This window comes from Caballeronia arvi (assembly GCF_001544695.2).
In the GTDB taxonomy this organism is placed as follows: Bacteria; Pseudomonadota; Gammaproteobacteria; order Burkholderiales; family Burkholderiaceae; genus Caballeronia; species Caballeronia arvi.
In genome coordinates, this window is record NZ_FCOM02000052.1 from 1 (window position 1) to 56,840 (window position 56,840).

General features: G+C 63.9%; 56 protein-coding genes (1 of these 56 running past the window's edge). 26 read left to right on the top strand and 30 right to left on the bottom strand.

The window, feature by feature from the left end; genetic code table 11:
- Positions 1-437: 437 nt before the first annotated feature.
- The 12 genes from AWB74_RS34460 to AWB74_RS34515 form a co-directional block, all read right to left on the bottom strand.
- Positions 438-908: a ribonuclease gene (locus AWB74_RS34460; protein WP_061151151.1), complete on the bottom strand. Its 471-nt coding sequence runs from the start codon at positions 906-908 to the stop codon at positions 438-440.
- Positions 909-1,018: 110 nt separating this feature from the next.
- On the bottom strand, positions 1,019-1,510 hold the full coding sequence (locus AWB74_RS34465; RefSeq protein ID WP_061151099.1) for an NUDIX domain-containing protein: 492 nt from the start codon (positions 1,508-1,510) through the stop codon (positions 1,019-1,021).
- 110 nt (positions 1,511-1,620) lie between these two features.
- Entirely contained in the window at positions 1,621-2,418 is a 798-nt protein-coding gene (locus AWB74_RS34470) for a DUF2182 domain-containing protein (RefSeq protein WP_061151100.1), read from the bottom strand.
- Positions 2,415-3,017 (bottom strand): DUF1326 domain-containing protein, encoded by a 603-nt coding sequence (locus tag AWB74_RS34475; protein WP_061151101.1) that lies wholly within the window; start codon positions 3,015-3,017, stop codon positions 2,415-2,417. Before AWB74_RS34475 ends, AWB74_RS34470 begins: the two co-directional genes overlap by 4 nt.
- 149 nt (positions 3,018-3,166) lie before the next feature.
- Positions 3,167-4,117 (bottom strand): amidohydrolase family protein, encoded by a 951-nt coding sequence (locus tag AWB74_RS34480; RefSeq protein WP_061151102.1) that lies wholly within the window; start codon positions 4,115-4,117, stop codon positions 3,167-3,169.
- Positions 4,118-4,135: 18 nt separating this feature from the next.
- Entirely contained in the window at positions 4,136-5,062 is a 927-nt protein-coding gene (locus AWB74_RS34485) for an amidohydrolase family protein (protein ID WP_061151103.1), read from the bottom strand.
- Positions 5,059-5,475 carry a thioesterase family protein gene (locus AWB74_RS34490; RefSeq protein ID WP_061151104.1) on the bottom strand — a complete coding sequence of 139 codons (417 nt, stop codon included), beginning with the start codon at positions 5,473-5,475 and terminating at the stop codon, positions 5,059-5,061. Before AWB74_RS34490 ends, AWB74_RS34485 begins: the two co-directional genes overlap by 4 nt.
- Before the next feature lie 3 nt (positions 5,476-5,478).
- Positions 5,479-7,374, bottom strand: coding sequence for a TRAP transporter large permease (locus AWB74_RS34495; protein ID WP_235024786.1), 1,896 nt, complete (start codon positions 7,372-7,374; stop codon positions 5,479-5,481).
- Between the two features lie 14 nt (positions 7,375-7,388).
- Entirely contained in the window at positions 7,389-8,420 is a 1,032-nt protein-coding gene (locus AWB74_RS34500) for a TRAP transporter substrate-binding protein (RefSeq protein ID WP_061151106.1), read from the bottom strand.
- Between the two features lie 52 nt (positions 8,421-8,472).
- Positions 8,473-9,654 carry a CaiB/BaiF CoA transferase family protein gene (locus tag AWB74_RS34505; protein ID WP_200822077.1) on the bottom strand — a complete coding sequence of 394 codons (1,182 nt, stop codon included), beginning with the start codon at positions 9,652-9,654 and terminating at the stop codon, positions 8,473-8,475.
- A 19-nt stretch (positions 9,655-9,673) separates the two neighbouring features.
- On the bottom strand, positions 9,674-10,453 hold the full coding sequence (locus AWB74_RS34510; protein ID WP_061151108.1) for an enoyl-CoA hydratase-related protein: 780 nt from the start codon (positions 10,451-10,453) through the stop codon (positions 9,674-9,676).
- Positions 10,454-10,464: 11 nt separating this feature from the next.
- A complete protein-coding gene (locus AWB74_RS34515) occupies positions 10,465-11,604 on the bottom strand; it encodes an iron-containing alcohol dehydrogenase (protein WP_061151109.1) in 1,140 nt (379 codons plus the stop codon).
- Positions 11,605-11,782: 178 nt separating this feature from the next.
- Between AWB74_RS34515 and AWB74_RS34520 the strand changes: the two genes are divergently transcribed.
- Entirely contained in the window at positions 11,783-12,730 is a 948-nt protein-coding gene (locus tag AWB74_RS34520) for a LysR family transcriptional regulator (RefSeq protein ID WP_061151110.1), read from the top strand.
- A 96-nt stretch (positions 12,731-12,826) separates the two neighbouring features.
- Positions 12,827-13,408 (top strand): PPC domain-containing DNA-binding protein, encoded by a 582-nt coding sequence (locus AWB74_RS34525; RefSeq protein ID WP_061151111.1) that lies wholly within the window; start codon positions 12,827-12,829, stop codon positions 13,406-13,408.
- 4 nt (positions 13,409-13,412) lie between these two features.
- On the opposite strand, the gene AWB74_RS34530 is transcribed toward AWB74_RS34525, so the two are convergent.
- A complete protein-coding gene (locus AWB74_RS34530; protein WP_061151112.1) occupies positions 13,413-14,327 on the bottom strand; it encodes a LysR family transcriptional regulator in 915 nt (304 codons plus the stop codon).
- A gap of 202 nt (positions 14,328-14,529) precedes the next feature.
- On the opposite strand from AWB74_RS34530, the gene dkgB reads away from it, so the two are divergent.
- Positions 14,530-15,336: a 2,5-didehydrogluconate reductase DkgB gene (dkgB, locus tag AWB74_RS34535; protein WP_061151113.1), complete on the top strand. Its 807-nt coding sequence runs from the start codon at positions 14,530-14,532 to the stop codon at positions 15,334-15,336.
- 37 nt (positions 15,337-15,373) lie between these two features.
- On the opposite strand, the gene AWB74_RS34540 is transcribed toward dkgB, so the two are convergent.
- Together AWB74_RS34540 and AWB74_RS34545 are read right to left on the bottom strand one after the other, a co-directional pair.
- Positions 15,374-16,039: a helix-turn-helix transcriptional regulator gene (locus AWB74_RS34540; protein WP_407642504.1), complete on the bottom strand. Its 666-nt coding sequence runs from the start codon at positions 16,037-16,039 to the stop codon at positions 15,374-15,376.
- A 31-nt stretch (positions 16,040-16,070) separates the two neighbouring features.
- Positions 16,071-17,060 (bottom strand): ornithine cyclodeaminase family protein, encoded by a 990-nt coding sequence (locus AWB74_RS34545; protein ID WP_061151115.1) that lies wholly within the window; start codon positions 17,058-17,060, stop codon positions 16,071-16,073.
- 170 nt (positions 17,061-17,230) lie between these two features.
- On the opposite strand from AWB74_RS34545, the gene AWB74_RS34550 reads away from it, so the two are divergent.
- Together AWB74_RS34550 and AWB74_RS34555 are read left to right on the top strand one after the other, a co-directional pair.
- Positions 17,231-18,013 carry an ABC transporter substrate-binding protein gene (locus AWB74_RS34550; protein ID WP_061151116.1) on the top strand — a complete coding sequence of 261 codons (783 nt, stop codon included), beginning with the start codon at positions 17,231-17,233 and terminating at the stop codon, positions 18,011-18,013.
- A gap of 22 nt (positions 18,014-18,035) precedes the next feature.
- The gene (locus AWB74_RS34555; protein WP_061151117.1) at positions 18,036-19,277 is read left to right on the top strand and encodes an NAD(P)/FAD-dependent oxidoreductase; all 1,242 of its coding nucleotides are present in this window, start codon (positions 18,036-18,038) and stop codon (positions 19,275-19,277) included.
- Between the two features lie 8 nt (positions 19,278-19,285).
- Here the strand turns inward: AWB74_RS34555 and AWB74_RS34560 are convergent, their stop codons facing one another.
- The 3 genes from AWB74_RS34560 to AWB74_RS34570 all read right to left on the bottom strand — a co-directional run bounded on the left by AWB74_RS34560 (position 19,286) and on the right by AWB74_RS34570 (position 23,366).
- On the bottom strand, positions 19,286-20,635 hold the full coding sequence (locus AWB74_RS34560) for an MFS transporter (RefSeq protein WP_061151118.1): 1,350 nt from the start codon (positions 20,633-20,635) through the stop codon (positions 19,286-19,288).
- Positions 20,636-20,726: 91 nt separating this feature from the next.
- The gene (locus AWB74_RS34565; RefSeq protein ID WP_061151119.1) at positions 20,727-22,112 is read right to left on the bottom strand and encodes an MFS transporter; all 1,386 of its coding nucleotides are present in this window, start codon (positions 22,110-22,112) and stop codon (positions 20,727-20,729) included.
- A gap of 162 nt (positions 22,113-22,274) precedes the next feature.
- Entirely contained in the window at positions 22,275-23,366 is a 1,092-nt protein-coding gene (locus AWB74_RS34570) for a porin (protein WP_061151120.1), read from the bottom strand.
- 267 nt (positions 23,367-23,633) lie between these two features.
- Here AWB74_RS34570 and AWB74_RS34575 point away from each other — a divergent pair, with 267 nt between their 5' ends.
- From AWB74_RS34575 to AWB74_RS34630, 12 genes are all read left to right on the top strand, one after another.
- Entirely contained in the window at positions 23,634-24,212 is a 579-nt protein-coding gene (locus AWB74_RS34575) for a UbiX family flavin prenyltransferase (RefSeq protein WP_061151121.1), read from the top strand.
- 196 nt (positions 24,213-24,408) lie between these two features.
- Positions 24,409-25,596, top strand: a complete 1,188-nt coding sequence (locus AWB74_RS34580; protein ID WP_061151122.1) for an FAD-dependent monooxygenase — start codon at positions 24,409-24,411, stop codon at positions 25,594-25,596.
- 45 nt (positions 25,597-25,641) lie between these two features.
- Positions 25,642-26,175: a VOC family protein gene (locus tag AWB74_RS34585; protein ID WP_061151123.1), complete on the top strand. Its 534-nt coding sequence runs from the start codon at positions 25,642-25,644 to the stop codon at positions 26,173-26,175.
- Positions 26,172-27,524: a fumarylacetoacetase gene (gene fahA, locus AWB74_RS34590; protein WP_061151124.1), complete on the top strand. Its 1,353-nt coding sequence runs from the start codon at positions 26,172-26,174 to the stop codon at positions 27,522-27,524. The genes AWB74_RS34585 and fahA overlap by 4 nt, the downstream gene beginning before the upstream one ends.
- Positions 27,521-28,288, top strand: coding sequence for an alpha/beta fold hydrolase (locus AWB74_RS34595; protein WP_061151125.1), 768 nt, complete (start codon positions 27,521-27,523; stop codon positions 28,286-28,288). Before fahA ends, AWB74_RS34595 begins: the two co-directional genes overlap by 4 nt.
- Positions 28,289-28,312: 24 nt before the next feature.
- On the top strand, positions 28,313-29,131 hold the full coding sequence (locus AWB74_RS34600; protein WP_061151126.1) for an FAD binding domain-containing protein: 819 nt from the start codon (positions 28,313-28,315) through the stop codon (positions 29,129-29,131).
- Between the two features lie 21 nt (positions 29,132-29,152).
- Positions 29,153-29,620, top strand: a complete 468-nt coding sequence (locus AWB74_RS34605; protein ID WP_061151127.1) for an SRPBCC family protein — start codon at positions 29,153-29,155, stop codon at positions 29,618-29,620.
- A gap of 18 nt (positions 29,621-29,638) precedes the next feature.
- Positions 29,639-30,148: a (2Fe-2S)-binding protein gene (locus AWB74_RS34610; RefSeq protein ID WP_061151128.1), complete on the top strand. Its 510-nt coding sequence runs from the start codon at positions 29,639-29,641 to the stop codon at positions 30,146-30,148.
- Entirely contained in the window at positions 30,145-32,478 is a 2,334-nt protein-coding gene (locus AWB74_RS34615) for a xanthine dehydrogenase family protein molybdopterin-binding subunit (protein WP_061151129.1), read from the top strand. The genes AWB74_RS34610 and AWB74_RS34615 overlap by 4 nt, the downstream gene beginning before the upstream one ends.
- A gap of 23 nt (positions 32,479-32,501) precedes the next feature.
- Positions 32,502-33,227, top strand: coding sequence for an enoyl-CoA hydratase/isomerase family protein (locus AWB74_RS34620; RefSeq protein ID WP_061151152.1), 726 nt, complete (start codon positions 32,502-32,504; stop codon positions 33,225-33,227).
- 44 nt (positions 33,228-33,271) lie between these two features.
- Positions 33,272-34,837, top strand: a complete 1,566-nt coding sequence (locus AWB74_RS34625; protein ID WP_061151130.1) for a UbiD family decarboxylase — start codon at positions 33,272-33,274, stop codon at positions 34,835-34,837.
- Positions 34,838-34,942: 105 nt separating this feature from the next.
- Positions 34,943-35,878, top strand: a complete 936-nt coding sequence (locus tag AWB74_RS34630; protein WP_061151131.1) for a LysR family transcriptional regulator — start codon at positions 34,943-34,945, stop codon at positions 35,876-35,878.
- A gap of 26 nt (positions 35,879-35,904) precedes the next feature.
- Here AWB74_RS34630 and AWB74_RS34635 read toward each other — a convergent pair whose 3' ends face one another.
- The 8 genes from AWB74_RS34635 to AWB74_RS34670 form a co-directional block, all read right to left on the bottom strand.
- The gene (locus AWB74_RS34635; RefSeq protein WP_061151153.1) at positions 35,905-36,297 is read right to left on the bottom strand and encodes a hypothetical protein; all 393 of its coding nucleotides are present in this window, start codon (positions 36,295-36,297) and stop codon (positions 35,905-35,907) included.
- A gap of 25 nt (positions 36,298-36,322) precedes the next feature.
- Positions 36,323-37,504 (bottom strand): porin, encoded by a 1,182-nt coding sequence (locus AWB74_RS34640; RefSeq protein ID WP_061151132.1) that lies wholly within the window; start codon positions 37,502-37,504, stop codon positions 36,323-36,325.
- 239 nt (positions 37,505-37,743) lie between these two features.
- The gene (phaZ, locus tag AWB74_RS34645) at positions 37,744-38,559 is read right to left on the bottom strand and encodes a poly(3-hydroxyalkanoate) depolymerase (RefSeq protein ID WP_061151133.1); all 816 of its coding nucleotides are present in this window, start codon (positions 38,557-38,559) and stop codon (positions 37,744-37,746) included.
- 73 nt (positions 38,560-38,632) lie between these two features.
- Positions 38,633-40,333: an alpha/beta fold hydrolase gene (locus tag AWB74_RS34650; protein WP_061151134.1), complete on the bottom strand. Its 1,701-nt coding sequence runs from the start codon at positions 40,331-40,333 to the stop codon at positions 38,633-38,635.
- A gap of 46 nt (positions 40,334-40,379) precedes the next feature.
- On the bottom strand, positions 40,380-40,844 hold the full coding sequence (locus AWB74_RS34655) for a MaoC family dehydratase (RefSeq protein WP_061151135.1): 465 nt from the start codon (positions 40,842-40,844) through the stop codon (positions 40,380-40,382).
- Positions 40,841-42,508, bottom strand: coding sequence for a fatty acid--CoA ligase (locus AWB74_RS34660; RefSeq protein WP_061151136.1), 1,668 nt, complete (start codon positions 42,506-42,508; stop codon positions 40,841-40,843). Before AWB74_RS34660 ends, AWB74_RS34655 begins: the two co-directional genes overlap by 4 nt.
- A 31-nt stretch (positions 42,509-42,539) precedes the next feature.
- The gene (locus AWB74_RS34665) at positions 42,540-42,896 is read right to left on the bottom strand and encodes a BON domain-containing protein (protein WP_061151137.1); all 357 of its coding nucleotides are present in this window, start codon (positions 42,894-42,896) and stop codon (positions 42,540-42,542) included.
- Between the two features lie 19 nt (positions 42,897-42,915).
- Positions 42,916-44,040 carry a porin gene (locus AWB74_RS34670; RefSeq protein WP_061151138.1) on the bottom strand — a complete coding sequence of 375 codons (1,125 nt, stop codon included), beginning with the start codon at positions 44,038-44,040 and terminating at the stop codon, positions 42,916-42,918.
- Positions 44,041-44,279: 239 nt separating this feature from the next.
- Between AWB74_RS34670 and AWB74_RS34675 the strand changes: the two genes are divergently transcribed.
- The 4 genes from AWB74_RS34675 (at position 44,280) to AWB74_RS34690 (ending at position 47,335) form a co-directional block, all read left to right on the top strand.
- On the top strand, positions 44,280-45,335 hold the full coding sequence (locus AWB74_RS34675) for a BKACE family enzyme (protein ID WP_061151139.1): 1,056 nt from the start codon (positions 44,280-44,282) through the stop codon (positions 45,333-45,335).
- A 157-nt stretch (positions 45,336-45,492) separates the two neighbouring features.
- Positions 45,493-46,827, top strand: a complete 1,335-nt coding sequence (locus AWB74_RS34680) for an MFS transporter (protein ID WP_087039363.1) — start codon at positions 45,493-45,495, stop codon at positions 46,825-46,827.
- Positions 46,828-46,851: 24 nt separating this feature from the next.
- Positions 46,852-47,040: a hypothetical protein gene (locus tag AWB74_RS34685; RefSeq protein WP_061151141.1), complete on the top strand. Its 189-nt coding sequence runs from the start codon at positions 46,852-46,854 to the stop codon at positions 47,038-47,040.
- Positions 47,041-47,044: 4 nt separating this feature from the next.
- The gene (locus AWB74_RS34690; protein ID WP_061151142.1) at positions 47,045-47,335 is read left to right on the top strand and encodes a Rieske (2Fe-2S) protein; all 291 of its coding nucleotides are present in this window, start codon (positions 47,045-47,047) and stop codon (positions 47,333-47,335) included.
- Positions 47,336-47,415: 80 nt separating this feature from the next.
- Here AWB74_RS34690 and AWB74_RS34695 read toward each other — a convergent pair whose 3' ends face one another.
- Positions 47,416-47,721 (bottom strand): hypothetical protein, encoded by a 306-nt coding sequence (locus AWB74_RS34695; RefSeq protein WP_061151143.1) that lies wholly within the window; start codon positions 47,719-47,721, stop codon positions 47,416-47,418.
- A 199-nt stretch (positions 47,722-47,920) separates the two neighbouring features.
- Between AWB74_RS34695 and AWB74_RS34700 the strand changes: the two genes are divergently transcribed.
- The 5 genes from AWB74_RS34700 to AWB74_RS34720 are packed head-to-tail and all read left to right on the top strand — an operon-like array spanning position 47,921 to position 53,345.
- On the top strand, positions 47,921-48,550 hold the full coding sequence (locus AWB74_RS34700) for an amino acid synthesis family protein (protein ID WP_407642505.1): 630 nt from the start codon (positions 47,921-47,923) through the stop codon (positions 48,548-48,550).
- On the top strand, positions 48,519-49,361 hold the full coding sequence (locus tag AWB74_RS34705; protein WP_061151144.1) for an alpha/beta fold hydrolase: 843 nt from the start codon (positions 48,519-48,521) through the stop codon (positions 49,359-49,361). Before AWB74_RS34700 ends, AWB74_RS34705 begins: the two co-directional genes overlap by 32 nt.
- An 11-nt stretch (positions 49,362-49,372) precedes the next feature.
- Positions 49,373-50,410: an LLM class flavin-dependent oxidoreductase gene (locus AWB74_RS34710; protein WP_061151145.1), complete on the top strand. Its 1,038-nt coding sequence runs from the start codon at positions 49,373-49,375 to the stop codon at positions 50,408-50,410.
- A gap of 12 nt (positions 50,411-50,422) precedes the next feature.
- Positions 50,423-51,892, top strand: coding sequence for an aldehyde dehydrogenase (locus AWB74_RS34715; protein ID WP_061151146.1), 1,470 nt, complete (start codon positions 50,423-50,425; stop codon positions 51,890-51,892).
- Between the two features lie 40 nt (positions 51,893-51,932).
- A complete protein-coding gene (locus AWB74_RS34720; RefSeq protein ID WP_061151147.1) occupies positions 51,933-53,345 on the top strand; it encodes a purine-cytosine permease family protein in 1,413 nt (470 codons plus the stop codon).
- A gap of 117 nt (positions 53,346-53,462) precedes the next feature.
- On the opposite strand, the gene AWB74_RS34725 is transcribed toward AWB74_RS34720, so the two are convergent.
- The 3 genes from AWB74_RS34725 to AWB74_RS34735 all read right to left on the bottom strand — a co-directional run.
- Positions 53,463-54,908, bottom strand: coding sequence for an NAD-dependent succinate-semialdehyde dehydrogenase (locus tag AWB74_RS34725; RefSeq protein ID WP_200822078.1), 1,446 nt, complete (start codon positions 54,906-54,908; stop codon positions 53,463-53,465).
- Positions 54,909-54,993: 85 nt separating this feature from the next.
- Complete coding sequence (locus AWB74_RS34730) at positions 54,994-56,154, bottom strand: porin (RefSeq protein ID WP_087039364.1); 1,161 nt, start codon at positions 56,152-56,154, stop codon at positions 54,994-54,996.
- Positions 56,155-56,239: 85 nt separating this feature from the next.
- Positions 56,240-56,840, bottom strand: partial view of a GntR family transcriptional regulator gene (locus AWB74_RS34735; RefSeq protein ID WP_061151149.1) — the 3' portion only. Its footprint extends 107 nt past the window's final position; the window shows 601 of its 708 coding nt (coding positions 108-708); its start codon lies beyond the right edge, outside the window — the gene reads right to left on this strand; its stop codon occupies positions 56,240-56,242.

Here is a 56,840-nt window from a genome sequence, read left to right on the forward strand (position 1 = left end):
CTCCAGCGCCCAAAAGCACCAGAACCGCACTCGCCATCAAGCGCCCACACTTATCGGCTGTTAGTTTTTAAAGAGCATTGCGCAATGAATGTGCTTCGCTGTCTGCTTGCTTTCTTGCGCGCCGTCATTCAACGGGAGGCGAATTATGCGGGTGCATTTTGATGTCGTCAAGCGTCTTTTCGAAAAAAATTTCGAAACGAAATCGGGTCGCGATGCATCGACGCGATTGCCGAGCCAGATCGGGACGTAGATGCAGCACACAGCGAGCCGCATTAGTTCAAGCGAAACGAGGATCAGCAGCGCCGCCGACTCCGCGGCTCACGCGCGGATACGTCCGACTTCACGCTTCCCGGCTCCAGTTCAGCTCCAGGATCGCTCCACGCAACGATTACACTTCGGATTGCGAATAATGCTGTGGACTCAGCAGCGAGCTCACGCTAATCCGCAATACGTTTGAAACTGGCGTAGTAATCGTCGGTGTAGTAGCAGTCGTTGATATGCCTGCGCGGTCCGCCACACACGATGCGACGTAGCCCGCGATCCGCCGAGCCAGGCGTGCGAACGGTGTATGCGTGGTAGTAGCCGCGCGCGTGCTGCGGCAGTAGCGACGCGCTGTTGCGGAACAAGACGCCGTCCTCGCCGAAAGGAAAAGGGCCGCCCGCTTTGATCAGACGCAGCGTTTCAGCTGCTTCCGCCGGCAACTGCGCTTTGGAGACAGAAGCCGGCGCGCTTCGATCCTGCGCGCCCGATGCGGCGGTTGTGCCGCTCGCGGCCTGCCCAGGCTGACCCGGCGCCTGACTCGCGGATGCGCCCGCTTCTTGAGTAGCGTTTCGCGATCCGTCCTTGTTGCAGCCGCCGAGGATCGCGCTCACGGCGAGGATGCAGGTTAAAGCCCACGCTCGCTTCACGATGTCTCCGGGTTGACCAGCATTCGACGACCAACGAAAGGTCATTAAGAGTATCGCTAGTAGCGGAGTGAATCAATCTCCGTTTTCGGGCCTTTCGGCCGTCCCGAGCCTTACGACGATTGATGATCCCTGCCGAGATAGGCGACGACCGCCTTGGTCAGCGCTAAGCCGCGCAATTCATCGGGCGATGCCAGTTGCGCGGCGACGATCTCACGATTGTCGAGTCGCAGCCTGGGTAGCCCATCGAGGTGCAGTTCGAAGAAATGGACCCGATCCTTTCGTCCGTCCCAGATTCCGCAGGCACTGCCCGCGGCAAGCAACGGGTACGACGGAAGCCCGATCTCCTCTTTCATTTCCCGCTGCGCTGCCGCCTCGGGCGTTTCTCCGGCGTGAACGCTTCCGCCCGGGAAATTCCATTCGGACCGGTACGATGACCTCAACAGCAACAGCGCCTGCCCGACGTAGACGGCCACAAGCGCGCCCTCATGATGAGGCCGTCGAACGGACCACCAGATGCGAGCAAATACGAAACCGACGCGAAGCAACATACGCCAGACGAAGTCGACAAGCATTGGCGGTCGCGCAGGCTCGAGGCGTGGCATGAGGTCTTCTTCCTTTCATGGTCAGCGGAACGAATCGAATAATATAATATCTGTAATCCGAAATTAACGACCGCGCAATTTCTGTGCCTCGGCGAAGTCGTGCGCCAGCCTCAAGCCATGCTGACATGCTGCACAACGATCCACGCGGACCACGCAATCAGCGCAATGCCCAGCGGCTTGCCGATCGACCTGCCCCAACTGAAGTTCTTCTCGGCCGCCATGATAGCGCCCAGTGCCAGCATCCAGCCGACGCTTCCCGTGCCGACCGCGAACATCAGCAGCATCAGCGCCCAACAGCAGCCCACGCAGAAAGCGCCGTGACTCATGCCGAGCAGAAAGCTCTCACGGCGCGCGCTCAGGCCGCGCCAATGTCCGGTGATGAACATGAGGGGCGAGCGGCACTTGTCGAGACATCGATGCTTGAGGCTGCTGAATTGATAGAGGCCCGCAAGCGCGACGATCGCAGCGCCGATCAGCCATCCGTTCGCAAGCAATGTCGGCGATTGATCTGCAAGACGGTGGAGCGCCTCATCGAAGGCATGTGCGATGAGGCCGAACAACGTCCACGCCATCGCATAGCCGACGATCAGCAACGCGATCAGCGTGCGCCGCTCTTCGCGCGCACTCGTCATCCGCCTGAAGGTGTCGAAGAGCGGGAAGGCTGTGGGCAGCATCATCGCCGCAATCATCAGGAGCCATGCGACGCTGTGCAGCGACGCGGCAAGCGGAAGACTCGCGCCGGGCACCGCACGGCATATCGCGCCGACGCCCGGCAGCTCGGTCCAGCTCGCCCGATGCAGATAGCGCGCATACGGCCCCGCGTCCCACGCCCATAGCGCGATCCATGCGCTCGCCGTCAACGCGACGAAGAGCGGCGCGAAAAGCCGCGAGCGCGGGCGCATCTTCATGACGCGAAGCTGAACGATCCCTGAATGGCGTTATGTCCCGTGAGATCCAGATCGAGTGCGAGCTTTTCGTGCCGCAGGCGGAACGAGTTCGCCTTGCCGACGAACGCGGGCGATCCGGGTATCGTCGAAAAGATGCTTTCGACCAGTCTGGTCGGCTCGCCGGTCGGGCCGCGATAAGGCTCCAGATCGGCCTCGATGGTTTCGCCGACCTTCATCCTTCCCTTGCCTTCGACGACCGTGTATTCGATCGCGGCGCGTTCCACCGATACCATTTCACCGATCAGCTTCACGATATCCGCGAGCGGCCCGCCGCGCTCGCCACGGTGCACGCTCACGAGCGCATCGAATTGCGCGTCGCTCGCGCCATCGTCGACGAACATCGCAACGCGCCAGCCGCCTTTCAGCACGTTGCCGGGAATGAATGCCGCGAATGCAACCGTCCTTCCCGACACATCGACGCCGTCGATCACGCCTTGCTCGTAGTGGTACGCGATAGCGCTGCGGCAAGTGCCGTTATCGGGATCTTCCCCGACCCAGCACGGACACAGTATCTTGCACTCGCATACTTCGAGGATGCTGCCCATCAGTTGATAGCTCATTCGCGCCTCCTCCGCCGGTCGAATCCGGCACGCATGAGCATTGCCGGACATTCTTTGTTGTAGGCGTTAACCGGGCGGGAATCAAAGCAACCGGGCGCGGCGAATGATTGGAGCAGCTTATACAGTCATTGTTTTCCGAGTTGTCGATTTCACATTCCATAGACCTCGACCGCATTGTCGTAAAAGAGCGCCAGCCGGTTTGCTATCGAATAGGGCGCGGCTATCGTCTTGAAGCCGTCGAAGATATCCGTCATCCGGTCAACGACGCCGTCCACGGGATAGTTGCTGGCGAACGAGCAGCGCCGTGCGCCGAACACGTCGATTGCGGTGCGCACGATGCGCGTGTTTGCATCCACGCTCCAGCGCTGCCCCGGAATACAGATGCCCGAAATTTTCAGATGCACGTTCGGCTCGCGTGCCACCAATTCGAGCGCATCGCACCAGCCTTTCAGGCCTTCCTCGGATCGATCCGCCGGCAGGCCGGTGTGGTTGATGACGATCTGCGTGCCCGGAAAATCGCGCGCCAGTTCGGCTGCCTCGTTGAAATGCCACCAGAACACCTGAAGCTCGAACAACAGGCCGTGCTCGCGCAGTTTCGCGTAACCGTCGCGCCATTTCGGATCGCGCATCGATCCCGGCGCAACGAAGTCATTCGTATGATCGGCGCGCGCAACCGCAGCCGGCTTGTGCCGAATTCCTCTGACGAGCGGATGCCGTCCGTAGACATCGAGGACCGCGTCCACGTCTTCGCGATCGAGCCAGGCCTGAGCGCTCATCGCGTGCGGAAAGCCATGCTCGCGCCGCAGCGATTCGACCCAGCGCAGTTCGCCGAGCGGATCGGCCGGGTCCCATTCCCCTTCGATGAGCACCGTCTGCACGATCTTGTGATGACCCGCCGCGCGAAAGTAATCATCGGGCAGGAAGGTGCGCCGTATGCGATCGTAATCGCCGTAGCGGAAATTCTGCACCGGCTTGTCCGCGAGCCACGGATAGTAATTACGCTCGACGTCGAAGAAGTGCTGATGAGCATCCGCGATAGGCAGATCATCGTCCGCGCCGCTCTCTAGAAAGCGGCGGCGAAGTTCGTTGGCGTCCCACATGGACAAGTCTCTCCTGGCTCAAACCACGATGCGATAGAACCGCTGCGCATTAAGATAGAAAATCTTCTCGAGCGCATCGCGCCCGAGCGGTTCCAGCATCCTTCTCATACTGCTGACGAGTACGTCGTAGCTCACCCTCAAACCGGCGACGGGAAAATTGCTCGCGAACATGCAGCGATCGACGCCGAATATGGAAACCGCATCGAGCACGATGCGCCGGTTATCGTCGTAGTTCCAGGTAGCATCCTTGAGGCCGAACTCCGACAGCTTCACCGAGACATTGTGCTGCTTCGCGAGCTGCTCCATTCCGCGCCGCCATCGGGCCAATCCCTCTTCGCTTCGGTCCCACGGGAAGCCGGCGTGATTCAACGCAATGCCGATGTTCGGAAACATGCTCGCCACTTCGGCCGCATCGGCGAGATGCCACGGCGGCACGCGCAAATCCCACGAGAAACCGAACTTTTCGAGTAACGAGAATCCGCGCAGCCAGGCCGGATCGCGCATCGTTCCGCGCGGATCTTCGATCCGCTCGCCGGGACTGCGCGACGTGACCGGCTTCGAACGAATTCCGCGCACAAGCGGATACGCCGCATGCCGCGCAAGGATCTCCTCCGTGTCGGGCGCATCGAACCACGCATGCGCGACGACGGCTCGCGGAAAGCCATAACGCTCATGCACCTCATGCAGCCAGCGCGTTTCAGCGACCTGCTCGTCACGCGCACGCTCCGCCTCGACGTGGACCGTCCCGATCACGGGTTGCGCGCCCACCGCCGCGAGATAGTCTTGCGGAAGAAAGTCCCGGCAGAGACTGCGGTAATCGCCGAGAAAAAACTCTTGGTGATAGTCGTCCTGCAGCCACGGATAACGCCCCGCCGAGAGATCCCACAGATGATGATGCGCATCGATGATCGGTATCTCATCCGGCGCGATGTCATTGATGCTCATGCGGATACGATGCCCGCCCGGCTCGCTTTCTCACCGACGCGCGCCTTCAGTTTTTCGACATTGACGACGAAACGCGAATGACTACCCGTGCATACCTGTTCGATGTCGTCGAACACGGCGATATCGAATTTCACGGCGCGGCCATCGATGCTCGCCACTTTCACTTCGATACGCACGCGCACGCCGAGCAAGGTCGCGCCGGTATGCGCGATATCGACCGCCGTGCCCACCGAGTTTTCGCCTTTATCGACGAAATCGAGCAGATAGTCGAGACAGGTCTGCTCGATATCGTCGATCAGCTTCGGCGTCGCGTAGATGCGAAGGTCTTCGCCGAGGAAGGAAATGGTGCGCTCGCGATCGACTTCGATGGTTCGCGAATGCGTAGCGCCGACCCGCAAGGAATCGTTGATCATGGTTCAGTTTCCGGAAAGAAAGCCCGTGGACACCCACGGTACGGCGACGAGGACGAGCAGCGCCACCGCGAGCGCGCCCAGATACGGCCACACGCGCTTCATCGCGCCATCGGGATCGACCTTCGCGATCGCGCACGCCGCATAGAAGCCCACGCCGAAAGGCGGTGCGAAGAGGCCGAGGCCCATCGCGAAGATCGCGACCATCGCGTAATGAACGTCGTTGATACCGAGTTGACGCGCGACCGGAAACAACAACGGGCCGAACAGCACGATCGCGGGAATGCCTTCGAGGAAACTGCCGAGCAACACGAACGCGCCCGCCGAGATCAGCAGGAAGCCCATCGAACCGCCGGGCGCCGTCGACATGAGTTGCGCGAGCTGATGCGAGAAGCCGGATTGCGTCAACGCCCAGGCCATCGCGGTCGCGCAGCCGATGATGATCAGAATCGCGCCCGACAGCGACGCCGTGCCGACGATGATCGGGTAGAGCCGGTTCCACTTGAACGAGCGATAAAACAAGAGACCGACGACGAACGTATACGCCACGCCGACGGAAGCGACTTCGGTTGCCGTCGCGATGCCTTCGACGACCGCTGCGCGGATCACGAACGGCAACGCCAGCGCAGGCAGCGCGAACAGGAACGCCCTGCCGACTTCGCGCGGCTTTGCGCGTTCGACTTCCTTCAGCTCGCGCTTGCGGTTCTTGAGCCAGATCACCGCGACCATCGCGAACGCGCCGACGATCGCCGGCATGAAGCCGCCCGTGAACAAAGCGGAGATCGATACGCCCGTCACCGAACCGATGGTGATCAGCACGAGACTCGGCGGAATAGTCTCCGACATCGCACCCGACGCGCTCAACATCGCGACGAGTTCGTTCTCATCCTCGCCGCGCTTTTTCATCTCCGGAAAGAGCGCCGGCGCGACGGCGGCCATATCCGCGGCCTTGGAACCGGAGATGCCGCTCACGAGATAGATCGCGCCGATCAGCACATACGACAAGCCGCCCTTGAAATGCCCGATCAGCGATGCGAGAAAGCGGATCATCGCTTGCGCCATGCCCATTGCTTCGATGAGCGCGCCGAGGAACACGAACAACGGAATCGCGAGCAGGATCAGGCTCGACATGCCTTCGTCGATACGGCCCATCACGACGAGCATCGGCGTCATGGTCACCGTGCTCAGATAAGCGACGGTCGACAACCCGAAGGCGACCATGATCGGCACGCCGATCACCACCATGAACACGACGGCGACCACGAAGAAGATCACGAGGTTCCAGTTGCCGAGCGATGTCATCGCGGCCTTGAACGTCATCAGCGCAAGCGCGATGCCGCCTGCTACCACGGCCGAGATCACGAAGTGCAGCGGCCTCGCCTGCTCCATCAGACGCGCGACGGAAATCGCGAGCATCAGCGTAAGGCCGACCGCGAGCGCCGCCACGCGATAGCCGTTCGATATTTCCAGCGCCGCGCTCGTGATGGCCCACTCTTCCGACACGTACTCCCACGCCGGCGACAGCAGCACCAGGATGAACGCGATGACGACCACGGCGCCGAACGTATCGACGAATGCGCGCCTCGCAGGTTTCAGATGCGCGATGAAGGTCGTGAGCCGCATATGCTCGTTGCGGCGCAATGCGATGACTGTGCCCAGCATCGCGAGCCAGATGAACAAAAGCGTCGCCAGTTCGTCGCCCCAGATCAGCGGATCGTGAAGCACGTATCGATAGAACACGTTCGCGAACAGCAACACTACTTCGGCCACTACGAGCGCCGCGGCGCAGAGTTCGGTCGACCAGCGGATGCAGACATCGAGAATATGACCCGCTCTTGCAACCGGCCCGAGCGGCTTGCCCGCGACCGTCACAGGCATCCCCATGGAAACGTCAGTGCTCATGATCCGCTCCTTCCTCACGAAAGCTGCCCGGAATATTTCTCGAGAAGTCCCCAAGCCGCATCGCCGTACTTCTTTTTCCACTCGGCGTAGAAACCTTTTTGCTGCAGATCGGTGCGGAACGCCTGCTGATCGACCTTGTTGAAGGTGACGCCCTTCGAGGTGAGCATCGGTTCGAGACTCTGATTGAGACGGATGACTTCCTCGCGCTGCTTCATCGCCGCCTCGTTGATATTGCGCGCGACGATGTCCTGCACATCCTTTGGCAGCTTCGGCCAGGTCTTGCCGCTCGCGAGCAGCCAGAAGCCGTTCCAGATATGCCCCGTCAGGGAGCAGTACTTCTGCACTTCGTAGAAGCGCGCGGACTGCACCACGACGAGCGGATTCTCCTGTCCTTCGACGACTTTCGTCTGCAGCGCGGAGTACGTCTCGTTGATGCTGATGCCGGTGGGCGCCGCGCCGAAGGTCTTGAACATCGAAGTCCATAGCGGGCTGACCAGCACGCGGATCTTGAAGCCCTTGAGATCGGCGGGCGTCCTGATGGGGCGCGTAGAACTGGTGATCTGCCGGAAGCCGTTGTTCCAGACCTTGTCCATCGCGATGAGCCCTGCTTTCGCGGCTTGCTCGCGGACGTGCTTGCCGAGGTCGCCATCCATCGCGGCCCATACGTCGTCGTAGTTCTTGAACGCGAAAGGCACGCTTTCGATCGATGCGACCGGCACGAGCGTCGACAGAATCGCACCCGGCAACGGAATGAAATCGACGCCGCCCGCGCGCACTTGCGACAGCATGTCGGTGTCTCCGCCCATTTGCGCGTTCGCGAAGACCTGAAGATCGACGCGGCCGTTCGTTTCCTTCTTGATGGCCGCCGATGCCTCGCGCATATGCGCGTTGAGCGGATGGCTGTCCGGCAGGCTGCTCGCGTACTTGAGCACGATGGGCGCGGCTTGCGCGAATGCGCGGGTCGGCAGTGCGATGCCCGCCGCCGTGGCGGCCACGGCAACGCCCGCCGTCGTCAGGAAGTCCCGACGCGTGATGGTTCCACTCATGTTTGTCTCCTGAACTCTGTCATGCGCGATTCGATCGCGTCTGTTGCTGCGGTTACTGAGCAAGCGCGACGACCGCTTTCTCTTCGATCAGACGATCGATATCGGCTGCCGAATAGCCCGACTCCGTCAACACTTCTCGCGTGTGCTCGCCGAGCAGCGGCGCGGGACGATTGCCCGAGCGCTTCGCATCGGAGAAGTGGATCGGCAGGCCGAGACCTCTGACCTTGCCGGCCGTCGGATGATCGGTTTCGACGACCATCTCGCGCGCGATCGTCTGCGGATGCGCGAGCGCCGCCGCGATATCGAGGACCGGACCGGCCGGCAGACCGATGCGATCGAACTGCGCCATCCATTCATCCGTGCTGCGGCGAACGAGCAATTCATTGATGATCGCGACGAGCGCCTCGCGATGCTGCAATCTCAGCGCATTCGTTTCGAAGCGCGGATCGCTCGCGAGTGCGGGCGCGTCGAGCACGTCGAGCAGCCGCTCGTAGTTGCTCTGATTGGCCGCGCCGATGTTGATCCAGCCGTCGCTCGTCTTGAAGACCTGATACGGCGCGCTCGTCGAATTGGCGGAGCCCATCTTCGGCAGAATGGTGCCGTCCGCGAGATAGCTCGCCGCAGGCCAGAACATCTGTTGCAGGCCCGCTTCGAAGAGCGACGTGTCGACCATCTGGCCGCGTCCGGTGCGCAGCTTCTGCGCATACGCCGCCGCAATGCCGAGCGCCGCGAGAATGCCCGAGTTGATATCGGCGACGGGCGAGCCTGCCTTCACCGGCTCGCGCCCTTCTTCGCCCGTCATGCTCATCATGCCGCTCATGCCTTGCGCGATGAGATCGAAGCCGCCCTTCTCGCCGAACGGACCGGTGCGGCCGAAGCCCGAGATCGCGCAATAGATCAGTCCCGGATTGAGTTCCTTGAGCGTCTCGTAACCGAGGCCGAACTTCTCCATCGTGCCGGCGCGATAGTTTTCCGTGACGACATCCGCGTCCGCGAGCAATCGCTTCAATACTTCGCGGCCGCCTTCGCTCTTCAGATTGAGGCCGATGCCGCGCTTGTTGCGATTGACGATCATGTACGACGCGGATTCGCCGCTCGGCAGAATCGGCGAGAAACGGCGCGAATCGTCGCCGTCCGGCGCTTTCTCGACCTTCACGACATCCGCGCCCATGTCGGCGAGCATCATGCCGCACACGGGGCCGGACATGATATGCGCCAGTTCGACTACTTTCATTCCACTCAGCGGACCCATTTCACTTTCCCTTGAAGACTGGTTTCTGTTTTGCATTGAATGCCTCGGCACCGATGCGAAAGTCCTCGGTGTCGAAGCAATCGAAAGCGGATTCGATATCGGTTTCCGACAGCGCGGGCGATGGCGTCAGCTTGTTCGCCGCCGCCTTGTGCCAGCGCGCGACGAGCGGCGCGCCGCGCGCGATGCGCCGTGCGGTGGCAATGGCTTCTTCCTCGACCGCATCGTCGGCTACGACCCGTGACGTCAGTCCCTTCGCAAGCGCTTCCGTTGCATCGAAGATGCGCCCTTCGAGCACGATCTCCATTGCGACGGAACGGCCCGCGAGACGAATCAGCGCGCCGAGCTCGGCACAGGACATCGTGAGTCCGAGTTGTCCGACGGGTGCGCCGAAGCGGCTCGATTCACCGCAGATGCGGATATCGCAGAGCGATGCGATCTCCAGCCCGCCGCCGACGCATACGCCATGAATCATCGCGACGACCGGATGACGGCAATGCTCGATGGCCTCCATCGCGGCGGTCGTGATCTGCGCATAAGCGCGCGCCTGTTCGCGATTCGACCGTTGCGTCGCGAATTCGCCGATATCCGCGCCCGCTGCGAACGCCTTCGTTCCCGCGCCGCGCAGCACGATGCATCGAACGCTGTCATCGTCGGATAGCTGCTGCATCGCCGCGCCGAGATCGCGCCACATCGAAAGCGTGAGCGCGTTCATCCTGTCGGGGTTATCGAGCGTGAGGATAGCCATATCGCCATTGCGCCCGATGGTCAGCTTGTCTCCCATGTCTTCCTCTTTCAGAACGATGCGTCGAGCATCGCGTGATAATCGCTTTCCGATGCGTCGCGCGGATTGGTCTTGTGGCTGTGATCTTTCAGCGCGCCCTTCACGATGTCGGGGAACATGTCGCGCGTGACGCCGATACTCGAAAGCGTCGTCGGCAGGCCGAGGCGATGCGTCATCTCCCTGATCGAAGGCCCGACGTTCGCGGGATTCTCGAGACCCATCGCTTGCGCCAGGCGCGCGAGCTTGCCTTCTTCCTGCACCGTCGGCGCTTCCTGATTGAACGCGATCACCGCGGGCAGAAAGATCGCGTTGAGCGTGCCGTGATGCAGACGCGGGTTCATGCCGCCGAGCGAATGACTGAGGCTGTGCACGCATCCCAGACCCTTCTGGAACGCGAGCGCGCCCTGCATCGATGCGCTCATCATGTTCATGCGCGCGGTCTTGTCGTCGGGATGCGTGGTGGCGAGTTCTATGTGACGCCAGCCGCGCCACAGCCCATCGAGCGCGATGCCATCCGCCGCGGGATTGAACGCGGGCGCCATGAAGGTCTCGATGCAATGCGCGATCGCGTCCATGCCGGTTGCAGCGGTCATCGTCGCGGGCAATTTCAGCGTGAGCTCGGGATCGCAGATGGCGGACTTCGGCACCACGAAGGGCGATATCACGCCGACTTTTCTGCCGTCGTCGAGGATCAGGATCGCGCCGCGTCCCACTTCGCTGCCGGTGCCCGCCGTCGTCGGAATCGCGATCACAGGCGCGGTCGCCGACGTGATGCGCGTCGCGCCGCCTTCGATCACGGCGAAGCTCTGCAACGGGCCGTCGTGCGTGGCGCAGACCGCGACGCCCTTCGCGAGATCGATCGACGATCCGCCGCCCACCGCGATGATTCCATCGCAACCCGCATCGACGAACACGGCGACCCCTTCGCGCACCGCCGCTTCGTTCGGATTCGGCGGCGTGCCGTCATATACGGGTACGGCGTGATCCGCGCCCAGCGCGGACAGCACCTTGTCCACGATGCCCGCCGCCTGGATGCCGCGATCCGTCACGATGAGCGGTCGCTTGATTCCGATCCTTTCGCATTCGCTCTTCAGCAGCCGCAGGGCGCCGAAGTCGAACTGAATCTGCGTGATGTAGTTGATGAGGGCCATGTTGATCGACAGTTATAGGTACAAGAAAACCCGGATAGCCGAAACCCTTATCGACGCGGGTTAACCTTAGGCTTTGAGCTTTGCGCAACGCGGGTTTGATGCGGCAGTATAGGCAGCGGCCCAAACGACCGGAATTGACAATAATGAATACGGGTATAACTATTCCTCAACTCGCCGCATGACTCCTTCCCTCAACTCGATCATTTCCCGGCTGCATCTGAAGCAGTTGCGTCTGCTCATCGCGCTTGCCGATCACGGTTCGCTGCTGAGCGCGGCGAAGCAGGTTTCGCTCACGCAGCCTGGCGCAAGCAAGGCGCTGCATGAAATCGAAACCACCTTCGGCACGGCGCTTTTCAACCGAACCAGCCGCGGTCTGGAACCGAACGACATCGGCCATTGCGTGATTCGCTATGCGCGGTTGATCCACACCGACGTCGCGCATTTGCGCGAGGAAATCGTCGGCATCATGCGAGGGCATGGCGGGCGCGTGTCGGTCGGTGTCATCATGGGCGCGGTGCCGCGCGTGATCGATGCGATTTCTTCGCTCGTCACGAAGCATCCGGAGATGTCGGTGGAGATCGTGGAGGATACGAGCGCCGCGTTGCTGAGCCTGATCGATGCGGGACGGCTCGATCTCGCCGTGTGCCGCACGACGATCAGCCAGACGCCCTTTCTCTATGACAGCGTCAATCTGCAAGAGGAAACGCTGGCTGTCATCGCGAACCTGAGCCATCCGTTTCAGAACGCGCGCAAGCTGCATCTGAAAGATCTCGCCGATGTGCGATGGGTCGTCTATCGCGCCAACATGCCGATGCGCATGCTGCTCGAACGAGAGTTCCGCGAAGCCGAGATTCGCTTTCCGCGACATCTCGTCGAGACCACGTCGGCATTCGCCACGCTTTCGCTACTGCAAAGCAATCCGACGTTCGTCGCGCTCGTATCGATCGATGTCGCCGAGTTCTTCAGCCAGCACGGCATGACCGGCATTCTGCCGCTCAGGCTCTCTTCGAAAAGCGAGCCGTACGAACTGGTCACGCGGCACGGCGCACCGGTTTCCGCCGGCGCGCGCCTCCTGATGGAAGAGCTGAACCCGCCGCGCGACGAAAGCCATGACGCCGGGTTATAGCCCTAGTCGCAACTCTCAGTATTTCGTCGGGAACGTCTTGTCTACACTCCGCGGCAGCCGAATCGACTCGGCAAGAACATCAACGGAGACAGCTTCATGGACGAGACTTATCTGCGCAGGCACTTCTTCAGGAACATCGCGGCGCTGTCGGCCGGCGCATTGGCGGCATCCGTCATCCCGGGCGGCGTATCCGCGCAGACGCAATCGCCTGCGGAGTGCGAAGCGGGCGTCATATCCGCGGGCGGCCCGGACGTGCAACGCAGATACATCAGGACGCCCACGGGCTATTTCATGGTGCTGCGCATGGGCGACAACGTCTTCGAGCATCTGACGAAGTTCGCGCTGGCCGAGAGCATTCCGGCGGCGAGCGTCACGGGCATCGGCTTCGGTCATCCGACCTTCGGCTTCTGGAACGCGGCAAAGAAGGATTTCGACGCGAAGACCTTTCGCAACGTCGAGATGGGCAGTCTTGCGGGTTCGGTCGCGTGGAAAGAAGGCAAGCCGTCGATCCATATGCACGGCATGGCCGGCGACAGCAACTTCAACGCGTACGGCGGCCATCTGCTCGATCTGGAAGTAGGCACCGGTTCGATGGAGATCACGCTGACCGCGCATCAGAAGCGGCTAGAGCGGGCGATCGATCCGTGCATCGGCGCCAACGTGCTCGGCATCGGCTGAAGCCTCAGCGATGGCCGGTCAGCGCGAACTCGGTGGTCTTGACCGCTTCGGCCAGATAGTCGACGAATGAAGCTATGCGCGCGGAGATCGCCGTGTTGCGATAGTAGACCGCGTTGATCGGTTGCCGCACTTCCTGCGTGTGGCGCGCGAGAATCTGCACGAGCCTGCCCTCGCGCCGGTCGCGCAGGGTCATGAAATCCGACAGACACACGATACCCGCGCTTTCCAGCGCGAGATGCCGCAGCGTCTCGCCGCTCGATGACGCAATGGCCGGCGTGATCCGATACGGCTCGTCGTCCGGTCCGGCGAGCGGCCAGAGATTGAGCGACTCCGGCTGCGTGAAGCCGATCAGCGAATGATTCACGAGTTCGTCGATGCGTCTGGGAAGCCCGTGCGCCTGAAGATACTCCGGCGTCGCGAGCACGCGAATGCGGCTGCTGCCGATCGGGCGGCTATGCAATGTCGAATCCTTCAGCCTGCCAATACGGATCGCGACATCGGTGCGACGTTCCAGAAGATCGATCACACCTTCGTTGCTGTTCAGCTCCAGTTCCACATGCGGATAGCGTTCGCGATATCCCGCGACCAGGGGCACGATCACGTGCAGCATGAACGGCGTCGCCGCATCGACACGCAAGAGTCCCGAGGGCCGCTCGCGCCGCGCGGCGATCTGTTCCTCGGCGCTCTCCACGGCATCGATGATCTCGCGCGCATTTTGCAGAAAGCTCTTGCCCTCTTCCGTCAGTTCCAGACGCCGCGTGGTTCTGCGCAGTAGCGTTGTCTGGAGCTTCTCTTCGAGCCGTCCGAGCGTGCGGCTCGCACCTGAAACCGTCTGATCCAGTTGTTCGGCCGCCGCCGTGATGGAGCCGGTGTCGACCACCGTCGCAAAGGTCTGAAGCTCGTCGAGCGTGACTTTCATCGTTGACTTCGATTCAAGAGTTTCTCCGTTATAGACCGGTTTCCGCGCAAAAGTAAAGCCAGCCTACGCGTTGCGCAAAGCCCGGTCGCACTTGATTAAAAATCAAGATTCTTTCCCGTTTCAAGCGGTTTTTCGAATGAATCGATCCGGGCAGAATGATCGCATCGACATTGACGAAGCCTCAACCCGGAGAACACATTCCATGAATCGCATTCCCGCTTTCGGTCTCGGCACCTTCCGCCTGAAAGACCGCGTCGTCATGGATTCGGTGCGCAACGGACTCGAACTCGGCTATGGCGCCATCGACACTGCGCAGATTTACGGCAACGAAGCCGAAGTCGGCGAAGCGATCGCGGCCTCGGGCGTGCCCCGCCGCGATATCTTCCTGACGACGAAAATCTGGACCGACAACTATGCGCGAAGCAAGCTCGTCCCGAGCCTGAAAGAAAGCCTCACAAAGCTACGCGTGGATGAAGTGGACCTCGCGCTGATCCACTGGCCCGCGCCCGACAATGGCGTTTCGCTCGATGAATTCATGAGCGCGTTAGCCGATGCGAAAGCGCAAGGTCTCACGAAGCAGATCGGCATCTCCAACTTCAACATCGAGTTGACGAAGCAGGCCATCGCGGCAGTCGGCAGGGAAAACATCGCGACCAACCAGATCGAGTTGAGCCCGTATCTGCAGAACCGCAAGCTCGTCCAGTTCCTTCGCGAAGAAGGCATTCACGTCACGTCGTACATGACGCTCGCTTACGGCAAGGTGCTGACGGACCCGTTCATCGGCGAGATCGCGAAGCGGCATCACGCCACACCCGCGCAAGTGGCGCTCGCATGGGCGCTGCAACGCGGCTACTCGGTGATTCCGTCATCGACGAAGCGCGAAAACCTCGCGAGCAACCTGCTCTCGCAGCAACTCAGGCTGACCGACGAAGACATGGCGCAGATCGCCGGACTGGAACGCGACGGCCGTGAAGTCAGCCCGGCAGGCCTCGCGCCGGCATGGGACTGAACGAAGCATCGGGACGGAGGCGGGAAGAACCCGCCGCTCAGTCGCCGTCCTTCATCTCGCGCAGATGCTTGTAGACGGTCGCGCGTCCCATGCCGAGCACCTTGGCGATATAGTTCGCCGAGCTCTTGCCTTTGAACGCGCCCTGCTCATGCAGCGCCTCGACGAGCTCGCGCCGGTGATCGCGCGTGAGCGAGTTGAGCGCGATCTGCCGCTCGCGCAGCCAGCCGTGCAGGAACGTGTTGATGCGTTCCTGCCAGTCATCCTTGAAAAGCTCGACGGGCTGCGCAACGACGCCCGCGCCGCGCAGGAATAGATCGAGCGTCGAGCGCATCTCCTCGAAAGCCGCGATATTGAAGTTGATGCACATCACGCCTGCGGCATTGCCCGCGTCGTCGAAGAGCGCCGTGCTGACGCAACGCATGCGGCGCCCGTCCCAGTTGAGCTTCTCGTAAGGGCCGACGAGGCGCTCGCGCGCGGTCTCCTCGACATCCTCCAACGCCGAGTCGTCGCCGATCTCGCGCTTGGAGAGATTGTTCGACAGATACGCGATCGTCTGGTCCGAGAGATCGTGGATCACGACCTCCGCATAAGGAAAAAAGAGCGTCGTGATGCTGTCCGCGATATGCGCGTAACGCGCGAGCAGCGCTCCGCGCGCGGCGTCATCGGCCTTGGGCGTCTTGCGTCGTGGCATGGAAATAGGCATGAAGTCGGTCCCGCGAAAGCCGATGATACCGCTAGGCCGACGCGCGCAGCTTCGCGAGATGGACATGCAGCGCATGCGCGACCGCGATGTCTTCCAGGCCGAGGCCGATCGAGCGGAAAAACACGGAGCGCTCATAAGAAGGCGCTGGACACACGCCGCGCGCGAGCTCCGCAAGATCGCCGCGAATCGCATCGGGCGACCAGCCATGATGTTCCTGCGCGATCACCATTTCGCCTGCGCTCGACGGCGTCGTCTGCCGATAGTCGCAATAGACGTCGAGCGCATTCAGCGCGGCCGGATCGATCTCGTGCGCGCGCGCGACGTTCGTGCTGATCGACGTGACGAGCGCGGGCTTCGTGAGCGCATCGAGCGCGAGCACCGGCGTGCCCGATGACGTGCACAGCATCACGACATCCGCGTCGCGCACGCACTCTTCGACCGTCTCCGCAATACGCACGCGCGCATCGAGCGCCTTCATCGCGTCCGCGCGCTCCCGCTCGCTTGCGAGGCGCGGCGAATGGATGCGGATCTCCGACCATTCGCGCAACGGCGCGACATGCCGCAGATGCGCGAGCGCGACGCTCCCCGAGCCGATGATCGCCAGCCGCTCGCTCGATGCGCGGGCGAGCCGGTCGACCGCGAGCGCCGTCGTTCCGGCTGTTCGTTCGGTGGTGAGAAGCGCGGAATCGCACCACATCAGCGGCGCGCCGGTGCGCATCGACATGAGCGCGGTCCACGCAGTGACGATCGGCGCGCCAGGCTGGGCGACATACGGCGAGAGCTTCGCGCCGAACACGTCATGCTTCGCGAGCACGCCGAGATAGGTGATGAAATCGCCCGCGCCGCGCGGAAAAAGCGTGAGCGTCTGCGGCGGCTGCACGGCCTCGTCCTCGCCGAGCGCAGCGAACATGTCGTCGAGCGCGCCCCGCATATCGAGCGATGGCAGCGCCTTTCGCACCTCTTCTTCATGAACGATGAAAGGCGTCGGGGCAACCTGCGTTTCTTCAGACAAGGAAATCATTTGAAAACCTCCGGTTCGTCGCCGTGCGTTCGTCGCTTACGGCGTGGACATTTTTGTCTATTCTAGACTTTTATTTTATTTTTGGTCTATATTTCCATGGAGCGCGTGGCGACGCCCGCGCCTGGCGCAACACGGACGGTGCAGGTTCACAAACGACTTTGGTGACGACAATGAACTGGAAGATGATTTGCTTCGCGGGCGCAGCGAGCCTCGCGTTCACATTCGGCCTGGCGCATGCGGAATCGCAGACCTTGCGATTCGGCGTCGAGGCGTCGTATCCGCCGTTCGAGAGCAAGACGCCGACGGGCCAGCTCGAAGGCTTCGATATCGACATCGGCAACGCGGTGTGTCAGCGCATCAAGATGAAGTGCGTTTGGGTCGAGAACAGCTTCGACGGGCTGATCCCTGCGCTGCAGGCGCGCAAGTTCGACGCGATCAATTCGGCGATGAACATCTCGGCCAAGCGCAAGCAGGCGATCGACTTCACGCCGCCCATCTACGTGATGCCGATCCAGATGGTCGCGAAGCGCGGCTCGAACCTGCAGCCGACGCCCGCGAGCCTGAAGGGCAAGTCGGTGGGGGTACTGCAAGGCTCGACGCAGGAGGATTACGTGCGCAAGCACTGGGCGAGCGACGGCGTGCAGGTCGTCACGTATCAGAGCCAGGACCAAATCTTCGCGGACCTGTCGGCCGGGCGGCTCAACGGCGCCGTGCAGGAAGTGCAGACCGCGATCGACGGCTTCCTCGCGAAGCCCGAAGGCAAGGATTTCGATTTCGCGGGACCCGCGCTCTCCGATCCGTCCACGCTCGGCGAAGGCACCGGCATCGGCTTGCGCAAGGACGATGCGGCGTTGAAGGCGAAGGTCGTCGCCGCGCTCGATTCGCTGAAGAAAGACGGCACGCTGAGCCAACTATCGCAAAAGTACTTCAAACGCGACATCATTGCGAAATAAGGACTTCATCAGGCATCGGAACATGGCTCAGGACGTGATCGTGCTCGGCGCGGGCATCGTGGGAGTTAGCGTGGCGCTGCATCTGCGGCAGCGCGGATGGCAGGTGACGCTCGTCGACCGCCGCGCGCCCGGCGAGGCGACGAGTTTCGGCAATGCGGGGCTGATCGAGGCGTCGTCGGTCGTGCCTTATGCGTTTCCGCGCGACTGGGGCACCGTGCTGAAGTTCGCGATGAACCGCTCGACCGCGCTGCGCTACGACCTGCGCTCGCTGCCCGCGTATGCGCCGTGGCTCGCGCGGTTCTGGTGGGAGTCGGCGCCCGCGCGCCTCGCCGCCGCCGCACGCGACATGCTGCCGCTCATCGGTAAAAGCGTGGCCGAACACGAGGCGCTGATTTCGCGGGCCGGTCTCGCCGATCTCGTGCGGCCCACGGGCTGGCTCGAAGCCTATCGATCGCGCGAGCAGTTCGAGCGGGAAGCGAGCGCCGCCGTACAGATCGCGGGCGAGCACGGGCTCGGCATGAACCTGCTCGACGCGAGCGCGCTGCATCGGCTGGAGGCATCGCTCGATGGCGGCTATGCCGGCGCGATCCACTGGACCGACCCGCGCAGCGTGATCGATCCGGGCGCGCTGACGAAAGGTTATGCGGCGCTTTTCGAGCGCGAGGGCGGACGCATCCTGACCGGCGACGCCGCGACGCTCGAACCCTCGGGAAGCGGCTGGCGCGTGATGACAGCGAGCGGGCCGGTCGAGGCGCAGGCAGCGGTGGTGGCGCTCGGCGTCTGGTCCGGCGATCTCGCGCGCAAGTTCGGCTACCGCGTGCCGCTCATGGCCAAGCGCGGGTACCACATGCACTACGCAAGCGATGGACGGGCCGCGCTGGGAAGACCCGTAGTCGATATCGAGAACGGCTATGTCGTCGCGCCAATGCGGCGCGGCTTGCGCCTGACCACCGGCGTCGAGCTCGCCCGCCCCGGCAGGCCGCCGAGCCCGGTGCAGCTCGAACGGGCGGAGCGGCTCGCGCGGCCGGTGTTCGGCCTCGGCGCGCGGATCGACGAATCGCCGTGGCTCGGGCTACGGCCTTGCACGCCGGACATGCGTCCGGTGATCGGGCCGGCGGATCGTCACCCCGGCCTCTGGTTCGCATTCGGGCACGCGCATCATGGCCTCACGCTCGGTCCGGTGACGGGAAGGCTCGTCGGCGAAATGATGAATGGCGAAGCGGGTTTCACCGATCCGCGTCCTTACCGGGTGGGAAGGTTCTAACAGGACCGTCAGCAAAGATCCGCGGTTTCGCGGCGCTCGAATCGCCTAACACCGCCAAGGGCCGCCGCGAGCAGCGCGATCGCCAAAAACACGGTGGCGAGATCGAAGAACAGTCGTTCCACAGGCAGATGCATCGACAGCAGCACGCCGCCGAGCAACGATCCGGCGACCGAGCCGAGCTTGCCGATACCAATCGCGGAGCCGACGCCCGTCGAGCGCAGCGCCGTCGGATAAACCATGCCGGACACTGCATAGAGCGCGAACTGGCTACCGATCACGCAGACACCGCTCGCGAACACGGCCGCGAAGAGCCAGCCGGTCGGCATCGGCATGCCGAGCGATGCGGCGATGGGGCAACCGGTCATCGCGAGCAACAGGATCACGCGCACGCCGAATCGATCGACAGAGCGGCTCAGCGCAAGCGCGCCGATCGTGCCGCCCACCGGAAACATCATCGCGGCCTGCGCCGCACGCGCCGGCGCGAGCGTGCCCATGCTGAACAGAATCGGCAGCCAGTTCTGCAGGAAGTGCAGCGCGAGCGAATTCAGGATGAAGATCGCCCACAGCAGCGGCGTCACTTTCGCAAGGCCGCCCTGAAACAACGCGGCCGGCCGCACGCGCACGCGCGCCTCGTCGTCGACGACATAACGCACCGCCTCACCATCGGTTTCTGCGCCGAGACGTCGCGCGATGCGGCGAATCCCGCGGGTGTCGCGCCCGCTCACGATCAGGAAGCGGATCGATTCGGGCAGCAGCGCGAACGACGCCAGCGCCACGACGATCGCCGCGATGCCGCCCACCGTGAACAGGACGGGCCAGCCGAAGCGCGGCAGCAGCCACGATGCGACCGCCCCGCCACCGCCCGCGCCGACCGAAAAGCCGGAGAACATCAGCGTGATCCAGGTTGCGCGGCGTGCCTTGGGCGCGTATTCGGATACGAGCGCGACCGTGTTCGGCACGACGCCGCCCATGCCGATGCCCGCGAGAAAGCGCAGCAGCGTCAGTTGATCGAGCGAGTCCGCATATCCGCACAGGAACGTCAGGATGCCGAATGAAAGCGAACCGTAGATTATCGTGAGCCGCCGGCCATAGCGGTCGCCGCTGACGCCGAGCAACAGCGATCCCACGAGCACGCCGAAGAGCCCGACGCCGAACACGCGTCCAAAACCGGCCGCATTGGTGTGCCAGGCATGCATCAGCGCGGGCGCAGCGAAGGCTGCGGTGACCTGATCGTAGCCGTCGATCAATACGATCAGAAAGCACCACAGGATCAGCAAAAGCGCGAATCCGCCGAGCTTCTGGCGCTCGATCAGCGCCGATACGTCGACGGTGGTTTCGCGTGCGGCAAGGGTGCTCATGGTCGCGTCGTCTCCTCTATTTTTATTAGCCATCCGAAACAATGATGTATCGATGAAAACGCCGCCGCGTGTCAGCGCGGCGGCGGTAGAGTTACGAGTCCTGGACCAGCGAGCCCCGCGCCGGTTCGACAGCCGAAGCAACGGCTTGCGTCTCGCCGAAACGCTTGCGATAAAGCAGCGCGAGGATCGTCGAGAACACAGCGGCGACGAGGAACAGCAGCGAGGCGGCGTAGAACAGTTGCGCGATCGGCAAGTGCATCGAGAGCAGCAGGCCGCCGATCACCGGTCCGGACACCGAGCCGATCTTGCCTACCGAAATCGCGCTGCCGACGCCCGCGGAGCGGAACGACGTCGGATAGATCATGCCGGCGACCGCATACAGACCGTACTGCGCGCCCACCACGCAAAAGCCGGTCGCGAAGACCGCGAGCATGAGCCAGCCCTGCGACGAGCCGTGACCGAGCGATGCGACCACCGGAAGGCCGATCACGGGCAGCGAGATGATCGCCGCGACGCCGTGGCGGTCGACGAAGCGGCAGAGCACGAGACCGCCGATCACGCCGCCCACGGAGAACATCATCGTGATGAGGCCCGCGCCGCGCGGATCGATACCCATGCCTTCCATCAGAATCGGCAGCCAGTTCTGCAGGAAATAGAGCGCCATCGAGTTCACGATGAACACGATCCAGAGCAGCGGCGTGATGGCGGCGAGGCCATCGGAGAAAATCAGCTTCAGCACGAAGCGCTGCTTTTCGCGCACTTCGCCGGGCACGAACAGCGCGTCGGCGGGAATCTTCAGTTCGGGACGCAGGCGCGCCACGAGCTTGCGCAGCACCTGCGGATCGCGCTGCCGGATCACGAGCAGCTTCGCGGATTCGGGCAGCGTGAAGATCAGCAGCACCGCGACGAGCAACGAGCCGACGCCGCCGACCGCGAACATGACAGGCCAGCCGAAGCGATGAATCAGCGCCGACGAGACCGCGCCGCCCGAGCCTGCCCCGATCGAAAAGCCCGAGAACATCAGCGTGACCCACGTCGCGCGCAGCCGCTTCGGCGCATATTCCGCGACCAGTGCGACCGAGTTCGGCACCACGCCGCCCATGCCGATGCCGGCCAGAAAGCGCAGCAGCATCAACTCCTGCAGCGAGGTCACCCACACCGAAGCCCAGGTCAGCGCGCCGAAGAAAAGGCTGCCGATGATGATGGCCTTCTTGCGGCCGAGCCGGTCGCCGAGATAGCCGAAGATGAACGAGCCGATCAGCGTGCCGAGCAGACCCGCGCCGAACACGGGGCCGAATCCGCCGCGTGAGACGTGCCAGTCCTTGATGATGGCGGGCGCCGCGAACGACACGGCCGTCTGATCGTAGCCATCCATCAGCATGATCAGGAAACACCAGAAGAGCAGACCGGCGGCGAAGCGTCCCGTCTTCTGCTCTTCTATCAATGTCGCGATGTTGAAAGTGCGGTCTGCTTGCATGTATGTCCCATTTACATCTCGTGACGGCGCCGCGGCCGGAGCCACAATATAAAAGTCGGCCCCGCGCGGCTCAATCAAAAAGAAACGATGAAGCGATCGAAATAAGTGAAGAATCCGCCTCGCACGCTCATTCGCTTCCCGTCTGCACTGCGTTGCGCCTCGTCAGAACATGTGATTCACGCCGATGCGCGCGACCGTCTGGCTGCCGCTCGACGAAGGCTGGTACCCGAACTGCGCGGCGCGTGCGCCGGGCCCCGAAGCGCGTTGCACGCCCACGCCCGCGTACACCTGCGTGCGCTTCGACAGATAATCGGTCAGGAACAGGTTGTACTGGTTGATCGTGAGCCCTTGAAACAGCGAGTGATTCACGGACAGCCCGAGGATGAAAAAGCCCAGGTTGCCGACCAGTTCCGTGTTCACGCCCGCCTGATAGTTGTTCAGCGAGGCCGAACCGCGCGCGTTCTCGAGCTTGACGCCGGAATACGTGACGTGCGGCGTGAAAATGCCGATCTTCACCGAAGCGCCGGCGGCGAGCGTGCTGTAGCGGCTGGCATTGAACATCGTGCCCTGTCTCAGCGGCTGGCCGAGCAGCGAGTTCAGGCTGAAGGTGCCGAAGATGTCGGCCGTGCGGTTATGCGACATCGTGTACGCGATGCCGAAATTCACCGTGCCGCTCGAATACTGCCCGCCGACGCTGTACTGACGCCCCGCGCTGAAATCGCCCGCCTGGTTGCCGAACGCGTTCATCGCGCCGAGCTGGAAGCCGTGGAAATTGATCGTCTCGTACTTCACGGCGTTGTTGAGGGCGTGCGTATTCGCGAGGCCGTCGAGATTGCCGGGCGTGTAGTACGACGAGATGCCCGGCACCGAGTTGTTCAGCCGCCCGACGTACTGATAGATATAGTCATTGATGTTCCCGAAGCTGAGCGAGCCCCAGCGATCGTTCGAGAGGCCCACGTAGGCGTCGCGGTTGAAGAAGCTCGTCGGATTGATCTGCGCGCCGGTGTTGCTCAGAAAGCCCGATTCGAGCCGGGCGAACGCCGCATTGCCGCCGCCCAGGTCCTCCTTGATCAACAGTCCCCAGCGGTCCGGCTGACGCTTGCCGGCCGATTCCTGGTACAGATGTTTGCCCTGAGAGTTCGACACGAAATCCACACCAAGGTCGATGCTCCCATACAGCGTCACGGACGACTGCGCCCACGCAGGGCCAGCCAGGATCGCGGCGCAGCCGCCGACGAGCAGACAAGTTCTCAACCGAAGTCTCCAATGTTTTTATCTCTGGCCGGTCGCTCGCCGGCGCCGGCTTCTTGCATCGCTTATTCCCGATGCGGAACCGAGTTTAACCACTCCGATTCGCGTTTTGAATCACGAGTTATTTATCAATCGATAGAACATCCCGAATACTCGGTCAGGGTATTTACCCATTAATTCAAAAAAGGCTCATAAGTTATCCGGTTGAATGAATTCACCGTGCTAACATCCGCGACGTTTAATTCATCACCGTTGAAACGGAGAGCACAGATGCATTTCAGCGCAGTACAGCCCAGACGCATGATCGTGGGCATCAGCGGCGCATCGGGCGTCGTCTACGGTGTCAGGCTGCTGCAGTTGCTCAGGCAGCTCGACATCGAATCGCATCTGGTGATGAGCCGCTCCGCGCAGGTCACGCTCGCGCACGAGTCGCCGTACAGCGTCGCCGACGTCCGCGCGCTCGCCACGGTCACCTATCCGAACACGGACATCGGCGCGGCGATTTCGAGCGGATCGTTCCCCGTGATGGGCATGATCGTCGCGCCCTGCTCGATCCGCTCGCTCTCGGAGATCGCCACGGGCGTGACGAGCGGGCTGCTCTCGCGCGCCGCCGACGTCACGCTCAAGGAGCGCCGCCGGCTCGTGCTGATGGTTCGGGAAACGCCGCTGCATCTGGGCCACTTGCGCAGCATGACGAGCGTGACCGAAGCCGGAGCAATCGTCTATCCGCCGGTGCCGGCATTCTACGCGAACCCCGAATCGCTCGACGAAATGGTCGACCATACCCTCGGGCGCGTGCTCGATCTCTTCGGCATCGAATCCTCGGTCGTGCATCGCTGGGGCATGTGAGACTCATGCGCGTCTTCATCGCGCATTATCAATTTTCGCTGATAACTCATTCGAATTCTTTTGCTTCTTTAGCGGCTGGCGTTCATTTAAAGTGGTTCCGTTTTAAAACGAAACCCCATTTAAAAGATTTATCTATCGATTGATAAATCTTCTCGATAAGAGACAGCGTCAAATACGAAAGAGGTCGAAAGGTCGAATGAAGATCGTCATTGCAGGGGCCGGTATCGGCGGTTTGACGGCGGGAGCCGCATTACTGAAAGCGGGTTTCGACGTCACCATTCTCGAACAGGCCAAGGCCCTGGGAGAAATCGGCGCGGGCGTGCAGTTGAGTCCGAACGCCACGCGCGTGCTTTACCGGATCGGCGTCGGTGAGCGCCTCGAACGCCTCGCATGCGAGCCGCCCGGCAAGCGCGTGCGTCTCTGGAACACGGGGCAGACCTGGCCGCTCTTCGATCTCGGCGCGGCATCGCGCGAAGTGTACGGCTTCCCCTACCTGACCGTGCACCGCGCGGACCTGCATGAAGCGCTCGTCGATGCGGTGCGCGCGTATCGGGCCGATGCGATCAGGCTCGATCACAAGGTCGAGTCGATCGTGCAGAAGGACGGCAAGGTCGAAGTTCAGACCGTCTCGGGCGCAACGTTCGAAGCGGACCTGCTGATCGGCGCGGACGGCGTGCACTCGCGCGTGCGCCGCGCGCTCTTCGGCGCGGACGAGCCCGTCTATTCGGGCGTGATGGCCTGGCGCGGCGTGATCGACGCCACGAAGCTGCCCGAGCATCTGCGCACGCCCTACGGCACGAACTGGGTCGGGCCGGGCGCGCACGTGATTCACTATCCGCTGCGCGGCCACCAGCTCGTCAACTTCGTCGGCGCGGTGGAGCGTGACGGCTGGCAGGTCGAGTCGTGGTCGGAGCGCGGCACCATCGACGAATGTCTGGCCGATTTCGCCGGCTGGCACGAAGACGTCCGCACCATGATCTCGGCCATCGACGTGCCCTATAAGTGGGCGCTCATGATCCGCGAGCCGATGACGCGCTGGACCTCGGGCAACGCCACGCTGCTCGGCGACGCCTGCCATCCCACGCTGCCGTTCCTCGCGCAGGGCGCGGGCATGGCGCTCGAAGACGGCTACCTGATCGCGCGCTGCCTCGCACGCCATGCGAACGATCTGCCGCATGCGCTCGAACGCTACGAGTCGCTGCGCCTCGAGCGCACGTCGCGCATCGTGCGCGGCTCGGCGGCCAACACGAAGCGCTTCCACAATCCCGCGCTCGCGCATGCGGAAGGCGCGGCGGAATACGTCGATCGCGAGTGGAGTGAAGAGCGCGTGAAGGAACGCTACAACTGGCTGTTCGAATACGACGTCGATACCGTCGAAGTCTAGAGCGGGCGCAGCCCGCCTCATCACGCCGCATCAAGGAGACACAACATGCCCGAAGACCTGCCGCCTGTGCGCGGCCTGCATCATTTCGCCTGGCGTTGCCGCAATGCCGAAGAAACGCGCCACTTCTACGAGGACATTCTCGGCCTGCCGCTGGTTCATCTGATCCGCCTCGACCGCGTGCCGAGCACGGGCGAGCATTGCCCTTACGTGCATCTGTTCTTCGAGATGGCGGACGGCTCGAACATCGCGTTCTTCGATCTCGGCGACGACACGGCCGCGGAGCCTTCGCCGAACACGCCTGCGTGGGTGAACCACATCGCGCTGCGCCTGGCCACGCTCGACGAGCTCGAAACGATGAAGCAGCGTCTCGTCGATCACGGCATCGAGGTGCTGGGCGTCACCGATCATCATTTCGTGCGTTCGATCTATTTCTTCGATCCGAACGGCTTGCGGCTCGAACTGACGGTGCCCGTCGCATCGCAGGCAACGCTGTCTTCCTATCGGAAGGAAGCGCATGCCGCACTCGATGCGTGGACCGAAACACGCAGGCACGCCGTATCGGAGACGCACAACGCATGACCGCGCTCAACGTCACCCACGATCCGGCGCGGCGTAGCTGGATCGATTCGGCCAATCTGCCCGACGCGGATTTTCCGATCCAGAACCTGCCGTTCGGCGCTTTCGAGCGCGACGGCATCGCGCGCGCGGGCGTCGCCATCGGCGAGCATGCCGTGGACTTGCGCGCGCTCGCCGACAGCGGCCTGCTCGCTGCCGGCAGCGATGCCGCGATCGCCTGCGAAGCCGCACGGGACGGCACGCTGAACCGCCTCATGTCGATGCCGCTTCGCTATGCGAGCGCCTTGCGCGCCGCGCTCTCCGATCTGCTGAAAAGCGCTGCGCCGCAGCGCGCGCAGATGCAACGGCAAGCCGATGCGCTGCTGCCGCGCATCGATACGCTCGCGCTTCGCCTGCCCTGCGAAGTCGGCGATTACACCGACTTTCTCACGTCGCTTCATCACACAGAGCGGCATGGCCGCTACAAGGGCCTTGCCGATCCGCTGCCGGCCGCGTTCAAGTCGCTGCCGATCGCGTATCACGGCCGTGCTTCGTCGCTGCGTGTGAGCGGCGGCGATGTGCGCCGTCCGCACGGCCAGTATCGCGATGCGGACGGCCAGATCGTGTTCGGCCCCGCGCCCGCGCTCGATTTCGAGCTGGAGCTGGCGGCGTGGATCGGCGAAGGCAATGCGCTCACGCAACCGATCGCCGTCGACGAGGCCCACGCGCACCTCTTCGGCTATTCGCTGCTCAACGACTGGTCCGCGAAAAGCATTCAGTGGTTCGAACAGGTGCTTGGGCCCTTTCTCGGCAAGAGCTTTCATTCGAGCGTGTCGCCGTGGATCGTCACGTCGGAGGCGCTCGCGCCGTTCAGAAAGGCGCCCGTGGCGCGCGCCATCGATGATCCGCCGCTCATGCCGCATCTGCGCGGCGCGCGCGATCAGCAGGAAGGCGGACTGCATCTTGAGCTGCACGCGCATCTTTCGACACGGCAACTGCGCGAAGCCGGCGCCGACGCCGTGTGCATCACGCAGACGCATCTCGACAACCTGTACTGGACGTTCGCGCAGATGGTCGCGCATCACACGAGCAACGGCTGCAATCTGCGCCCCGGCGATCTGCTCGGTAGCGGCACGATCTCCGGAGCTGACGATGCGGCGCGCGCCTGCCTCACCGAACTCACCAACGCGGGCCGCGATCCGCTTCGCCTGCAAAACGGCGAAACGCGCATCGCGCTCGAAGACGGCGATGAGATCGTGCTGAGCGCGCGCGCGTCGAAGGCGGGCGCGGTGTCGATCGGCTTCGGGGAATGCCGTGGGCGTATCGCCCCGGCGTTCGCGTTTGCGTCGCGCGAAGCGGAGGCCGCGGCATGACGCAGGCGCTCAACGGTTACGTCAAGGTCGGCGACGGCCCGCGCAAGGTGCTCGCGATGAGCGGCTGGTTCGGCAGCGCCAACGACTGGCAGCCGCTCGTGCCCGCGCTCGATACGGACGCCTTCACTTACGTGTTCTTCGACTATCGCGGATACGGCCGCTCGCGCGAGCGCGACGGCGCATTCACGTTCGATGAAGCCGCGCATGACGTGCTCGCCCTCGCCGATCATCTCGGCTGGGACAGGTTCAGCCTGATCGGCCATTCGATGGGCGGCGTCGCGATTCAGCGCGTGCTGCTCGCCGCGCGCGGACGTATCGATCGCATGGCGGGCGTGTGCGCGGTGCCCGCGTGCGGCTCGCGCATGGACGAAACGCGTTTGGCCGCGTTTCGCACGGCCGTCGACGACATCGAAAAACGCGCGGCGATCATCGCGTTCTCGACGGGCAATCGCCTTGCGCCGCGCTGGAGTGCGCATATGGCGCGGGAATCGCAACGGGTATCGCGCGCGGATGCCTTCGCAGGCTATCTGCCGCACTGGGCAGCGAGCGATTTTTCCGCCGACGTGATGGGCAACGCGACGCCGGTGAAGCTCTTCATCGGCGAGCACGATCCGACGCTCACTACCGACGTGATGAATCGCACCTGGCTCGCGTGGTATCCGCGCGCGAGCGTCGAAACCCTCGCGAACGCGGGTCACTACCCGATGTACGAAGTGCCCGTCGCACTCGCGACGGCGCTGGAAAACTGGCTGAAACAGGCCTGACGGCCACAGGCCGCAGGAGACCTCATGTACGAAACGCTTTACCTGCGAGCGTCCTCGCTCGACGAAGCGCTCGGCTGGCTGCGCGAGCACGAGGACGCGAAGCCGCTCTCGGGCGGCATGACGCTGATTCCCACGCTCAAGCAGCGCCTCGCCGCGCCTTCGCATCTGATCGATCTGACGCGCATCGAGGCGATGCGCGGCGTGAGCGTCGAAGGCGGCGTGCTGCGCATCGGCGCACTGACGAAGCATGCGGAGGCGGCCGCGTCACAAGTGGTGGCCGCGGCGATTCCCGCGCTCGCGCAGCTCGCGAACGTGATCGCCGATCCGCAAGTGCGCAACCGCGGCACGATGGGCGGCTCGGTCGCAAACAACGACCCCGCCGCCGATTATCCGAGCGCCGTGCTTGCGCTGAACGCACGCGTGCTCACCTCGCAGCGCCGCATCGAGGCCGACGATTTCTTCGTCGATACCTTCGAGACCGCGCTCGAACCGGGCGAACTCGTGACCGGCTTCGAGTATCCGCTTCCGTTGCGCGCCGCCTATGCGAAGTTCCGCCAGCCGGCGTCCGGCTATGCCGTAGTGGGCGTGTTCATCGCGCAATTCGCCGATGCGCTTCGCGTAGCGGTGACGGGCGCGGGCGCGTCGGTGTTCCGCTGGCGCGATGCCGAAGCAGCGCTCGCCGCCGACCTGTCCGAAGCCGCGCTCGATGCATTGAAAGTGGACGCACACGCGCTGCCCGACGACGCCAACGGCTCGTCCGCCTACCGCGCGCATCTGATCGAAACCTATACGCGCCGCGCATTGCGTGCGCTGCTGGCGCAGCCGCTGCGCCAGCCTGCCTAAACCGTTTCAGGAGACAAGAACATGGAATTCACCGGATCGCAGACCATCGCCGCCACGCGCGAGCAGGTATGGAAAGGCTTGAACGATGCCGCGGTGCTGCAGGCATGCGTGCCGGGCTGCGAAGAGTTCGTCGCGCAGAGCGACGACGAGTACAGGGCCGTCGTGATCGCATCGGTCGGGCCCGTGAAGGCGCGCTTCAAGGGCACGCTGCTGCTGTCCGAGCGCGACGGCCCGAACGGTTACAGGATCCTGGGCCAGGGCGAAGGCGGCATCGCGGGCTTCGGCAAGATGACGGCGACGGTCACGCTCGCCGACGCCGATGCGGGCGGCACGCTTCTCACCTACGTCGCCGACGCGCAGGTGGGCGGCAAGCTCGCGCAGATCGGCTCGCGCCTCGTCACGTCGGTTGCGAACAAGCTCGCGGCGGAGTTCTTCAAGCGCTTCAACGCGACGATGAGCGCAGAAGCAAACGCCGACGCTGCGCAGTAATCGCGCGGGGAGCGAAACATGGCTGAAATCCAACTACGCGTGAACGGTGTCGACGTGAAACGCGACGTGCCCGACCAGACACTGCTCGTCGAATTTCTGCGCGAAACGCTGCGTCTCACGGGCACGCACGTCGGCTGCGACACGAGCCAGTGTGGCGCGTGCACGGTGCATCTCGACGGCGTCGCGGTGAAGTCGTGCACGGTGCTCGCCGCGCAGGCGAGCGGCGGCGCCGTCACGACGGTCGAAGGGCTGCGCGAAAACGAAGCTGCGCCGCTGCATCCGGTGCAGAACGCGTTCGTGCAATGTCACGGCCTGCAGTGCGGCTTCTGCACGCCGGGCATGATCATGGCGTCGAGCTACTATCTGCGCCAGCCGCCGTCGCTCGACGAAGCAAGCATCTGCCACGCGCTCGAAGGCAACATCTGCCGTTGCACGGGCTACGTGAACATCATCGAGGCCGTGCGTCACGCGGCCCACGAGATGTATCCGGCGCTCGCCGACGCGACGACGGAGGGCGGCAAGCGATGATCGGCCAACCCATCCCGCGCCTCGAAGACCGGCGCTTCGTGACCGGCAACGGCCAATACACCGACGATCTGCGCATCGATGGCCAGGTGCATGCCGCCTTCCTGCGCTCGCCGCACGCGCACGCCGCGCTGCGTTCGGTCGACGTATCGGCCGCGCGCGAGGCGCCCGGCGTGATCGCAGTGCTCGTCGGCCAGGATTATCTCGATGACGGCTATCAGGGCGTGGATCACGTGCCCAATCCCATCGACGCCGTCGACGCCACGAAGAAAGCGTTTCTCACCTCGCTGACCGGCGAGATCTTCAACCAGCCGCATATTCCGCTGCCGATCGATCGCGTGCGTTATGTCGGCGAGCCGATCGCGATGGTCATCGCCGACACGGCGCTCGCCGCGCGCAACGCGACCGAAATGATCGACGTCGATTACGACGTGCTCGACGCTGTCGTCAATGCAGCCGATGCGATGCAGGAAGGCGCGCCGCAACTGTGGGACGGCGCGGCGCACAACCTCTGCTTTCAGACGCAGATCGGCGATCGCGACGCGGCGCGCCGCATCATCGCCGATGCGCCGTTCGTGCTCACGCGCGAGTTCCATCACAGCCGCGTCGTGAATTGCCAGATGGAGCCGCGCAGCGCGATCGGCGCATTCGACGGCGACAGCGGTGTCTACACGCTGATCTCCGGCAGCCAGGGCGCCGTGCGGCAGAAAATCTGCCTCGCGCTCGCGCTGAAAGTGCCGCCCGCGCAGGTCCGCGTGGTCTGCCCCGACACCGGCGGCGGCTTCGGCCCGCGCTCGTTCATCTATGTCGAACAGCTCGCCGTGGTGTGGGCCGCGCGCCGCATCGGGCGTCCGGTGAAGTGGACGAGCGATCGCAGCGAAGCGTTCCTCTCCGACTATCAGGGCCGCGACCAGATCGTGCGCGCGACCCTCGGCTTTTCGCGCGATGGCCGCATTCTCGCCATCGACAACGAATGGATCGGCAATGTCGGCGCGCATACGGTGTCCTATGTGCCGATGTCGAACGGCACGCGCATCATGACGACCGTCTACGACGTGCCGCTCGCCGCCGTGCACATTAGCGCCGTGCTGACGAACACGGTGCCGACCGCGCCCTATCGCGGCGCGGGCCGCCCCGAAGCGACGCACGTGATCGAGCGCATCCTCGACCTCGCGGCGGCAGAACTCGGCCTCGACCGCGCGGAGATTCGCCGCCGCAATCTGATCGCGCATGACAAGCTGCCGTATCGCAGCCCGATGGGCCTCACTTACGACAGCGGCGAATTCGCCCGCAACATGGCGCGCGCGCTGGAACTCGCGCAATGGGACGGCTTCGAGGCGCGCCGCGCGGCCTCGCGTGCGAACGGCATGCTGCGCGGCATCGGGCTCGCGAACTACATCGAGTCGCCGGTGGGCGCGCCGCGCGAGCGCATCGAGCTGACGGTGCTGCCGGAAGGCCGCATCGATATCGTGTCCGGCACGCAGTCCACCGGCCAGGGCCACGAAACGACGTTCGCGCAGGTCATCGCGCAGCATCTGGGCGTGCCGATCGCGTCGATCACGCTGCGCACTGGCGACACGGCGTTCGTGAGCGTCGGCGGCGGCAGCCATTCGGACCGATCGATGCGTCTCGGCGGCATGCTGCTCGTCGATACCGCCGCGCAGATCGTCGCGCTCGGCAAGCGCGTGGCGGCCGAACTGTTCGACGTCGCGCCGGAACGCGTGAGCTTCGCGCACGGCGCGTTCGCCGACGCGGCTTCGGCGCGCCGAATCAGCCTCTTCGACGTCGCCGCTCACGTCGCGCGCGACGGCGTGCCCGGCGAGCGCGACATGCGCAAGCTGTGCGCGCAAGCCGAGGTGAACACGCGCGTGCCCGCGCATCCCACGGGCGCGGCCGTCTGCGAGCTCGAAGTGGACCCGGACACGGGCATCGTGAAGCTCGTCAACTACACGTCGGTGGACGACGTCGGCCAGCCGATCAATCCACTGATCGTCGAAGGCCAGGTACACGGCGGTCTCGCGCAGGGCATCGGTCAGGCGCTGTCGGAAACCTGCTATCTCGATCGCGAAACGGGACAAGTGCTGACCGGCTCGTACATGGACTACGGCATGCCGCGCGCCGGCGTGATTCCGCAACTCAACCTCGAACTCACCGAAGACCCGACGCACGGCAACCCGCTGCGCGTGAAAGGCGGCGGCGAGAGCGGCATCACGCCCGCCACGGCGACGATCTTCAACGCGCTCGCCGACGCGCTCCGGGAATACGGCGCCGACGAACTCGCGATGCCGGCCACGCCGAAAGTCGTATGGGAATTCATCCACCGCGACGCATGAACACGCTCGATAAGGAGACCAGCATGACCAGCCCTCACATCGCGATCCGACGCCACGGCCCGCTCGTGGACGTGGTGCTCGACCATCCGGAAAACGGCAATCTGATCGATGCCCCGATGAGCGAGACGATCATCGAAACCGTCACGACGCTCGACGACGACGTGAAGCTCGTGCGCATCGTCTCGAGCGGCCCCGACTTCTGCCGCGGCCGCCTCTCGCCGATGCCGCCCAAAGACGCGAAGCCGTCCGCCGAAACGCTGCGCCGCGTGGTCGCCGCGCCGCCGCTCGCGCTCTACGACGCGCTCAAGGCCGTGCGCGTGCCGGTCGTATCGGTCGTGCGCGGCGAAGCGCTTGGCGTAGGCTGCGCGCTTGCGGGCGTGTGCGACATCGCACTCGCATCCGACGACGCCGTATTTCAGATTCCCGAAATGGAACGCGACATTCCGCCGACGCTCGTGATGTCGGCGCTGATCGGCCGCGTGCCGGTGAAGACCGTCGCGCATATGGTGCTGAGCCGCGCGCGGCTGTCCGCGCACGAAGCGCTGCAGGCCGGGCTCGTAAGCCGTGTCGTGCCGGCGGCGAACCTCGACGCCGAAGCGGACGCGCTCGTCGACACGCTGCTCGGCTGCGGCGCGGTGACGCTGCGCGCGGTGAAGCAGTTCCTGCATCTCGCGCCCGAAATGCCGGCGAGCGGCGCAAGCGGTTTCGCCGCGCATCTCGCGGCGACGGCGCTTTCCGCGCGCTTCTGACGATGCCGTAACGCACGAAGAATCCACGCACCAAGGAACCCAGATTGAGAACCAAGACCGCCATTCCCTCGACCCTCGACGGCACGCCCGCGCCCGATCTCGAACGTTTCCGCCTGCGGCGCTTTCTCGAATCGCTCGACGAGACCGAGCTCGAACGCCATGACGCGAGCGTCGATCTCGCCGACATCGCCGGCATCATGGAAGGCAACCCGCGCGCGGTGTGGTTCAGCCGCCCATCCGGCGGGCCGGTTTCGCTCGCGGGCAGCGTCGCCGCGAGCCGCTCGCGTCTCGCGAAGGCCTTCGACACGACGCCGCAACGCCTGCTCGACACCGTGCGCGAACGTCTGCGCGTGAAGGGCAAACTCGTCGAAGTGAGCCGCGAGGAAGCGCCCGTGCAACAGGTCGTGCTGACCGGCGACGCATGCGATTTCACCGCCCTGCCCGTGCATCTGCAGCACGATCTGGATGGCGCGCCGTATATCTCGGCGTCGATCGACTTCGCGGTCGATCCCGACACCGGCTGGACCAATGTCGGCATTCGCAGGCTGATGCTGCGCGGGCGCCGCACGGCGGGCATCGATCTCGTCGCGCCGTCGGATTTGCGCGCCATCGCGATCGGCCATGCGAAGCGCGGCGAGCGCACGCCGGTCGCCTTCGCCGTCGGCACGCATCCGGTCGATCACGTCGGCGCGACCATGCGGATTCCCGCCGACGAGCTCGAACTCGTCGCCGCGCTGCGCGGCACGCCGATGGGCGTCGTCAAATGCGTAACGAACGACCTGCTCGTGCCCGCCGACGCCGAGTTCATCCTCGAAGGCTATCTCGACGAACGCGGCCACGCCGAGCCCGAAGGTCCCTACGGCGAATTCCTCGGCTATTACGGCGGCGTGAAGACGAATCCGCTGTTCCATCTCACCGCGATCACGCATCGGCGCGACGCCGTCTTTCAGACCTGCACGATCGGCGGGCGCTCGATGGCGCGCACCGACACCGCGCAGCTCGCCGCGCTGCGCACGGAAGTGACCGTTTGGCGCGCGCTCGAAACCGCCGTGCGCGAAGTGAAGGCCGTCTACGCCAATCCGGCCACGGGCGGCATGTTCAACGTGCGCGTCGCGATGCAGCAGCGCGTGCCGGGCGAGGCGCGCAACGCGATCGCGGCCGTGTTCGCGTCGCTCGCGAATGTGAAGCACGTCTTCGTGGTCGATCCGGACATCGACATATTCTCGGACGAACAGATGGACTGGGCGCTTGCCACGCGCTTCCAGGCCGATCGCGATCTCGTGCTGCAAGACAGCCTGCGCGCGATGCCGCTCGATCCGTCGCTGCTCGGTGCGGCAAAGACGGCGAAGGCCGGCTTCGACCTCACGCTGCCCCTGCTCGCGCCGGGCGCCGAGCGCGATCTCGAGCATCGTGTGCCGACGCCGCCGGTCTATCGCGGCGCGCGCTTCGACTCGCTCGAAGCAGCGCTCGAAGACGGACCGAAGCGCTTCTCCGAGCTGATGGCCGCGACCGGCACGCGCGACGGCCGCGAAGTGGTCCGCTGGCTGGAAGACACGGCGCAACGGCGTGCGATCGCGCGCGACGAAGAAGGCCGCTACGTCCTCGCGTGACGCTTTCGGCGGCTGCCGCACCGACGCCCCAGGTGCAGCAGCCGCGCAGACAGACGGGATAGAATCGGGCATGCCCCACGCCCGAAAAACAAACGGCTGTCGTTGATGAACCTGTCCCTCAAACAACTCAAGGTTTTTCTTGGCGTCGCGAACGCGTCGAGTTTCACGAAGACCGCGCAGAGCATGCATCTCAGCCAGGCCGCACTGTCCGCGATCATCCGGGAACTGGAAACGCAGCTCGATTGCCGTCTGCTGGAACGCACCACGCGCACGGTCTCGCTGACCGAAGCGGGCCGCCTCTTCTACCCCACCGCCATGGCGATCGTCGAGTCGCTCGAAAAATCGGTCATCGAGCTCAACGAGCTGGGGCGTCAGAAACAGTCGTCGCTGCTGCTCGGCTGCACGCCGATGATCGCGGCGAGCCTCATGCCTTCCGTGCTCGCGCGCTTCTCGCAGATGCATCCGCACGCGCAGATCGAACTCGTCGACCGCAACCCGACCGAGCTCGTGCAGATGGTCGAGGAAGGCCATCTCGATGCGGCGTTCGGCGTGTTCTTCTCGCAGCTTTCCGGCATCGACCGCACGCCGATCTTCCCGACGCGGCTCGTCGCGGTGTCGCCCGCGCAGGCCGGCACGCCGCTGCGCGGCCCCGGCATTCGCTGGACCGCGCTCGAGAATCAGCCGCTCATCACGCTGCCGAAGGACAATCCGCTGCAACGGCTCATCGAAGCCACACTGTCGAAAGAAGAAGTGACGGTCAGCCGGCGCATCGTCGTGGGTCATCTGCAGACGGCCATCGCTTTGGCGCAGGAAGGGCTCGGCACCGCGGTCATGCCGTCCTTCTGCGAACACATCTGCTACCGCTACAAGGTCCGCGTCGACGCGTTGCGGCCCGAGGTGCCGCTGTCGTTTTATCGCATCACGCGCACCGGGCGCGACACGCTCGCCACGCTCGATCAGTTCACGACGATGTTCACCGCAGCCGCGAAGGAAGATCCCATCGGCATAAGCGACATCGACGACGCCGCCGACGACGACTGACGCTCACGCGGAGCAACGCGCCGCGCCTATTTCGCCGGCCCCGCCGGCCCGCAATTCATGCCGGCGCCATGCGCGCCATCGACGTTCTTCAGCGAAACCAGCAGCCTGCTCCCGGTGTTCGCCGTGATGATGTGCCCGTAACTGACCGTCGGGATGAACTTGATATCCGGCGCCACGGCGACGGGCGGAGTCTGCGCGCCATCGACGGTCAGATCCAGTTCCACGGTCACCGAGTCGATCGCGACGCCATAGTTCTGCTTGCCGGCCGCCTGCGCCTTCTTGAATTCGCACAGACCGTCGAGAACGTTTTGCAATGCCGTAGGGATATCGACCGACTTGCCCGGCGGAATGGGCGGCGTGTTGCATCCGGCGACGAGAACGGACAGGGCAAGCAGGGCCAGCGAGACTTTGACGCGCATCGAAATCCCCAGCATTTGAAGAAAATCAGAAGCGATGCCGCAATCCGGCCGCCGCCTGAACCTGCGTCGTCGTGGAGGACGGGTTGCTCACGCCGTTTATCCAAGCCACGCCCAGCGGGGAAGTGCCGCTCGGGCTCACACGCTGCCACGCGCCCTGAATGTAGACATCGGTACGTCGCGAGAGGCGGTAGTCGGCCATCGCGCTCACCTGGTTCCAGTGCGGAATGCCGCCGCCTCCGTTGCCGCCCGCGCGCGAATACGTGTACGCGCCCGAGAGTTCGACCACCGGCGTCAGCGCATAGCGGATATTGCCTTCGAAGTTCTGAAAATTCACGCTCAGGTTCGTCTGGAAAAATCGCGTGATCTTGCTTTGCGAATACACGAAGCCCGCCACGGCCGGGCCGAACGAGTAGTTCACCCCGGCGCCCAGCGTCCTCTGCTTGTCGGCGAGCACGCCGATCGGCACGGCGCTCGTCAGCAGTGCGTTCTGCAAGGACGCGGCGGTCGTATCGGTGACTGCGCCATTCGCGTTCAACTGCGCCGGCGTGCGCGCGGAACTGCTGAGCTGGAGATAACCGAAGCCGAAGTTCCACGGTCCACGGATATACGACAGGCCGAAACTGTAGGCGCGATTATTGGTGAATCCGCCTGCCTGATTGGAAAAGCCGTACAACGCGCCGAGCCTGAAGCCGGCGAAGTCCGGGCTCATGTACTTCACCGCGTTGTTGATCTGGAATGAATCGTTCAGATTGTCGATGTCGAACGGATGCGCGAAGTGCGTGCCGCCGAACTCCGTGCCGGTCAGCGAAAGCGGCCCGACGAAGTCGACCATGCCATCGGTCTGCCGGCCCAGCGTGAGCGCGCCGTATTCGCGGCTCGACACGCCCACATACGCCTGCCGGTTGAATATTCGATTGCTCGACGTGGACTGGCCGTTATTCAGCTCGAAGCCGCTTTCGAGCACGAAAACGGCCTTCAGGCCCGCGCCGAGATCTTCGGCGCCGCGCAGGCCCCATCGGCTGTCCTGAATGGCGCCGCTCGTCATTTGCCAGTTGCTATGACCGCCGCCGCCCGTGCCCGTTATCTCGTTGCTGGTGTAGGTCAGGCCCGCGTCGATGAGACCATAGAGCGTGACGCTGCTTTGCGCATACGCTGCACTTGTCAGCGTGATCGCCGTCGCCGCACCGGTTATAAGCAACTTGTTCATTTGCCTGCTCCAGCCAAGACCGAGAGAAGAAGTTCTCTTGGAACGCTTCGAATACAGGACATCGATGATTGCAGAGCGCCGGGTCGTACCGAACATCGCCGTGAAAGCGCGCGATGTTCTCCACACACTCTATGCGACCGCGGCGGCAACCGGCAACCCCGAGCCGCAAGTTTTCCGCGCGGCCCGTGGCGCGCGAAATAGAACGACTGGTAAGTTCCGGCGGCCGCCGCGTAACGGCGTTACTCGCTCGACAGGAAGTTGCGCACCAGCGGACCGACTTCGCGCGTTCGCGTGATGAGAAAGAGATGGCCGTCCTTCAGGACGTGCAGCGTCGCGCGCCGGATGCGGCGGGCGAGGATTTCCGCGTTGATGAGCGGGATGATCGGATCGTCGTCGCCATGCATGACGAGCGTCGGCTGGCGCAGCGTGCCGAGCCACAGCAGGCTGCTCCATCCCCATGTGGCCAGCAGCTGGTACATGTATCCGCGGCCGCCCGGCGCACGAATGTGACGACCGTGTTCTTCGAGCAGCGCGGGATCGGTCCGGTAGGCGCCGCCGTAAATCTCCGCGCCGACTTCCCGCAGATAGTCCGGGTCCCGATAGCGCCGCGCCCCGATCAGCTTCGACAGCACGGAGAGCCGTCCCGGCACCATGATCACGCCCGGCGACGTCGCGGCCAGCACCAGCCGGCGGCAGCGGAACGGATACAGATGCGCGAACTGCTGGGCGAGCGCGCCGCCCCACGAGACGCCGAGCACATCCACCGGTCCGTCATAGCCGAGCTTCGCGAGCAGCCTGTCGGTCATCACCGCGAGCGTGGAGAAGCGATACGGCACGAGCGGCACGGGCGATCCGCCCACGCCGGGAATATCGAAGATCACGACCTCGACGTCGCCGAGCGCATCGGCGAACGGCTGAACCAGCTCGAGATTCGCGCCGATGCCGTTGAAGACGACGAGCGGCGGCGAAGCCTGACTGCCCCTCCAGATGCCGACGCGAAGCAGCTGACCGTCGAGCGAGACGGTCTGGATATCCAGCGCACGCACATTCTTCATCGTTGTTGTTCCATGTGAATGTCCATGTGAATGTCGCAGGGACGCCGCGCCGGAGCGCGGCATCTCGTGCGTTTCAGGCCTCGAGGACATAACAGCCCGGCGCGGCGGCCAGCCGCTTGTGCCGCCTGTTGCCGGGCGTGCGGGGCGCGGGACGCAGCTCGCCCGAGCGTGCGGCAAGCCACTCGCGCCAGTCGCTCCACCACGAATCCGCTTCGGGCCGCGCATCGGCGAGCCAGGCGTCGGCGTCTTCGGGAAGTGCGTCGTTGTGAAAGTACTTCGCCTTCGGATTGCCGGGCGGATTGATCAGGCTCTGGATATGCCCGCTCGAACTCAGCACGTAGCGCGTCTTGCCGCCGAACGCGCGCGCCGTGTTGTAGACGCCCTTCCACGGCGTGATGTGATCGGTCATGCCGGCCATCACGTAGGTATCGCAGGTGACCTTCGACAGATCGACCGGCGTTCCGAGCACCGTCAGCTTGCCCGGCTCGCTGAACAGGTTCTGCGTGAAGATGTCGAGCAACTGGCCATGCAGCTTTCCGGGCAGGCGTGTCGCGTCGTTGTTCCAGTAGAGCACGTCGAAGGCCGGCGGCGCCTCGCCCATCAGATAGTTGTTGACCCAGAAGTTCCAGACGAGATCGTTGGGTCTCATCCACGCGAACACGCGGCCCATCTCTTCGCCCGGCAGCACGCCCTTGGCGCGGCTGTTGCGCTTGGCGACCTCGATGGCCGCGGGCGTCGTGAAGAGCCCGAGCTGCGATTCCGACGTGCTGTCCAGCACCGCCACCATCAGCGTGGCCGCATGGACCGTCTTCTCGCCGCGGCTCGCCAGATGGCCGAGCAGCGCCGAGATCGTCATCGCGCCGGAGCACGCGCCGTGCAGGTTCACGTCGGCGTGGCCGGTGATGTCGCGCACCGCGTCGATCGCTTCGATGAGCGCGGCGACATACGTGTCCATGTCCCAGTCGCGCTGCGCCTCGGTCGGATTGCGCCAGCTCACGGCGAACACCTGGAACTCGCTCTTCACCAGATATTCGACGATGCTCTTGTTCGCCGACAGATCGAAGATATAGAACTTGTTGATCTGCGGCGGCACGATCAGTTGCGGACGCGCGTGGACGTTCGGCGTCACCGGCGCGTACTGGATGAGTTCGAGCACTTCGTTGCGAAACACGACCGAGCCGGGCGTCGTCGCGAGATTCTCGCCGACGCGAAACGCCTTCTTGTCGACCTGCGACGGCATGCCTTTGTTGCCGAGCGTATCGGCGAGCATGTTTCTCACGCCCGCGACGGCACTCGCGCCGCGCGACTCCACCAGCTTTTTAAGCGCCGCCGGATTGCCCGCGAGCGTGTTGGTCGGCGCGAGCGCGTCCGTCATGAGCGACATCACGAACTGCGCGCGTTCCTTGTTCGCGTCGTCGAGCGCCGAGCGTTCCACGAAACCGGCCAAAGCGTTGCGCCAGGCGAGATAACCCTGCAGCGTCGTGCGATACAGCGACTGCTCGCGCCATGCCGGATCGGCGAAGCGTTTATCGCCAGGCTCGGGCGAGCAGGCTTCCTTGCCGCTCACCGCCGACGTCAGATCGCGCACGAGCGCCGCGGTCTGCCCGAACAGCAGCGCGGGATGCAGCATCGCCTGCGCGCCGATCTGCCCGGCGGCGGCGAGCATATCGATGCCGCGCAATCCGACGAACGGGTTGGGTCCGAGCATGCCGTCGGTTGCATTGGCCGTGAGGCCGTCGTTCTCGTTGCTCGTGTGACTTACGTTTGCTGCCATCTGAAACTCCGTACGTTCATGCTTGTCTCCTCCGCGTGCGCGACTGTCACGCCACGATCATCGCGAGCGTTTGCGCGATCAGCGCAGGCTTGTCCTCGCCTTCGATCTGCAGTTCGCTGTCCGTCTTCACGAGAATGCGGCCGCCGCCTTTCCTTTCCACCGACGTCAGCACGACGCGGCATCGCACCCGCGCACCGGACCTGACCGGCGTCATGAAGCGCACCTTGTCGAGCCCGTAATTCAGCGCGGCGGACGCATCGGGCGGCACGAGGCCGACTTCGATCGCGAGCGTCGCCAGAAGCGAGAGCGTCAGATAGCCGTGCGCGATCGTCCCGCCGAAGGGGCTTTCGCGTTTCGCGCGTTCCTCGTTGACGTGAATCCACTGCATGTCGCCTGTGCATTGCGCGAACGCCTCGATGCGCGCCTGATCGACGACGATCCAGTCCGACACGCCCAGTTCCCGGCCGACGAACTCTTCGATCGTCGCCATGCTGTATCCGATCGTGCTCATGCTGTCGTCTTCCGTTCCAGCGACGACGCGAACTGTTCGCGCAGGCGCTTCTTGTTCAATTTGCCGACGCTCGTCTTGTCGAGCCGGTCGACGATCTTCACGATCTGCGGCACCGCGTACTTCGAGATCTTTCCCGCTTCGCTGAACGTCAGGACGTGATTTCGGATGTCGTCTCCCGAGACGTTCGATTGCGCCTTGAGCACCACGAGCGCCACGGGCCGCTCACCCCACTTCTCGTCCTTGATGCCGATCACGGCGACCTCGGAGACGCCGGGATGCAGCGAGATCAGGCTTTCGATTTCGAGCGACGAAACCCATTCGCCGCCGGACTTGATCACGTCCTTGATGCGGTCGGTGATTTGCAGATAGCCGTCCGTATCGATGTTGCCGATGTCCTGCGTATGCAGATAGCCGCCGTCCCAGAGCTGCGCCGATGCAGCCTCATCCTTCAGATAGCCTTGCGTGAGCCACGGCGCGCGCACGACGATCTCTCCGCTCGCACGGCCATCGTGAGCGACATCGCTGCCTTCTTCGTCCACGATGCGCAAGTCGACGAGCGGTATCGGCAGGCCGGTCTTGCAACGCAGCCGCACTTGCTCGTCGATATCGAGCGACTCGCTGCCCGGCTTGAGCTGCGCGAGACTGAGAAGCGGGCAGGTTTCGGACATGCCATAGCCCGCGAAGATATCGATGCCGCGCTCGAGCGCGGCGCGCGCGAGCCCGTGAGGCAGCGCGCCCCCGCCGATGACGATCTTCCAGTTGCTCAGATCGATGCTCTTCGCGTCTTCGCAATTGAGCAGCATGTGCAAAATGGTGCCGACGCAATGCGAGAACGTGACGCCCTCGTCGCGCACGAGGCTCATCAGGCGCTCCGGCAGGTAGCGGCCGGGATAGACCTGCTTCACGCCGAGCATCGTCGCGATGTACGGCATGCCCCACGCGTGGACATGGAACATCGGCGTGATCGGCATGTACACGTCGCCGCGATGAAAGCGCTGCCCCGATGCGGGGCTCGCGAGCGCCGCCATCCCGGTGATGGTGTGCAGCACGAGCTGTCGATGCGAGAAGCAGACGCCTTTCGGCAGGCCGGTCGTGCCCGTCGTATAGAACGTGGTGGCGCGCGTGTTTTCGTCGAAGTCCGGGAAGTCATACGCGGATTCGCTTGCGGCCAGCATGCGCTCGTATGCGTCCGCGAACGGGAACGTGTGCGCGCTGCCTTCGCTGTCTTCGTCGATCAGGATGAAGGCGCGCACCGTTTCCAGTTGATCGCGGATCGATTCGACCACGGGCAGGAAATCGCTATGGACGAGCAGGATCTGCGCGCCCGCATGGTTGATCGTGTAGGCGATCTCCGCGGGCGAGAGCCGCACGTTGACCGTCTGCAACACGGCGCCCATCATCGGGATGGCGAAATAGCATTCGAGATAGCGATGGCTGTCCCAGTCCATCACCGCGACGGTGCTACCCATGACCGCGCCGTGGCGGCTGAGGCCGTTGGCGAGGCGCGCGATGCGTTCCTGCATCGCGCGATAGGTCAGGCGCGTCTCGCCGCGGTACACGATCTCCTGATCGGGAGCATGCGAAAGCGCCGTGTGCATGAGCTGCTTGATGAGCAACGGGTACGCGTACGCCGATTGAGCTGGTTCGAACATGTCGTGATTCATTTGAGTTTCCTGATGCGATGCGGCGTGTGCGTCATTGCCCGAAGCTGCGCCGGACGGTCAGCTTGTTCGTCACCGACTTCACGCCGGGCACGCCCTTCGCCAATGCGGCTGCGGTTTCGATCTGCGCGGCGTCGGCGGCCGTGCCGGTCAGCGTCACTGCGCCGTCCTTCGCATTGACGCCGATGTCGCCGGCATCGATGCGCTTGTCTTTCGCGAATGCGGCATACACGCGCTTGCGCAGCGCGCGATCTTCCTTGCGCGTGGAAACCGGCGCGCTCGCGTTCGATGCGACCGCTGGCGCGCTCGCCGTCATCGGCTGGTTCGTCTGAGCGCTCACGTTCATCGACGCCAGAACGATCATTGCCGCGGACACTGTGATTTTCTTCATATGTTGCTCCCGATATCGTTCAGAAGTTGTGGCGCAGGCCGATCATCGCGGCCGTGGTCGACTCGCCCGGTGCGACGGGCTGTCCATAGACGATCGTCTGATTCATCGTGCCGTGGTTGTCGACATAGCCGACCTGCGCGTAGGCGAGCGTGCGCTTGGACACGTTGTACTCCGTGCCCACCGCGAATTCGCTCGAGTGATTCGCCGAGTTGTTCTTGTCCTTCAGGTAATAGAACCCGGACGTGACTTTCAGCACCGGCGTGAACCGGTATCCGAGCCCGGCCGACCAGAGGTCGTAGTCCGCACGGGCGGTGTTGGCCGGATTCTTGCCGCGGCTGTACGAGCCGGACACGGAGAAGTCGCGAAAGGTGTACATCGCGCCTAGATACACGAGCCGGTTGTTGTTGAGGCCGCTCGGCGGGACGCCGGGCAACGGGTTCGCGTCGTGTCCGTTGTAATAGACCGCCGACGCGTTCAGGCCGTAGTTGGAATACTTCAGGACGGCGGACTCGCGCGTGCCGCCCTGGAATTCGCCCGGCACGCCCCCCGGCGCGTACTCCAGCGCGACGGACGCGCCATAGAACCTCGGCGACTCGTACACGAGCGCGTTGCTGTCGTACAGCGCGCCGATCGGACCATTGGTGCTGGTGCCGGGCCATCCGGCCGCCTGGTTCATGCCGAGCCACGCGGTGAGAATGCTGCCGAAATACTGTGCGCCGCGCACGTCGGTTTCGAACATGGCGTAGACCATCGGCACGATCTGGCGGCCCGCGTTGAAGGTGCCGAACGGGCCGGACACACCGAGCGTCGCGAACTGGTTGAACTGCGCGGGCACGCCGGGCGTATCGGAGAGCCCGAACCTGCCGGTGCCCGAATCGAACGTGCCCTGCAACCTGAAGTTCACACGATAGCCGCCGCCCAGTTCTTCGCTGCCTTTGAGGCCCCAGTAGCTGGCGTAAATGCCGCCGTCCTTATAGCGATACACCTTCCCGAGATTGGGTGCGTTCGGTGCGAACGAAGCCGCGGAAGTGCTCTGATAGAGCAGGCCGGCATCGAGCACGCCATAGAGCGTCACCGATCCCTGCGCACACGCGGCGCCCGAAAAGGTCAGTAGAGCGGCAAGACAGGGAATGCTGCGTTTCATGAAGTCTCCGTATTTTTTTGATTTTTCACGCGTGCCAACGGCGCATGAAGTCACGTGGCAAGAATACGGAGCGCGTGCGGTTCAGGCCCCTCTCACGGAGGGAGGGGCGGCGGGCGGCGTTCAACCCCTCCCGCCGCGAGAGGGTTGCGAGGAATCGCTCTTCAATACGATGCAGATCAGTTCAGGCGCATCGACGCGCCGCATCGCCGACAACGATTCAACTTACGCCGGAGCCACACATGCAATTCCTCGACGATTCATTGCACCCCGAGAATCAGGACAAGGTCGTTATCACCGTTGCGCCTTATGGCCCCGAATGGATGCCCGCCGACTTCCCCGAAGACATTCCGGTGACGATGGACGAGCAAATCCAGAAGGCGGTCGACTGCTACGAAGCGGGCGCCACCGTTCTGCATCTGCACGTGCGCGAACTCGACGGCAAAGGCTCCAAGCGCCTGTCGAAGTTCAATGAACTGATCGCCGGCGTGCGTGCCGCGGTGCCGGACATGATCATCCAGGTCGGCGGCTCGATCTCGTTCGCGCCGGAAGACGACGGTCAGGCCGCCAAGTGGCTCTCCGACGATACCCGTCACATGCTCGCCGACCTCGATCCGAAGCCGGATCAGGTGACCGTCGCGATCAACACGACGCAGATGAACATCATGGAGCTGCTGTATCCGGAATATCTGGAAGGCACGTCGCTGTCGAATCCCGCGTTCATGGCCGCCTACAGCGAAATGACGGTTCCCGCCGGCCCCGCATGGGTCGAGGAGCATCTGCGCCGCCTGCAGGCGTCCGGCATCCAGCCGCACTTCCAGTTGACCGGCATCCATGCGCTGGAGACGCTCGAACGCCTCGTGCGAAAGGGCGTCTACCGCGGTCCGCTGAATCTGACGTGGATCGGCATCGGCGGCGGCTTCGACGGCCCGAACCCGTTCAACTTCTTCAACTTCGTCCACCGCGCGCCGGATGGCTGCACGCTCACGGCGGAGTCGCTGCTCAAGAACGTGCTGCCGTTCAACATGATGGCGATGTCGATGGGCCTGCATCCGCGCTGCGGCATCGAGGACACGATCATCGACCAGCACGGCAATCGCATGACGTCCGTGCAGCAGATCGAGCAGTGCGTGCGCGTGGCGCGCGAACTCGGACGCGAAATTGCCAGCGGCAAGGAAGCGCGCGAGATCTATCGCGTCGGCGTGCAGTACGACACCGTCGACCAAACGCTCGCCGCCAACGGCATGGCGCCGAACCGCAAGGCCGGCCAGATCAACCTGCCGCTGCGCGCGGCCTGAAACCCCGGCACGCGGGCGTTACGCCTGCTCCTTTAACGCAACACTCAACACTCCACGGCGCAGGCGGGAAGCATTGCTTCTCGCCGCGACAACAAGCGGCCCGCGTCGCGCTTTCGCGCAATGACGAGGCCCGCGCCGGACATCGGAGGAGACAATCTTGGATATCCATTGCACCCAACCGGCCTCGTGCGGCAGCAACGCCGTCATGGCCACATCACGCAAATACGCGTGGATCGTTTTCGCGCTGACATTTGGTCTGCTGCTGTCGGACTACATGTCCCGGCAGGTCCTGAATGCGGTATTTCCGCTGCTGAAGCAGGCATGGGGCCTGTCCGACACGCAACTGGGTTCGCTCAGCGGCGTCGTGGCGCTGATGGTCGGTCTGCTGACCTTCCCGCTCTCCGTGCTCGCGGACCGCTGGGGCCGCGTGCGCAGCCTCGTTTTGATGGCGTCGCTCTGGAGCCTCGCCACGCTCGGCTGTGCCGTCGCCACCAGTTACGGCGAGATGCTCGTCGCGCGCGCATGCGTGGGTCTCGGCGAGGCCGCGTATGGCAGCGTGGGCATCGCGCTCATCCTCAGCATTTTTCCGTCGCATATGCGCTCCACGCTCACCGGCGCGTTCATGGCCGGCGGGGCGTTCGGCTCCGTGCTCGGCATGGCGCTGGGCGGGTTCGTCGCCGTGCATTTCGGATGGCGTGCGTCCTTCGGCGCGATGGCGATCTTCGGCATCGTGCTCGTGATCGCCTACCGGCTCGTGGTTTCCGACAAGCGCATCGCCGCGCGATATGCCGATGTTCAGTCCACCGCGCAGCAGCACGCGGCCGGCATGCGTACGAACCTGCGCACGCTGCTGGCGGGCCTCTTCTCGACGATCTCGGTCGTGTGCGCCTATGTCGGCAGCGGCGTGCAGCTTTTCATCATGGGCGCGGTGATCGCGTGGATGCCGAGCTTTCTGAATCGCTATTACGCGATGCCCGCCGACAAAGCCGCCGCAGGCGCCGCGGTCTTCGTGCTGCTGGGCGGAATCGGCATGGTCGGTTGCGGCGTCGTGACGGACCGCATCTGCAGAAATGCGCCCTCGCGCAAGTGGCTCACGGCGCTCGCCTATTGCCTGATCTCGCTGGTGCTGCTGTCGATCGGCTTCCGGCTCCAGCCGGGCGCATTGCAGCTCGTCCTGCTCGGCGCGGGGATTCTCGTCGTGGCGGGCACGTCCGGCCCGGCGGGTGCGATGGTCGCGAACCTCACGCCGCCGGCAATCCATGCGTCCGCCTTCGCGACCTTGACGCTCGCGAACAACCTGCTCGGTCTCGCGCCCGGCCCGCTCGTCACCGGCGCGATCGCCGACCGGATCGGTCTGTCGGGCGCGCTGCAACTGATTCCTTTCGTGAGCGTTGCGGCGATGCTTGCGTTCGCCATCGGCAGATCGCGATACGCGCGCGATCTCGACCGCATCGACACACTGCGCGGCCGTGCAGCAAAACAACCGATCTAACCGCCTTTTTCAAGGAGAACAGGAATGTCCGATTACTTGCAAGCTGCCTCGACGACGAAAGAGGCGATGACCATCGAATCCACGCCGCCGACGAGCGAGCGACCAAAGGCGTCATCGCCGGCAGCGCGAACCTGGGCGTGGGGCAGGACGCACGAACCCTATGACTGGATGGACGCGCACACGCCCTTCGACGACATGAGCGCTTGGCGTTGATGAAATGACGCAAAACATACGGATAGCCGCCGCCGACGCGCCGGGCGTCGGGGAGCGCAGGCTCCGGTTCGTCGATGGCCGCAGCGTCGTGCTCTTCAACGTGGAAGGCGTGATTCACGCCATCGACAATTCATGCCCGCACAACGGCGCATCGCTGGCTAACGGACGGCTCGATGGCCATGTTCTGCAATGCCCGGCGCACGGCTTGCGCTTCGATCTCGTGTCGGGGTGCGTCGTCGGCGCGCCGGGCATGTGCCTGACGAAGCTGGCCGTCGACACTTCCTCGCAGGACTGAAAAACGCCGACGCCGCATCGGACTGCATGCGGCGACGGCGCGACGGGCATATGATCCGCCCGTCTTCAACTCAATCTTCCTTACTGACTCGCAGCCGGCGACTTCACGCTCGGCGTCGCCAGCGTGTTGTTGCTCGTCGCCGGCGCGCTGTTGGCGGGCGTCGCGTTCGTGCTGCTCGGCAGGCCCGAATTCGGCTTTTTGGCGCCCATGCCACTATCCGAGTTGGTCATGCCCGGCGTGCCATAGCCGCCCGTCGCTCCGTTCACCTGGTTTGCAGGGCTGGCCGTGCTGCCTGTCGAACCGCCCCCGGCGGTCTGTGCAAAAGCGCCACCCGACAGCGTCAGTGCGGCGACGGCCGCGACCAGTGTGCTGATTGCCTTGTTCATGAACCGTCCCTCCTTTGTTCGGACTGGGAATGTGGACACAGACGATCGCCGTCTGCTTAAAGCTCAGTGGCGCAATCTCCGTGCCGCGTACTGCTCTTCCCTCCGGAAAACTTCCCAGCCAGCGAAAAACCGCCCCGCGAGCACTTTTTCGGGTAAACGATGATGGCATGCCGTACTATGGAATACCAAAATGGCCGACATGTTCAACGTATGCGAGGAATCTCCCGTGACGCTCATCCGTAAATCTGTCCTTCATGTCGAAACCATTTATGTGGACGGCGGCAAGGACGCCGCCAGGCCGCTGAAAATGATCGGCGCCGCCGCCGTCATCAAAAACCCGTGGGCCGGACGCGGCTTCGTCGAAGACCTGTCGCCGGAAATCCGCGCGCTCGGACCGCAACTGAGCGAACACCTGACGAAGCTCATCCTCGATGAAGCCGGCTCGGGCGAAGCAGTCGAAGCGTTCGGCAAGAGCGCGATCGTCGGCGTGGACGGCGAGCTGGAGCACGCGTCGGCGCTGATCCATACGCTGCACTTCGGCAACATCTATCGCAGCGCGGTCGGCGCCAAGTCGTACCTCGCCTTCAACAACACGCGCGGCCCGGCGAATGCGCCCCTCCTGATCCCGATGATGGACAAGAACGACGAAGGCCGTCGCTCGCATTACCTCACGCTGCAGTTCGCCATTCCCGACGCGCCCGCGGCAGACGAACTCGTCGTCGCGATCGGCGGAGCGACGGGTGGCCGTCCGCATCACCGTATCGGCGATCGCTACAAGGATCTTGCAGAGCTCGGAAATGACGCCAAGAACCCTGCTGCTGTCAAGTAAGCGCGCCGCTCGCTATCTCGAGCAGGGAACCGGCGAGCCGCTGGTTCTGATTCACGGCGTGGGCATGCAGGCGCACGCGTGGTATCCGCAGATCGAGGCGCTCTCGGCCGGCTTTCGTGTGATCGCGGTCGATATGCCCGGTCACGGCAACAGCGACGCGCTCGACGCGAACGCCGGATTGCGGCAGTTCGTGCAGTGGGCGATCGAGTTCATCGAAGCGCTGGACGCCGGCCCCGTCAATCTGGCCGGCCATTCGATGGGCTCGCTGATCGCCGCGGGCGTCGCCGTGACGCGGCCGGATCTGGTCCGGCGCGTCGCGGTGCTCAACGGCGTGTACCGGCGCACGCCCGAGGCGCGGCAAGCCGTGCTTCAGCGCGCGGCCGAACTGAGCGCTGGGGCCATCGACGTCGAAACGCCGTTGCGGCGCTGGTTCGACGATGAAGAGGCACAGCGCGCCGCGGCGCAAAAAGTCGAATCCTGGCTGCGATCCGTCGATCCTCAGGGCTACGCCACGGCCTACACGGCCTTCGCCACGGGCGACGAAACGTATGCCGACGGCTGGCGCACGATCGCGTGCCCGGCCCTCGTGCTCACCGGCTCGGACGATCCGAACTCGACGCCCACGATGGCCGCGCAAATGGCCGACGCAGCGCAGAACGGCAACGCCGTAGTGATCGACCGCGAGCGGCACATGGTGAATCTGACCGCGCCCGAGAAGGTCAACAGCGCCTTGCGTGCGTGGCTGCAGGTCGAGCCGCACGAATCAGCCATGAAACATAGCAACGGCATCGTCCGCCCGCTTCATTCCTGAAAGGTCACATCATGCGTTTTTCGCTTTTCGTTCACATGGAGCGCGTCTCCGAGAAGACCAGCCAGAAGCAGCTCTACGACGAGATGGTCGAGCTCTGCCAGATCGCGGATCGCGGCGGCATGCACGCCGTCTGGACCGGCGAGCATCACGGCATGGACTTCACCATCGCGCCCAATCCGTTCATCAATCTCGCCGATCTCGCCAACAAGACGAAGCGCGTCAGGCTCGGCACGGGCACGGTGATCGCGCCGTTCTGGCATCCGATCAAGCTCGCCGGTGAAGCGGCCATGACCGACATCATCACGGACGGGCGGCTCGAACTCGGCATCGCGCGCGGCGCCTATTCGTTCGAGTACGAGCGCCTGATGCCCGGCCTCGACGCATGGAACGCCGGCCAGCGCATGCGCGAACTCATTCCGGCGGTGAAGAAGCTGTGGGAAGGCGACTACGCGCACGAAGGCGAGTACTGGACGTTCCCGTCGACGACGTCATCGCCGCGGCCGCTGCAACAGCCGCATCCGCCGATCTGGGTCGCGGCGCGCGATCCCAACAGCCACGAATTCGCCGTCGCCAATGGCTGCAACGTGCAGGTGACGCCGCTGCATATGGGCGATGAAGAAGTCGAGAAGCTCGTCGGTCACTTCAATGCCGCGTGCGACAAGTTCAGCGACGTTCCGCGTCCGCAGATCATGCTGCTTCGCCATACCTACGTGGCGAGCAGCGAAGACGACGCGCAAGTCGCAGCCGACGAAGTCAACGTGTTCTACAACTACTTCGGCGCGTGGTTCAAGAACGAGCGCCCGGTCAGCCGCGGCATGATCAAGACCTTGAGCCGCGAAGAAATCGCAGCGCATCCGTTCTACACGCCGGAAGCGATGCGCAAGAACAATGTCATCGGAACGCCCGAGGAAGTCATCGCCCGTCTGAAAGCCTATGAAGCGCTCGGCTTCGACGAGTATTCGTTCTGGATCGACACCGGCATGAGCTTCGAGCGCAAGAAGGCGTCGCTCGAGCGCATGATCCGCGACGTGATGCCAGCCTTTGTCTGAGGGTCCGAGTTCATGAGCCAATCATTTCAGTTGTATATCGACGGGCAGTTCGAGCCCGGCGCCGCGAGCTTCGGAAGTGTGAATCCGGCCACGGGCCGCGTGTGGGCGCAGATGCCGGAAGCACGCACTCAGGAGGTCAATCGCGCGGTGGATGCTGCGGACCGCGCACTGGATGCGCCCGCATGGAAGGGCCTCACCGCATCGGCGCGGGGGAAGCTGCTCTACAAGCTCGCCGATCTCGTCGAAAAGGCGGCGCCGCGTCTGGCCGAAATCGAAACCAGCGACACCGGCAAGATCATCCGCGAGACATCCAGCCAGATCGCGTATGTGGCCGAATACTATCGCTACTACGCGGGCATCGCCGACAAGCTCGAAGGCAGTCACATTCCCGTCGACAAGCAGGACATGCAAGTGTGGCTCGAACGGGAACCGGTCGGCGTGGTCGCGGCCATCGTGCCATGGAACAGCCAGCTCTTTCTGTCCGCGGTGAAGGTCGGGCCGGCGCTCGCGGCGGGCTGCACCGTGGTGCTGAAAGCATCCGAGGAAGCGCCCGGTCCGCTGCTCGAATTCGCGAAGCTGATACATGAAGCCGGCTTTCCTCCGGGCGTCGTCAACGTGATCACCGGCTTCGGGCCGGAATGCGGCGCCGTGCTCAGCAGCCATCCGAAAGTGTCGAAGGTCGCGTTCACGGGCGGACCGGAAACCGCGAGACATATCGTCGCGAACACGGCGAACAATCTCGCGAAGGTGTCGCTGGAACTGGGCGGCAAGTCGCCGTTCATCGTATTCGCCGATACGGATATCGAGAGCGCGGTGAATGCGCAGGTCGCAGCCATCTTCGCCGCGAGCGGCCAGAGTTGCGTGGCGGGCTCGCGCCTCTTGATCGAAGCGTCCGTGAAGGATCGCTTTCTTTCGATGCTGATCGAGCGCGTCGAGCGCATTCGTGTCGGCGCACCGAATGACGTCGCGACGGAATTCGGACCGCTGTGCACGGAGCGGCAACTGCGCAACATCGAAGCGATCGTCGAAAAGTCCCTGAAACAAGGCGCAAAAGTGCTCACGGGCGCGAAGGCGCTCGACCGCGAAGGCTTCTACTACGCGCCGACGATTCTCGACTGCACGGGCGTCGATCGTCCGGACTGCATCACGAAGGAGCTCTTCGGGCCGGTGCTTTCCGTCGATACGTTCGCCTCCGAGCAGGAAGCCATCGACAAGGCGAACAGCACGGTCTTCGGCCTGGCCGCCGGCATTTTCACGACCAACCTGACGCGCGCGCATCGCGTGTCGAAGCGCATCAAATCCGGCATCGTCTGGATCAACACGTATCGCGTGGTTTCGCCGCTCGCGCCGTTCGGCGGCTTCGGCCTGTCCGGGCATGGCCGCGAAGGCGGATTGAGCGCCGCACTCGAATACACGACAACGAGAACAGTGTGGCTGCGCACGTCGGATGAGCCGATCAGCGATCCATTCGTGATGCGCTGAAGCGGCATAGCCAACCAATCAAGCTGGAGATGGAGACACGATGAAAGATGCGGGAAACGACAACAGCGTTCTGACGATCGAGAGCAATTCGATCGAGTATGTCGGAGCGGAACATCGGCACGGCAAGCCGGGCGATTTATTCACACTCTGGTTCTGCACGAACGTCGCGCCGCTGGCCGTGATTTCCGGCGCGACATCCGTGCTGGTTTTCAGGCTCGACATCGTCAGCGCGATGCTGGCCATCGTCGCCGGGCAGTTCTTTGGCGCCCTCTTCCACGCGCTGACCTCGGCGCAAGGACCGCTCGTCGGCGTGCCGCAGATGATTCAGAGCCGCGCGCAGTTCGGCCGATATGGCTCGCTGCTGGTCGTCGGCTTCACGACGGTCATCTATCTCGGCTTCTTCGTATCGAACATCATTCTCGCGGGCAAGACGCTGCACACCGCCGCGCCGATGGTGCCCGAAGCGATCGGCACCGTGCTGGGCGCGGTGCTCGCGACGCTGATCGGCGTGATCGGGTATAACTTCATTCATCGCTTCAACAAGGTAGGCGCGTGGTTCATGGGCATCGCACTGCTGATCGGCATGGCGCTCATCGCGCCGGGCATTGATGCTCAGGTGCTTCAGCGGGGACACTTCGAACTGTCGAACTGGTTCGCGATGTTCGGCCTGTGCGCCGTGTGGCAGATCAGCTTCGCGCCTTACACGTCCGATTACTCGCGCTATCTGCCGAAGTCGACCGGCTTTGCGAGGACGTTCGCCTTCACGTACTTCGGCACGTCGCTCGGCACGATCTTCGCGTTCATCTTCGGCGTGATGGCAGTGAGCGCGGGACAGGCCACCGACGCGATGCAGGCCGTACAGACGCAGACGGGCCTGTTCGGCTATGTGCTGATCTTCCTGTTTCTCGTGAACATCATCGGCCACAACGGGATGAACCTGTACGGCGCGGTGCTTTCGTTCATCACGGCCGCGCAGACGTTCCGCCCGAAGTGGGTTCCGGGCCGAAGCGTGCGGATCGTCGTGTCGATGGTGCTGCTGCTCGCATCGACGATCACGGCGCTGTGGGCGTCGAGCAACTTCCTCGCGCTCTTCCTGACCGCCATCTTCGCGATGCGCATCGTGCTCGCGCCGTGGATCGCGATCAATCTCGTCGACTTCTATCTGATCAACGACCGGCACTATCAGGTCTCGGAGATCATCGGCAGCACGGGCGGCGCGTATGGTCGGTTCAACCTCAAGGCGATCGTGATCTACGTCTTCGGCATCGCCATTCAGGTGCCGTTCATGGAAGAAAGCTTCTTTCACGGTCCGTGGGCGAACCTCGCGGGCGGCGCGGACATCTCGTGGATGGTCGGCCTCGTGGCCACGGCGCTCGCCTATTACCTGTTTGCATCGAAGCACGACTTGCGGTCGCGTCGCAATGGACTGGCAGGAGCGCACGCGTCGAAGTAAGCGAACAAGCTCAAGTTCTCGAATGCGGTGGCCGCGCAAGTCGCGGCCACCGCATTTTTCATTTCCACAGTCGAGTACGCGCGCCGATATGAGACATATCGGCGCGCTCTTCGCACTTCAGACCGCCATGCAAAGGTATTTGATGACGAGATAGTCGTCGATGCCGTAATGCGAGCCTTCGCGTCCCAGCCCCGATTGCTTCACGCCGCCGAACGGCGCCACTTCATTCGAGATCGCGCCCGTGTTGATGCCGACCATGCCGTATTCGAGCTGCTCGGCCACGCGCCAGATGCGGCCGATGTCGCGGCTGTAGAAGTACGCGGCAAGCCCGAACTCGGTGTCGTTGGCGAGCCGCACGACTTCATCGTCGCTGGAGAAGCGGAACAGCGGCGCGAGCGGCCCGAACGTCTCTTCCTTCGCGACGCACATGTCGACGGTCGCGTTCGTCAGCACGGTCGGCTCGAAGAAGCCGTGGCCCAGCGCGTGACGCTTGCCGCCCGCGACGATGCTCGCGCCCTTGCCCACCGCATCGGCGATATGCGCTTCGACCTTCTTCACCGCGGCGCCATCGATGAGCGGACCGAGCGTCACGCCGCTTTCGGTGCCATGTCCGATCTTCAGCTTGCCGACGGCATCGGCGAGCTTGCGCGCGAACGCGTCGTACACGCGATCGTGCACGTAGAAGCGGTTCGTGCACACGCACGTCTGTCCGTTGTTGCGATACTTCGATGCGATCGCGCCTTCGACGGCGGCGTCGAGATCGGCATCGTCGAACACGATGAACGGCGCGTTGCCGCCGAGTTCCAGCGTGACCTTTTTCACGGTCGGCGCGCTCTGCGCCATCAGAAGACGTCCGACGCCCGTCGAACCGGTGAAGGACAGCTTGCGCACGATCGGGCTCGCGGTGATCGCGCCGCCGATGGCTTTCGGATCGCCCGTCAGCACGTTGAACACGCCCGCCGGAATGCCCGCACGCTCGGCGAGCACGGCCATCGCGAGCGCGGAGAACGGCGTGGATTCCGCTGGCTTGACGACGATCGGGCAGCCCGCCGCGAGCGCCGGTCCGGCCTTGCGCGTGATCATCGCGGCGGGAAAATTCCACGGCGTGATCGCGGCGCAGACACCGATCGGCTCCTTCACCACGACGATGCGTTTGTCGGCGGCGGGCGACGCGAGCGTATCGCCCGCCACGCGCTTGCCTTGTTCCGCGAACCATTCGATGAACGACGCGGCATAGGTGATCTCGCCCTTCGCTTCGGCGAGCGGCTTGCCCTGCTCCGCCGTGAGGATCAGCGCGAGATCGTCCGCATGTTCGAGCATCAGCTCGTACCACCGGCGCAGCAGGTTCGCGCGCTCCTTCGCCGTCTTCGCGCGCCATGCGGGCCACGCTGCATCGGCGGCGTCGATGGCGCGCCGCGTTTCGGCTTCGCCCATCTTCGGCACGCTACCGAGCGAGCGGCCCGTCGCGGGATCGAGCACATCGAAGCTCGCGCCCGAGTCCGCCGCGCACCACTGCCCGTCGATAAACGCTTCGTGACGGAGAAGCGATGCATCCGTCAGCATGGATTTGAGTTCCACGATCTTTCCTTTAAGAGAAACGCCGAAGGCCCGCTCTTCGAACGGGCCGTGACGCATAGGGCTAAACGAATCAGAACAGGTGATAGATGCCGACCCGTCCCATGATCTGATGATTGTTGGTCGATGCCGATCCCACCGCGCCATCGAAGATGTCCGCATTCGATGCAGCGCCGGCGGCCTTCTGCCAGACGCTCATCGCGTAGAGCGACGTGCGCTTGGAAAGCGAGTACGCCGTGGTCAGGCCGACCTGGTGATAGATCGGAATGGCCTGGCTATAGCCGATGTTGCCGTGCGTATAGACGTACTGTGCGCCGACGTACCACGCCGGCGTCAGGTAATAGCGTCCCCACGCTTCGTAGTTATCGAAGCGCACGGTGCCATTCGTGCCGTTCGCGTTGTCGAACTTCGCGTTCGTATAGTCGATGCCGACCGTCGCCGATCCGATCACATAGTTGAGCGCCGCACCGAAGACCTGTTCGTTGCTCGGATTGCCGACATAGCTGAACGGACCGGACGCGCCGATCGCCGCGCCGGTCGTGTTCGCGACGAAGTTTCCATCGGTCAGCAATTGCGCCGGGTCTTTCGCATAGAGATAGGCGCCCGCCACATTCAGCGGACCGAACGCGTAGTTCACTCCGACGCTCCACAAACCGGTGGTTCCGCGTCCCGGCGCATTCGTGTTGGTGAACGAATACAGGCCGCCGAAGGTCAGGCCGCCGATCTTCGGGCTCGCATACTTGACCGCGTTATCGACGCGAAAGGAATTGTCGACATTGTCGATATCGCCTGAATGGATGAGCGGTCCTCCGAGCTGACCCGATGCGCTCAGCGGTTGGAGGAAGTCCACCACCGAATCATATTGACGGCCCAGCGTGACGGTGCCGATGCGCGCGTCCGAAAGGCCGACATACGCCTGACGTCCGAACAGGCGTCCGCCCTGGCGGCTCTGTCCGTTCTCGGTGCTGAAGCCCGCTTCGAGCTTGAAGATGGCCGAGAGACCGCCACCGAGATCCTCGCTGCCCTTCAAGCCCCATCGGCTGCCGTACACGCCGTCGTAGGTGCCGTCGCGCATGCGCCATAGCGAATGCCCGCCGCTGTTGTTGACATAGTCGATGCCTTCGTCGATCACGCCGTACAGCGTCACGGACGACTGCGCGTGCGCATTCGCGGCGAGCAACGCGCCGCCTGCCAGCGCGCATGCCATACGTGCTTTGACAAAACCTTTTGCCATGCTCTTCTCCTCCTGTACCGCTGGATGTTTGTGGTTTGAATTGGGAATTGCTCGATGCAGCACTGCGGCCCTCGGAACGGCCCGTTCATCCGGCGCGCTTCATTAACGCGTTCTCGTGTCCTTCGCTCAACAGCTTTCGCGCGATCTCCGCCACGCGTTCGACATGCGCGCGCGCAGCATCGCGCGCACCGGCGGGTTCGTTCGCGCGGATGGCAGCCAGAACCTGGCGCATTTCCTGAACCGCCTGCCGGCCGCGATCATCGGAGGCGATCGTCAACGCGCGCAGACGATTGATCCGCGCCGTCAGCGACTGCACGATCTCCCACGCGACATGCTTTTCTCCACCGATGAACATGCGCTCATAGAAGGCCGTCGTGAGATCACGCACCGCGTGATGGTCTTGTGCATCGAAGGCGGCCTGAATCCTTGCGATGCAATCTTCCAGTCCGACGATGATGTTCGCGTCGGCGTGCCGCGCGCAGGCCATCGCGGCCTCGCCTTCGAGCAACGCGCGGATCTCGTAGATTTCCGCGGCGGTATCGATATCCAGAATCGCGACGATCGGTCCTTGATTCGGCAGCGACTCGACGAGCCCTTCGGTTTCCAGATGACGCAACACTTCGCGCACGACGGTGCGGCCCACGCCGAGCTCATCGCAGAGCGCGCGCTCGACCAGACGATCGCCC

Coding starts and splice junctions, on each gene's coding strand:
- AWB74_RS34465 (WP_061151099.1), bottom strand. CDS start 1,510: ATGCCACGCCTCGAGCCTGCGCGACCGCCAATGCTTGTCGACTTCGTC.
- AWB74_RS34470 (WP_061151100.1), bottom strand. CDS start 2,418: ATGAAGATGCGCCCGCGCTCGCGGCTTTTCGCGCCGCTCTTCGTCGCG.
- AWB74_RS34475 (WP_061151101.1), bottom strand. CDS start 3,017: ATGAGCTATCAACTGATGGGCAGCATCCTCGAAGTATGCGAGTGCAAG.
- AWB74_RS34480 (WP_061151102.1), bottom strand. CDS start 4,117: ATGTGGGACGCCAACGAACTTCGCCGCCGCTTTCTAGAGAGCGGCGCG.
- AWB74_RS34485 (WP_061151103.1), bottom strand. CDS start 5,062: ATGAGCATCAATGACATCGCGCCGGATGAGATACCGATCATCGATGCG.
- AWB74_RS34490 (WP_061151104.1), bottom strand. CDS start 5,475: ATGATCAACGATTCCTTGCGGGTCGGCGCTACGCATTCGCGAACCATC.
- AWB74_RS34495 (WP_235024786.1), bottom strand. CDS start 7,374: ATGAGCACTGACGTTTCCATGGGGATGCCTGTGACGGTCGCGGGCAAG.
- AWB74_RS34500 (WP_061151106.1), bottom strand. CDS start 8,420: ATGAGTGGAACCATCACGCGTCGGGACTTCCTGACGACGGCGGGCGTT.
- AWB74_RS34505 (WP_200822077.1), bottom strand. CDS start 9,654: ATGAAAGTAGTCGAACTGGCGCATATCATGTCCGGCCCCGTGTGCGGC.
- AWB74_RS34510 (WP_061151108.1), bottom strand. CDS start 10,453: ATGGGAGACAAGCTGACCATCGGGCGCAATGGCGATATGGCTATCCTC.
- AWB74_RS34515 (WP_061151109.1), bottom strand. CDS start 11,604: ATGGCCCTCATCAACTACATCACGCAGATTCAGTTCGACTTCGGCGCC.
- AWB74_RS34520 (WP_061151110.1), top strand. CDS start 11,783: ATGACTCCTTCCCTCAACTCGATCATTTCCCGGCTGCATCTGAAGCAG.
- AWB74_RS34525 (WP_061151111.1), top strand. CDS start 12,827: ATGGACGAGACTTATCTGCGCAGGCACTTCTTCAGGAACATCGCGGCG.
- AWB74_RS34530 (WP_061151112.1), bottom strand. CDS start 14,327: ATGAAAGTCACGCTCGACGAGCTTCAGACCTTTGCGACGGTGGTCGAC.
- dkgB (WP_061151113.1), top strand. CDS start 14,530: ATGAATCGCATTCCCGCTTTCGGTCTCGGCACCTTCCGCCTGAAAGAC.
- AWB74_RS34540 (WP_407642504.1), bottom strand. CDS start 16,039: ATGCCTATTTCCATGCCACGACGCAAGACGCCCAAGGCCGATGACGCC.
- AWB74_RS34545 (WP_061151115.1), bottom strand. CDS start 17,060: ATGATTTCCTTGTCTGAAGAAACGCAGGTTGCCCCGACGCCTTTCATC.
- AWB74_RS34550 (WP_061151116.1), top strand. CDS start 17,231: ATGAACTGGAAGATGATTTGCTTCGCGGGCGCAGCGAGCCTCGCGTTC.
- AWB74_RS34555 (WP_061151117.1), top strand. CDS start 18,036: ATGGCTCAGGACGTGATCGTGCTCGGCGCGGGCATCGTGGGAGTTAGC.
- AWB74_RS34560 (WP_061151118.1), bottom strand. CDS start 20,635: ATGAGCACCCTTGCCGCACGCGAAACCACCGTCGACGTATCGGCGCTG.
- AWB74_RS34565 (WP_061151119.1), bottom strand. CDS start 22,112: ATGCAAGCAGACCGCACTTTCAACATCGCGACATTGATAGAAGAGCAG.
- AWB74_RS34575 (WP_061151121.1), top strand. CDS start 23,634: ATGCATTTCAGCGCAGTACAGCCCAGACGCATGATCGTGGGCATCAGC.
- AWB74_RS34580 (WP_061151122.1), top strand. CDS start 24,409: ATGAAGATCGTCATTGCAGGGGCCGGTATCGGCGGTTTGACGGCGGGA.
- AWB74_RS34585 (WP_061151123.1), top strand. CDS start 25,642: ATGCCCGAAGACCTGCCGCCTGTGCGCGGCCTGCATCATTTCGCCTGG.
- fahA (WP_061151124.1), top strand. CDS start 26,172: ATGACCGCGCTCAACGTCACCCACGATCCGGCGCGGCGTAGCTGGATC.
- AWB74_RS34595 (WP_061151125.1), top strand. CDS start 27,521: ATGACGCAGGCGCTCAACGGTTACGTCAAGGTCGGCGACGGCCCGCGC.
- AWB74_RS34600 (WP_061151126.1), top strand. CDS start 28,313: ATGTACGAAACGCTTTACCTGCGAGCGTCCTCGCTCGACGAAGCGCTC.
- AWB74_RS34605 (WP_061151127.1), top strand. CDS start 29,153: ATGGAATTCACCGGATCGCAGACCATCGCCGCCACGCGCGAGCAGGTA.
- AWB74_RS34610 (WP_061151128.1), top strand. CDS start 29,639: ATGGCTGAAATCCAACTACGCGTGAACGGTGTCGACGTGAAACGCGAC.
- AWB74_RS34615 (WP_061151129.1), top strand. CDS start 30,145: ATGATCGGCCAACCCATCCCGCGCCTCGAAGACCGGCGCTTCGTGACC.
- AWB74_RS34620 (WP_061151152.1), top strand. CDS start 32,502: ATGACCAGCCCTCACATCGCGATCCGACGCCACGGCCCGCTCGTGGAC.
- AWB74_RS34630 (WP_061151131.1), top strand. CDS start 34,943: ATGAACCTGTCCCTCAAACAACTCAAGGTTTTTCTTGGCGTCGCGAAC.
- AWB74_RS34635 (WP_061151153.1), bottom strand. CDS start 36,297: ATGCGCGTCAAAGTCTCGCTGGCCCTGCTTGCCCTGTCCGTTCTCGTC.
- AWB74_RS34640 (WP_061151132.1), bottom strand. CDS start 37,504: ATGAACAAGTTGCTTATAACCGGTGCGGCGACGGCGATCACGCTGACA.
- phaZ (WP_061151133.1), bottom strand. CDS start 38,559: ATGAAGAATGTGCGTGCGCTGGATATCCAGACCGTCTCGCTCGACGGT.
- AWB74_RS34650 (WP_061151134.1), bottom strand. CDS start 40,333: ATGGCAGCAAACGTAAGTCACACGAGCAACGAGAACGACGGCCTCACG.
- AWB74_RS34655 (WP_061151135.1), bottom strand. CDS start 40,844: ATGAGCACGATCGGATACAGCATGGCGACGATCGAAGAGTTCGTCGGC.
- AWB74_RS34660 (WP_061151136.1), bottom strand. CDS start 42,508: ATGAATCACGACATGTTCGAACCAGCTCAATCGGCGTACGCGTACCCG.
- AWB74_RS34665 (WP_061151137.1), bottom strand. CDS start 42,896: ATGAAGAAAATCACAGTGTCCGCGGCAATGATCGTTCTGGCGTCGATG.
- AWB74_RS34670 (WP_061151138.1), bottom strand. CDS start 44,040: ATGAAACGCAGCATTCCCTGTCTTGCCGCTCTACTGACCTTTTCGGGC.
- AWB74_RS34675 (WP_061151139.1), top strand. CDS start 44,280: ATGCAATTCCTCGACGATTCATTGCACCCCGAGAATCAGGACAAGGTC.
- AWB74_RS34685 (WP_061151141.1), top strand. CDS start 46,852: ATGTCCGATTACTTGCAAGCTGCCTCGACGACGAAAGAGGCGATGACC.
- AWB74_RS34690 (WP_061151142.1), top strand. CDS start 47,045: ATGACGCAAAACATACGGATAGCCGCCGCCGACGCGCCGGGCGTCGGG.
- AWB74_RS34695 (WP_061151143.1), bottom strand. CDS start 47,721: ATGAACAAGGCAATCAGCACACTGGTCGCGGCCGTCGCCGCACTGACG.
- AWB74_RS34700 (WP_407642505.1), top strand. CDS start 47,921: ATGTTCAACGTATGCGAGGAATCTCCCGTGACGCTCATCCGTAAATCT.
- AWB74_RS34705 (WP_061151144.1), top strand. CDS start 48,519: ATGACGCCAAGAACCCTGCTGCTGTCAAGTAAGCGCGCCGCTCGCTAT.
- AWB74_RS34710 (WP_061151145.1), top strand. CDS start 49,373: ATGCGTTTTTCGCTTTTCGTTCACATGGAGCGCGTCTCCGAGAAGACC.
- AWB74_RS34715 (WP_061151146.1), top strand. CDS start 50,423: ATGAGCCAATCATTTCAGTTGTATATCGACGGGCAGTTCGAGCCCGGC.
- AWB74_RS34720 (WP_061151147.1), top strand. CDS start 51,933: ATGAAAGATGCGGGAAACGACAACAGCGTTCTGACGATCGAGAGCAAT.
- AWB74_RS34725 (WP_200822078.1), bottom strand. CDS start 54,908: ATGCTGACGGATGCATCGCTTCTCCGTCACGAAGCGTTTATCGACGGG.
- AWB74_RS34730 (WP_087039364.1), bottom strand. CDS start 56,154: ATGGCAAAAGGTTTTGTCAAAGCACGTATGGCATGCGCGCTGGCAGGC.